Annotated in this window: 44 protein-coding genes (1 of these 44 only partly in view); 17 read left to right on the top strand and 27 right to left on the bottom strand. The window is 72.1% G+C overall.

The features are described 5' to 3' along the window. Positions 1–575 carry the 5' portion of an alpha/beta fold hydrolase gene (locus tag BUB75_RS06620; RefSeq protein ID WP_084740260.1) on the bottom strand. The gene continues 367 nt to the left of window position 1, outside the view, so 575 of the gene's 942 nt are visible here — the first part of the coding sequence; it begins with the start codon at positions 573–575; its stop codon lies off the left edge, out of view. 24 nt (positions 576–599) lie between these two features. Here BUB75_RS06620 and BUB75_RS06625 point away from each other — a divergent pair, with 24 nt between their 5' ends. Both BUB75_RS06625 and BUB75_RS06630 read left to right on the top strand, forming a co-directional pair. Beyond that, a complete protein-coding gene (locus BUB75_RS06625) occupies positions 600–2,849 on the top strand; it encodes a GAF domain-containing protein (RefSeq protein WP_084740261.1) in 2,250 nt (749 codons plus the stop codon). A 24-nt stretch (positions 2,850–2,873) separates the two neighbouring features. Continuing rightward, a complete protein-coding gene (locus tag BUB75_RS06630; RefSeq protein WP_073252428.1) occupies positions 2,874–3,272 on the top strand; it encodes a response regulator transcription factor in 399 nt (132 codons plus the stop codon). A 4-nt stretch (positions 3,273–3,276) separates the two neighbouring features. Here BUB75_RS06630 and BUB75_RS06635 read toward each other — a convergent pair whose 3' ends face one another. Then, positions 3,277–4,002: a hypothetical protein gene (locus BUB75_RS06635; protein WP_073252430.1), complete on the bottom strand. Its 726-nt coding sequence runs from the start codon at positions 4,000–4,002 to the stop codon at positions 3,277–3,279. A 37-nt stretch (positions 4,003–4,039) separates the two neighbouring features. Here BUB75_RS06635 and BUB75_RS06640 point away from each other — a divergent pair, with 37 nt between their 5' ends. Beyond that, positions 4,040–5,005 carry a prenyltransferase/squalene oxidase repeat-containing protein gene (locus tag BUB75_RS06640; protein ID WP_073252432.1) on the top strand — a complete coding sequence of 322 codons (966 nt, stop codon included), beginning with the start codon at positions 4,040–4,042 and terminating at the stop codon, positions 5,003–5,005. A gap of 16 nt (positions 5,006–5,021) precedes the next feature. On the opposite strand, the gene BUB75_RS06645 is transcribed toward BUB75_RS06640, so the two are convergent. From BUB75_RS06645 to BUB75_RS06660, 4 genes are all read right to left on the bottom strand, one after another. Beyond that, positions 5,022–5,738: an SDR family oxidoreductase gene (locus BUB75_RS06645; protein WP_084740374.1), complete on the bottom strand. Its 717-nt coding sequence runs from the start codon at positions 5,736–5,738 to the stop codon at positions 5,022–5,024. Between the two features lie 2 nt (positions 5,739–5,740). After that, positions 5,741–7,081 carry a dihydrolipoyl dehydrogenase family protein gene (locus BUB75_RS06650; protein ID WP_073252435.1) on the bottom strand — a complete coding sequence of 447 codons (1,341 nt, stop codon included), beginning with the start codon at positions 7,079–7,081 and terminating at the stop codon, positions 5,741–5,743. After that, a complete protein-coding gene (locus BUB75_RS06655; protein ID WP_073252438.1) occupies positions 7,078–7,716 on the bottom strand; it encodes a VOC family protein in 639 nt (212 codons plus the stop codon). Before BUB75_RS06655 ends, BUB75_RS06650 begins: the two co-directional genes overlap by 4 nt. A gap of 159 nt (positions 7,717–7,875) precedes the next feature. Then, positions 7,876–9,180 carry an alpha/beta hydrolase gene (locus BUB75_RS06660; RefSeq protein WP_073252441.1) on the bottom strand — a complete coding sequence of 435 codons (1,305 nt, stop codon included), beginning with the start codon at positions 9,178–9,180 and terminating at the stop codon, positions 7,876–7,878. A 215-nt stretch (positions 9,181–9,395) separates the two neighbouring features. Here BUB75_RS06660 and BUB75_RS06665 point away from each other — a divergent pair, with 215 nt between their 5' ends. Further along, complete coding sequence (locus tag BUB75_RS06665; RefSeq protein ID WP_073252443.1) at positions 9,396–10,457, top strand: class I SAM-dependent methyltransferase; 1,062 nt, start codon at positions 9,396–9,398, stop codon at positions 10,455–10,457. Here BUB75_RS06665 and BUB75_RS06670 read toward each other — a convergent pair. Then, positions 10,429–13,263: an ATP-binding protein gene (locus BUB75_RS06670; RefSeq protein WP_073252445.1), complete on the bottom strand. Its 2,835-nt coding sequence runs from the start codon at positions 13,261–13,263 to the stop codon at positions 10,429–10,431. The genes BUB75_RS06665 and BUB75_RS06670 overlap by 29 nt on opposite strands. Positions 13,264–13,285: 22 nt before the next feature. After that, positions 13,286–14,260, bottom strand: coding sequence for a LysR family transcriptional regulator (locus tag BUB75_RS06675; protein ID WP_073252447.1), 975 nt, complete (start codon positions 14,258–14,260; stop codon positions 13,286–13,288). A 70-nt stretch (positions 14,261–14,330) separates the two neighbouring features. On the opposite strand from BUB75_RS06675, the gene BUB75_RS06680 reads away from it, so the two are divergent. Then, positions 14,331–15,191 (top strand): dihydrodipicolinate synthase family protein, encoded by an 861-nt coding sequence (locus BUB75_RS06680; RefSeq protein WP_073252449.1) that lies wholly within the window; start codon positions 14,331–14,333, stop codon positions 15,189–15,191. Positions 15,192–15,220: 29 nt separating this feature from the next. Here BUB75_RS06680 and BUB75_RS06685 read toward each other — a convergent pair whose 3' ends face one another. Then, positions 15,221–16,204, bottom strand: coding sequence for an NAD(P)-dependent alcohol dehydrogenase (locus BUB75_RS06685; protein WP_073252451.1), 984 nt, complete (start codon positions 16,202–16,204; stop codon positions 15,221–15,223). 87 nt (positions 16,205–16,291) lie between these two features. After that, positions 16,292–16,972: a TetR/AcrR family transcriptional regulator gene (locus BUB75_RS06690; protein WP_218617328.1), complete on the bottom strand. Its 681-nt coding sequence runs from the start codon at positions 16,970–16,972 to the stop codon at positions 16,292–16,294. A 159-nt stretch (positions 16,973–17,131) separates the two neighbouring features. On the opposite strand from BUB75_RS06690, the gene BUB75_RS06695 reads away from it, so the two are divergent. After that, positions 17,132–18,475: a DUF4185 domain-containing protein gene (locus BUB75_RS06695; protein ID WP_073252452.1), complete on the top strand. Its 1,344-nt coding sequence runs from the start codon at positions 17,132–17,134 to the stop codon at positions 18,473–18,475. Here BUB75_RS06695 and BUB75_RS06700 read toward each other — a convergent pair. Further along, positions 18,465–18,947: a cupin domain-containing protein gene (locus BUB75_RS06700; protein WP_073252453.1), complete on the bottom strand. Its 483-nt coding sequence runs from the start codon at positions 18,945–18,947 to the stop codon at positions 18,465–18,467. The two genes, BUB75_RS06695 and BUB75_RS06700, sit on opposite strands and share 11 nt — an antisense overlap. Positions 18,948–19,100: 153 nt before the next feature. Continuing rightward, complete coding sequence (locus tag BUB75_RS06705) at positions 19,101–20,201, bottom strand: nucleotide disphospho-sugar-binding domain-containing protein (RefSeq protein ID WP_073252455.1); 1,101 nt, start codon at positions 20,199–20,201, stop codon at positions 19,101–19,103. Positions 20,202–20,318: 117 nt separating this feature from the next. Here BUB75_RS06705 and BUB75_RS06710 point away from each other — a divergent pair, with 117 nt between their 5' ends. From BUB75_RS06710 to BUB75_RS06720, 3 genes are all read left to right on the top strand, one after another. Further along, positions 20,319–21,317, top strand: coding sequence for an ATP-binding cassette domain-containing protein (locus BUB75_RS06710; RefSeq protein ID WP_073252457.1), 999 nt, complete (start codon positions 20,319–20,321; stop codon positions 21,315–21,317). Next, positions 21,314–22,162: an ABC transporter permease gene (locus tag BUB75_RS06715; RefSeq protein WP_073252459.1), complete on the top strand. Its 849-nt coding sequence runs from the start codon at positions 21,314–21,316 to the stop codon at positions 22,160–22,162. Before BUB75_RS06710 ends, BUB75_RS06715 begins: the two co-directional genes overlap by 4 nt. A gap of 1,068 nt (positions 22,163–23,230) precedes the next feature. Continuing rightward, the gene (locus BUB75_RS06720; RefSeq protein ID WP_073252915.1) at positions 23,231–24,352 is read left to right on the top strand and encodes a coiled-coil domain-containing protein; all 1,122 of its coding nucleotides are present in this window, start codon (positions 23,231–23,233) and stop codon (positions 24,350–24,352) included. On the opposite strand, the gene BUB75_RS06725 is transcribed toward BUB75_RS06720, so the two are convergent. Next, on the bottom strand, positions 24,338–25,354 hold the full coding sequence (locus BUB75_RS06725) for a phosphotransferase family protein (RefSeq protein ID WP_073252461.1): 1,017 nt from the start codon (positions 25,352–25,354) through the stop codon (positions 24,338–24,340). The two genes, BUB75_RS06720 and BUB75_RS06725, sit on opposite strands and share 15 nt — an antisense overlap. A 222-nt stretch (positions 25,355–25,576) precedes the next feature. Here BUB75_RS06725 and BUB75_RS06730 point away from each other — a divergent pair, with 222 nt between their 5' ends. Continuing rightward, complete coding sequence (locus tag BUB75_RS06730) at positions 25,577–26,707, top strand: FAD-dependent monooxygenase (protein ID WP_073252463.1); 1,131 nt, start codon at positions 25,577–25,579, stop codon at positions 26,705–26,707. 28 nt (positions 26,708–26,735) lie between these two features. Here BUB75_RS06730 and BUB75_RS06735 read toward each other — a convergent pair whose 3' ends face one another. After that, a complete protein-coding gene (locus tag BUB75_RS06735; RefSeq protein WP_073252465.1) occupies positions 26,736–27,410 on the bottom strand; it encodes a winged helix-turn-helix transcriptional regulator in 675 nt (224 codons plus the stop codon). Between the two features lie 96 nt (positions 27,411–27,506). Between BUB75_RS06735 and BUB75_RS06740 the strand changes: the two genes are divergently transcribed. Further along, the gene (locus BUB75_RS06740; protein ID WP_073252466.1) at positions 27,507–28,316 is read left to right on the top strand and encodes a class I SAM-dependent methyltransferase; all 810 of its coding nucleotides are present in this window, start codon (positions 27,507–27,509) and stop codon (positions 28,314–28,316) included. Here the strand turns inward: BUB75_RS06740 and BUB75_RS06745 are convergent. Continuing rightward, positions 28,295–30,070: an N-acyl-D-amino-acid deacylase family protein gene (locus BUB75_RS06745; protein ID WP_073252467.1), complete on the bottom strand. Its 1,776-nt coding sequence runs from the start codon at positions 30,068–30,070 to the stop codon at positions 28,295–28,297. The two genes, BUB75_RS06740 and BUB75_RS06745, sit on opposite strands and share 22 nt — an antisense overlap. Before the next feature lie 90 nt (positions 30,071–30,160). Continuing rightward, positions 30,161–30,937: an SAM-dependent chlorinase/fluorinase gene (locus BUB75_RS06750; protein WP_073252468.1), complete on the bottom strand. Its 777-nt coding sequence runs from the start codon at positions 30,935–30,937 to the stop codon at positions 30,161–30,163. 138 nt (positions 30,938–31,075) lie between these two features. On the opposite strand from BUB75_RS06750, the gene BUB75_RS06755 reads away from it, so the two are divergent. The 3 genes from BUB75_RS06755 to BUB75_RS06760 all read left to right on the top strand — a co-directional run bounded on the left by BUB75_RS06755 (position 31,076) and on the right by BUB75_RS06760 (position 34,312). Next, entirely contained in the window at positions 31,076–32,506 is a 1,431-nt protein-coding gene (locus BUB75_RS06755; RefSeq protein ID WP_073252918.1) for a cytochrome P450, read from the top strand. A gap of 223 nt (positions 32,507–32,729) precedes the next feature. After that, positions 32,730–33,137, top strand: coding sequence for an HXXEE domain-containing protein (locus tag BUB75_RS44880; protein WP_143175043.1), 408 nt, complete (start codon positions 32,730–32,732; stop codon positions 33,135–33,137). Next, positions 33,134–34,312 carry a winged helix DNA-binding domain-containing protein gene (locus tag BUB75_RS06760; RefSeq protein WP_073252921.1) on the top strand — a complete coding sequence of 393 codons (1,179 nt, stop codon included), beginning with the start codon at positions 33,134–33,136 and terminating at the stop codon, positions 34,310–34,312. The genes BUB75_RS44880 and BUB75_RS06760 overlap by 4 nt, the downstream gene beginning before the upstream one ends. A gap of 112 nt (positions 34,313–34,424) precedes the next feature. Here BUB75_RS06760 and BUB75_RS44080 read toward each other — a convergent pair whose 3' ends face one another. Continuing rightward, on the bottom strand, positions 34,425–35,597 hold the full coding sequence (locus tag BUB75_RS44080) for an aminoglycoside phosphotransferase family protein (protein WP_084740265.1): 1,173 nt from the start codon (positions 35,595–35,597) through the stop codon (positions 34,425–34,427). Positions 35,598–35,603: 6 nt separating this feature from the next. Beyond that, complete coding sequence (locus BUB75_RS06770) at positions 35,604–36,029, bottom strand: rhodanese-like domain-containing protein (protein WP_073252469.1); 426 nt, start codon at positions 36,027–36,029, stop codon at positions 35,604–35,606. Between the two features lie 188 nt (positions 36,030–36,217). Between BUB75_RS06770 and BUB75_RS06775 the strand changes: the two genes are divergently transcribed. Then, positions 36,218–36,817, top strand: coding sequence for a hypothetical protein (locus BUB75_RS06775; protein WP_073252470.1), 600 nt, complete (start codon positions 36,218–36,220; stop codon positions 36,815–36,817). Between the two features lie 63 nt (positions 36,818–36,880). Here BUB75_RS06775 and BUB75_RS06780 read toward each other — a convergent pair whose 3' ends face one another. From BUB75_RS06780 to BUB75_RS06820, 9 genes are all read right to left on the bottom strand, one after another. Further along, on the bottom strand, positions 36,881–37,249 hold the full coding sequence (locus tag BUB75_RS06780; protein ID WP_073252472.1) for an FKBP-type peptidyl-prolyl cis-trans isomerase: 369 nt from the start codon (positions 37,247–37,249) through the stop codon (positions 36,881–36,883). A 572-nt stretch (positions 37,250–37,821) separates the two neighbouring features. Next, positions 37,822–39,045 (bottom strand): aminotransferase-like domain-containing protein, encoded by a 1,224-nt coding sequence (locus BUB75_RS06785; RefSeq protein WP_073252474.1) that lies wholly within the window; start codon positions 39,043–39,045, stop codon positions 37,822–37,824. A gap of 112 nt (positions 39,046–39,157) precedes the next feature. Further along, positions 39,158–39,781: a gamma carbonic anhydrase family protein gene (locus BUB75_RS06790; protein WP_073252476.1), complete on the bottom strand. Its 624-nt coding sequence runs from the start codon at positions 39,779–39,781 to the stop codon at positions 39,158–39,160. Next, a complete protein-coding gene (locus BUB75_RS06795) occupies positions 39,778–40,200 on the bottom strand; it encodes an HIT family protein (RefSeq protein ID WP_073252477.1) in 423 nt (140 codons plus the stop codon). Before BUB75_RS06795 ends, BUB75_RS06790 begins: the two co-directional genes overlap by 4 nt. A gap of 76 nt (positions 40,201–40,276) precedes the next feature. Continuing rightward, positions 40,277–41,236 carry a type IV toxin-antitoxin system AbiEi family antitoxin domain-containing protein gene (locus BUB75_RS06800; RefSeq protein ID WP_073252478.1) on the bottom strand — a complete coding sequence of 320 codons (960 nt, stop codon included), beginning with the start codon at positions 41,234–41,236 and terminating at the stop codon, positions 40,277–40,279. 85 nt (positions 41,237–41,321) lie between these two features. Further along, positions 41,322–42,326 carry a LacI family DNA-binding transcriptional regulator gene (locus BUB75_RS06805; RefSeq protein ID WP_073252479.1) on the bottom strand — a complete coding sequence of 335 codons (1,005 nt, stop codon included), beginning with the start codon at positions 42,324–42,326 and terminating at the stop codon, positions 41,322–41,324. Positions 42,327–42,528: 202 nt separating this feature from the next. Beyond that, a complete protein-coding gene (locus BUB75_RS06810) occupies positions 42,529–44,292 on the bottom strand; it encodes a carbohydrate-binding module family 20 domain-containing protein (RefSeq protein ID WP_143175044.1) in 1,764 nt (587 codons plus the stop codon). 287 nt (positions 44,293–44,579) lie between these two features. Next, positions 44,580–45,113 carry a hypothetical protein gene (locus BUB75_RS46105; protein WP_073252480.1) on the bottom strand — a complete coding sequence of 178 codons (534 nt, stop codon included), beginning with the start codon at positions 45,111–45,113 and terminating at the stop codon, positions 44,580–44,582. A 49-nt stretch (positions 45,114–45,162) separates the two neighbouring features. Next, complete coding sequence (locus BUB75_RS06820; RefSeq protein WP_073252488.1) at positions 45,163–46,068, bottom strand: TIGR03619 family F420-dependent LLM class oxidoreductase; 906 nt, start codon at positions 46,066–46,068, stop codon at positions 45,163–45,165. Between the two features lie 176 nt (positions 46,069–46,244). On the opposite strand from BUB75_RS06820, the gene BUB75_RS06825 reads away from it, so the two are divergent. Further along, entirely contained in the window at positions 46,245–47,009 is a 765-nt protein-coding gene (locus tag BUB75_RS06825; RefSeq protein WP_073252489.1) for a CAP domain-containing protein, read from the top strand. Between the two features lie 134 nt (positions 47,010–47,143). After that, on the top strand, positions 47,144–48,258 hold a 1,115-nt coding region (locus BUB75_RS06830), incomplete at its 3' end, for a methyl-accepting chemotaxis protein (protein WP_073252490.1).

A 48,258-nucleotide genomic window follows, 5' to 3' on the forward strand; every position in this document is an offset into this window, starting at 1 on the left:
TGTCGGGGGTGGGCCAAACCACGGAGGTCCTCGGCGATCGGCCGGGTGTCCTGCCGGGCGATGACGCCGGGCAGGACGGACAGCGCGGGCAGTACCCGGCGCGTGAGGCCGGTGGGTATCCGTCCGAGCCCGGCGACGAACGCCGCGGCACCCGGGAGAGTCGCGGCGCGCAACAGCGGGGTGACCTCGGTGCCCAAGCCACCGCTGCTGATCAGGACGATCCGATTGGTGCGCTCGGGGAACTGGTAGGCGAACTGGAGCGCGATGCCGCCACCGAGGCTGTGGCCGACGAGCGTGGCGTCGGAGTGCCCCAGAGCCACGAGGAGATCCCGGAGCGCGGAGGCGTGCGCGCCGAGTGAGTAGTCGCCGGCGGGTGCGTCGGAATGGCCGTGACCGGGCAGGTCGGCCGCGATCACGGTGTGGTCGGTGGCGAGGGAGTCGATCAGGTGCCGCCAGGTGCGGCGGGTTCCCCCGAGCCCGTGGATCAGCAGGAGGGGTTCGCCCGCTCCCGCGATGGTGTAAGCGAGATTTCCGACGGGCGTGGCGATCAGACCGTCGGCGGCGGGGACTGTCACTTGTCAGGACTACCCACAGACGGAATGCGCACACTCGGGTGTACGTTATATATGTATATCGACGGTTCTGTTCCTGGACCTGTCATCCACCCGATTCGCCGTCGCGGCGTCGGTCCGGATGGTCGGGCCCGGCCCTCGCGGGCCGGGGATCGCCTCGAGGCACGGGGCAGGCGCGTCATGGTCGTTCTCAACGCTGCGGTGCTCGACGACGCGGCCCGGTTGGCGGCGGTGGAGCGGGGACGCCGGACGCTGCCGAGGTTGCGCATTCCGTTGGACGGCATCGCGAGGCTCGCCGCGCGGCTGCTGGATGCCCCGATGGGTGTGATCACGTTCATCGGCGCCGAGGAGGAACACTTCGCCGGCAGCTTCGGCTTGCCGCCGTCTCTGGCCGCGGGCGGGCAGGCGTCGACGGCGTACTCGGTGTGCAAGTACATGGTCAGTATCGACGCCCCGGTGTCGAGCCCGGACATGCTGGCCGACGACGATCCACAGCTGCGCGAGCATCCCCTCGCCGGCGAGTACGGGGTCAAGGCGTTTCTCGGGGTGCCGCTCCGCGACGCCGACGACCGGCCGCTGGGCTCGCTGACGGTGCTGGACACCCGGGCCAGGGAATGGACCGACGCGCAGCTCTCCACGCTGATCGAGGTGGTGGAGCTGCTCGGCCCGATCCCGGACCGGCCGGACACCGCCGAGAACATCGTCGAGGATGCCGCCGCCGAACAGCGCAGCTTCCTCTCGGCGATCCTCGACAGCATGGGCGAAGGCGTGCTCGCGCTCGACGCCGACGGTGAGGCGGTGGTGTTCAACCGCGCGTTGCGCGAGTTCTACGAGCTGCCCGCCACCGGCTCCCCGGGCGAGGCCATCGATGCTGCGATGGCCCACCTGCATCAACGCGACGGAACGGTGATGAAGCCCGACGAGTTGGCCGTCGCTCGGGCCATGCGCGGGCAGATCGTGACCGACACCGAGGCGGTGCTGTGCGTTCCGGGCCTGCCCGACCGGTATCTGCTGACCAACGCCCGCCCGATCCGAGACGCCGACGGCCGGCGGATCGGTGCGGTGTCCACCGTGCGGGACGTGACCGGGCGCCGCCGTACCGAACGATTCCGCGACTGCGAACTGGCCGTGGCGAGCATTCTCAATCAGGCCGACACGCTCACCGAAGCGGGATCCGCGGTCCTGCAGGCGACGGCCGACGCGCTGGGCTGGCGCTATGCCGACCTGCGTCTGGTCGATCAGACCGCCTGCACGCTGGACCGGATCGCGCGGTGGCACACCGACGGGCACGACGTGAGTGACCTGCTGCCCGAGCAACTGCGCCCCGACCAGGCCAGCGTCGCCACCCTCGTGTGGGCCACCGGGCAACCGATCTGGGTTCCCGACCTCACCAGGCTGCCGGTCGTCCACGACGACGACGCTCGCCGACGCATCGACGCCTACACCGAACGGGGCCTGCGTGCGCTGCTGTGCGCGCCGGTTTGTGACGGTGGCACCGTCCTCGGGGTCATCAGCTGCTTCACCGACGCCGCCGAAGACGACGAGTTCCTCCTCACCGGCTTCCTCACCGGCGTCGCCGGGCAACTCGGACACTTCCTGAGCCGGGCCCGCGCCGATGACCTCGCACAGGACCTCGGGCAGGCCCGTGCGGACTTCACCTCCCTCATCGGCCACGACATGCGCACCCCGCTGACCACCATCGCCAGCTACACCGACCTGCTCCTCGACGACCCTCGCGAGCGTTCCGACGACGACCGGCACCTGCTGCAGGCCATCGCCCGCAACAGCACCCGCCTGCGCGGCCTGATCGACAACCTGATCGATCTGGCCGCCCTGCAATCCGGCCATCTGTCGCTGCAAATGTGCGACGTCGACCTCACCGCTGTGTTCGCCGCCGCCTGCGAGGCCGCGAAGCCGGCCGCGGACGCCGCCGGCATCACCCTGCAGCCCAAGCTCGACGACGACGTCCACGTCACCGGCGATCCCGACCGGCTACGCCAACTCGCTGATCTGATGCTGGCCGGTGCGATCGCGATCAACCCCGGAGGGGGCGAAGTCCCCCTCGCCTTGACCTGCACCGGCGGAGCCGCGCAAATCACGCTGTGCGGCGAAGCCGCCGGGGATCACCGCTGTGTACCCGGCGACACGAGTTTCAGCGCCGAGCGAGCCACCGCCAGAGCCATCGTCGAACAGCACGGCGGCACGCTCACCGTCACCGGAACCCCGGACACCGCCGACACCGGCCTCATCATCCGACTGCCACTGCCCGCGGACTGACCCCACCAAGGAGGAGTACACCTCATGATCACCGTGCTCATCGGGGAGAACGTGCCCGATCTCGCCTTCGGGCTGGGCCTACTGTTCACCCGCGCCGGATACCGGACCCGCACCACGATCACCGGCGACGCCACCCTTGCCAGCGCCCGCGACGACGCACCGGACCTGATCGTCATGAACCCTCGTCTACCCGGCATCGACGGCTTCGATATCTGCCGGCGGCTCCGCGCCGGACCCGCCACCGCCCGCCTGCCGATCATCATGCTCTCCGTACGGCACCAGCCCGCCGAAGTCACCGCGGCCCATGCCGCCGGCGCCGACGACTACATCGGCAAGCCGTACGACAACCACGACCTCCTCGCCCGGGCCGAAAAACTGCTCCACCGATCCACGCCCACCAGAGAAACCCCGGACTTTCCCTGAGGGATCACCGTCCCTGCGAGGCCCCGCGCGGATAGTGGTCGCGGATCATCCGGAGCGGAGAACGGTGCAGCCCGCGGGGGAGCCGCCCGGCGCGACGGCGCGCCGGATCGGCGTCGGCCGGCCGGGCCTGCAATGAGGTACGGACCCAGGGCCCGCCGGCGTAGAACAGGCCCCCGGCACAATCCTCACCGCTGATGTCCCGGGCGACCCGTTGCCGATAGACCGGTCCGAACCAGCACCACGCCGGTGGGTCCGGCGGCAGACCGAGCCAGTCGCCGTGCGGTGCCAGATAGGGCTCTCCGGGCTGGGCGGCCGGACCGTAGAGCGTGCCGCGGTCGAGGACGAGGCCACGCTCGACCGACGCCGAGACGTACACGGTGCCCGGGTGGGTCAGCGCCAGCGCGAAGCGTCGGATGCGCTCGTCGGCCGGGCCGACTTCGGCCTGAAGGGTGTGCACGGCGATCGGACCGCGACGACGGGCCTCGACGTTCGCGAGAGCGGCGTGGTGAACCGGCGGGCTTCCGGCGAGGAACAGCAGCGGGTCAGCGCGCGCGTAGGCCTCCGCGAGAGGGAGCCGGCTGCGCAGGGGCTCCGTGTCACCGAACCGGCGCGGCTCCGCGGCCGGCAGATGCTCCCGGGCCGCGCGGAGCCAGCGGCCGAGGACGTCGGGCGCGCGGTCACGGCGTTCGTACCAGCGCACGAGCAGCACGTCGACCGTCCGCTCCGCCACGGCACGAGCCTACGGCGGTGTGGCGTAGGGTCGCGCGATGGTGAGCGAAGCGCTGCTGCCGTGGCTCCTCGACGCTGACCCGGCCCTCCGGTGGCAGGTCCAGCGTGATCTCGCGCAGGAGCCACCCGAGGTCTGGCAAGCCACCCGCGCACGTGTCGCGACCGAGGGGTTCGGCGCGCGTCTGCTCGCGCTGCAAGACTCCGACGGTCAGTGGGCCGGTGGTGCCTACTTCCCCGCCGGTTTTGAGGGCCGGACGATGGACGACGTCGGCCAGCCGTGGACCGCGACGACGTGGACGCTCAACGCGCTGCGGGAGTGGGGCCTCGACGCCGCTGTGCTCCGTGAGCGCCGCACGGCCGAGCTTCTCGCGGAGAACTGCCGCTGGGAGTACGACGACCTGCCGTACTGGGGCGGCGAGGTGGACTGCTGCATCAACGGCTACACCGTCGCCAACGGCGTCTGGCTGGGCGCCGACATCGGCGGCGTCGTCGACTGGTTCCTCGAACACCGGCTGCCCGACGGCGGATGGAACTGCGAGTGGGTCGAGGGCTCGACGCGGTCGTCGTTCCACTCGACGCTCAACTCGCTCACAGGGCTGCTCGCCTACGACGCGGCGACCGGCGGCACCGACGCGACGCGTGCGGCCCGGCGCAGCGGCGAGGAGTACCTCCTGGAGCGCCAGCTGTTCCGCCGCCTGTCGACGGCGGAACAGGTGGCGCCGTGGGTGGACACGTTCACGTACCCGGCCCGGTGGGTGTATAGCGTGTTGAACGCGGCCGAGTACTTCCGGGACGCGGCGCTGGTCGACGGCACCCCGCCGGACCCGCGCATGGCCGGCGCGATCGATCTGATCCGGGCCGCGCGGCAACCGGACGGCACCTGGCTGCAGGGCCGCCGGCTGCGCGGGCAGACGTGGTTCGAGGTGGACGCGCCGGAGGGGGCACCGTCGAAGTGGCTGACGCTGTCTGGCGCCCGGGTCCTCGCGTGGTGGGACGCCCGGTAGCTCGCCGGGCCGCCGCTCACGTCCGGACGAGTTGCTGGCCGCCGTCGATGTCGTACGTCGCGCCGGTCAGCGCGGTGTTCGTCATCAGGTGCACGGCCAGTGCGGCGACGTCGGCGGGCCCGACCACGCGGCCGATCGGCAGGGCCGCGCGCAGTTGCTCACGCCGCCGTTCGAGGTCGTCGCCGAGCAGGCGGGCGGAGAGCGGCGTGTCGACGAACCCGGCCGCGATCAGGTTCACCCGGACCGGGGCGAGCTCCAGCGCGAGGCTCGCGATCAGTGCGGGCAGCGCTACGGTCATCGTCGACGCGAGCGTGAGGCCAGGCCCGGGACGGCGGGCACCGGTGCCGCCGACGAACAGCAGCGTGCCGGTCGGCCGGACCCGCCCGATGGCCGCCCGCGCCAGGTGCAGCGGCATCCACAGGTGCTCGTCGACGTTGCGGCGCGCCTCGGCGAAGTCCAACTCGGCCAGCGGCGCGTAGTAGGCACCGCCGGCGGTGACCAGGACGTGGTCGATCGGCGCTGGCAGGCCGTCGAAGAACGCGTCGAGGCGGTCGGGGTCGGAGGCGTCGAACGCCGCCGTTGCGGTGGCGCCGACGTCGGCGGCGGCGCGCTGCAGCCGGTCCGGATCCCGGCCGACGAGGACGACGTCCGCGCCTCCGGCCCGGGCCTGGCGGGCGGTCTCCAGCCCGATTCCGGAACTACCGCCGATCAGGACGACGGTCTGGCCGCTCAGCGTCACGAGTTCCTCCCGGCGCAGATGTCGTCGTACAGCGCGGCCAGCGACGCGTTGAAGATCTCGGAGAACGTCGGGAACGGCTGGATCGTGTCGCGCAACACCTCCACCGGCACCCGCGCCCGGATCGCCAGCGTCGCCTGCTGCAGCCACTCGCCGGCCTCCGGACCCACCGCGTAGGCACCGACCAGGCGCTCCCCGTCGCTGAGCAGCGTCAGGAAGCCCACCGACTCGGCGTAGGCCCGGGTGTACGTGGCGGTCTTGGCCACGTCGGCGAGCCGGGCGGTTCCGCTGAACGCGCCGCTTCCGGTCCCGACCGCGGCGACCTGCGGATCGGTGAAGACTACCCGAGGTACCGCGGTGTAGTCGGCCGTGCGCTGCTCACCCAGGATGTTCGCTGCCACGACGTCCCCCTGGTATTTACCGACGTGGGTGAGGAGCCACAGGCCGGTCGCGTCACCGACCACCCAGAGCCCTTCGGCCGCGCGCAAGCGCGCGTCGACCGGAATGCCGTGGCCGTCCGCGGTGATCCCGACCGTCTCCAGGCCGATGTCGTGCACCCGCGGGCGTCGACCGGTCGCGATCAGCAACCGATCACCGTGGACGTCGGACCCGTCGCCGAGCGTGAGGACGTACTCGTGACCCTCCCGGCGCGCGGCGGTGGCGCGCGCGTCCAGTACGAGTTCGACGCCGTCGCGGCGCAGTACCTCGGCGAGCGCGTCACCGAGCGGGGCGGGCTCCCGGGGCAGCAGACGTCCACCGGCGACCAGTACGACCTCGCCGCCCAGCCGGCGCACGGCCTGCGCCATCTCGACGCCGACCGCGCCACCGCCGAGGATGACCAGCCGCCGCGGGACGGCCTTCATGCCGGTGACCTCGCGGTTCGTCCACACGCCGGGGAGGTCGGCGAGGCCGGGGATCGGCGGGATGATCGGGTCCGCGCCGGTCGCCACGACGACGTTCGGTGCGGTGTGGCGAACGCCGTCGACCTCCACCGCGCCCGGTCCGGCCAGCCGTCCGGTGCCGCGCAGCAGCGTGATCTTCTTGTCGGCGAGCCACCGTTCCTGACCGGCGTCGGAGTAGTCCGAGACCATGAAGTCCCGCCAGGCCAGCGCCGCCTCGACGTCGACCTCCGCGGTGGCCAGCGCCTCCCGCGCGCCCTGCACCGCCTCACCGGGGCGGAGCAGGGTCTTCGACGGGATGCAGGCGTAGTACGAGCACTCGCCGCCGACCAGGTGGCGCTCGACGAGCGCCACCCGCAGGCCACCGTCGGCCAGCGCGCCCGCGGTGTGCTCCCCGGGCGAGCCGCCGCCGATGACGATGACGTCGTAGTCGGCATTCACCGCAGGACCGCTTGCATGTGCAGGCCGGCGTCCTCGACGGCCTGGTCCGGGGTGCGCCCCTCGGTCCTGGCGGCGATGTACGGCGCGTACCAGTCCGACCAGTGGTGCTTCGGCGCCGTGGCCTCGTACGCGCCGTGGTGCTCCTCGGCCTCACGCAGCAGCTCGGCCAGGTTCTCGACGTTCGTCGGCGTCACCCGGCCCGGCAGACGGGTCGTGATCTCCTGCAGGATCCACTCGTTGCCGTCCGGGTCGGCGAACGACGCGAACGAGGAGTAGCTGCGGCGCTCCGGGTCCGGGCCGGTCACGCGGCCTTCGGCGCCCGCGTGGTGGAACACGCCGCCGGCGTCGTGGTAGACCTCGCTGACGTCGGCGCCGCGCTCGATCAGCTCGGCGCGGGCGCCCTCGACGTCGTCGACGATCAGGTGCAGACCCTGCACCGAGCCGGGCGTCGCGGTCGTCAGACCGGTGCCGAAGATGACCGACGCGGGGGAGCCGGGCGGGGTGACCTGGATGACACGGAAGTTCTCGTCGGTGGCGAAGTCGGCATCGAGCCGCCAACCCAAGCCGACGTAGAAGTCTTTGGCCTTGTCGACGTCGGAGACGGGCACGACGACGACTTCGAGTTTCAGATCCATGGTCGGGACTCCTCGTCCTGTGCCGGCACCCCAGCGATGCCGGCTCGACCACTGTTGCGCGGTGGCAGCTCGTACGACCCAGGGAGACTCCCTGGTCTGCGCCCGGTGACACCCGGGTCCCGTGCCCGTGGGCGTGCGGTCAGGCTTGGACGGTGCCGGTCAGTCGTTGTCGAACTCGAGGCTGATCCGGTGTCCATCGGACGGCCAGTTCGGGACCGTCAGCACGTCCGGCGACCCGCCACCGCGCGGCCGGACGACGACGCGGACCGTGCGCTTCGGCGGCGCGGCGGGAACGTACAGGTCGACCGCGGAGATGAACGGCTGGCTGAAGAACACCGGGATCGGCGCGCTCAGGTCGCTGGTCTTGTCCAGTCCCTTGTCGAACGTGAAGATGCCGATCGTCCGCTTGGACCGCGGGCTGGTCGCGGCGTTGAGGATCTCCTGGCCGTCAACGGTCAGCGAGTCACCGGCAGCGCCCTGATCACCCCACCACTCCTTCTGCCTGCTGATGACCAGGTTGGTCGACGCGGGGCCGTTCTCGGTCAGCGCGCCCAGACCCTGACCGGGCAGGCTGGTGAGCAGCCGGATCAGCCGGTCGGTGCGGCGGAACGGCTGGAAGTAGAGGTGGTGCACCGGGGCGCCGGGACGCACGATCGCGAACTCGTACCGGACGTCACCGCGCCCCCGGAACGGCCCGAACGAACCGTCCGCGGCCAGCGGAAGCCGCGCGTCCGGGTGGCGGCGCAGCCGGGTCCCGGTGTCCGCGCGCACCGCGTACACCTCCAGCGTCGCGTCGGTGACCCCGACGTTGCTGGGGAACAGCACCGCGCGCCCGGCCAGCAGGACGGATCCGCGCTGCGGAACGATCCGCGTGGTCTTCGGGTCCCGTCCGGTGAAGAAGCGGTAGAACGCCGCGAACGTCTCCGGCGAACTGACGGTCTGCGTGTGCGACTGGTCGGGGAACCGGACGTTCGTCGCGCCGGTGATCGCGCGGGCCGGGTCACCTTCGCCCCAGACCGCCAGCGTCGGCACGTTACCCGGCGGCGCCGTCGCGCTCGCCCCGTCGAGGTTGACGTAGTGGGCGACCCGGGCCGCGCGCTCGGGCGAACTGTTGAGGTAGGCCTGCATCAGCGCGGTGCCCAGGGAGTGGCCGAGCAGATCGATCCGGTCGGCGCCGGTGGCGGCCAGCAGGCGCGTGATGCGCTGGTCCAGCCCCGCGTAGACCTGCTCGCGGGTGTTCACCGCGAACAGCGAGTCGTACTCGTGCGCCTCGATCCACGTCGGGGGGTACCCGTTGGACGCCAGCCGGCGGGCCTGGCTGTCGAACTGGCCGCCGGACCCGGAGAACCCGTGCACGAACACGATCGGACGCAGCGCGCGCCGCTCGGCGGCAGCCGGAGCGACCTGTACTCCAGTCAGGACGATCATCAGCGCGGCCATCAGCACTGCGAGACGTCTCAGCATGGGTCGACCTCCGGTGTGGCGACGCTGCCCGGTGGCCGAACGCTAGGAGCGCGCCACCGTTCGGGTCAAGCGTCGCCCGGAGGACTTGGGCAGCTGCCCAAACCGGGAGCAGCACGGAGACCGGAATCCGTGCTCTCCACGGATGTTTCCCGGTACGGACTGGCCGACGCTTCTCCCACGCGGGTTCTCCGCGGTGACGAGGAGGGGTTTTCACGATGGCCGATATCAACCAGGCAGAACTGGAGCGGTTCGTCCACGCAGCGGTGGGCGACATGGCAGCGACGATCTCCGGACTGCTGCTGCACATCGGTGACCGGCTCGGTCTGTACCAAGCGATGGCAGGAGCCGGGCCGCTCACGGCGGACGCGCTCGCCGCGCGGACCGGGACGGCACCGCGGTACGTCCGCGAGTGGCTGAGCAACCAGGCCGCCGGCGGGTACGTCCGCTACCGGGCGGAGGACGACACGTTCGAGCTACCCGCCGAGCACGCGGCGGTGCTGGCCGACGAGGACAGCCCGGTGTTCCTGGGTGGCGCGTTCGAGGTGATCGCGTCGTGCTTCAGCGACCACGACCGGCTCGTGGACGCCTGCCGGACCGGCGCGGGGGTGGGCTGGGAGCAGCACGACGAGCGGCTGTTCTCCGGCGTCCACCGGCTGTTCCGCCCCGGCTATGCCGCGAACCTGACGACGCAGTGGATCCCCGCGCTGGACGGTGTCGACGAGAAGCTGCGCGCCGGCGCGAGCGTCGCCGACGTCGGCTGCGGCCTCGGTGCGGCCACGCTCATCATGGCCGACGCGTACCCGCACTCGACGTTCGTCGGCTACGACTACCACGAGGAGTCGATGGAAGCCGCCCGCAAGTCGGCCGCGGACGCCGGCCTGGCGCGGCGGGTGCGGTTCGAGGCCGTCGACGCGAGCGAGTTCCCCGGCACCGGCTTCGACCTCGTCTGCCTGTTCGACTGTTTGCACGACATGGGTGACCCGCTCGGCGCCGCGCGGCACATCCGGCAGGCGCTGGCGAGCGACGGGACGTTGCTGCTGGTCGAGCCGTTCGCCGGTGACGCGCTGACCGAGAACCTGAACCCGATCAGCCGGGCGTACTACGGCTTGTCGACGGTGATCTGCACCCCGGCGTCGCTGGCTCAACCGGTGGGGCTGGGGCTCGGTGCCCAGGCCGGGGAGGCGCGGCTGACCGAGATTCTCACCGAGGCGGGGTTCACCCGGGTGCGGCGGGCCGCCGAGACCCCGTTCAACCTGGTCCTGGAGGCTCGTCCGTAAGGTCGAGCCCCGCCGTCCGCATCGGCGTCGCACCCATGCGGGTGAGTTCGTCCGCGCCGCGGGCCCGCTCGGGCCCGCCGGCGAGGACGAGCGAACGGGCCCACTGGTACCGGCAGCCGGTCGGGTGCAACTGCTCGGCGGCGGCCAGCACGCCCTTCCGGTCGCCGGTGGCGACGGCAGCCGACCGCTCGACGACGGCCAGCGCGATCGGGTTGTCCACCGCGGACCGCCGGGCCCTCGCCAGCCGCTCGGCCGCGTCGGGGTGCCCGCTCAGCGCCGCCGCCTCGGCCCAGACCGCGGCGTACCACGGTCGCCAGAGCCCGCTGTACCAGGTCCGGAACTCCTCCGGGGGCGTCGTCAACCGCGCCACCGCTTCGTCCGGCCGTCCGTGGTGGAGGAGCAGCAGCGCGTCGAAGAACTCGCCGTGGTGGATCTGGGCAGTGGTCCGGCCGGGTGTGGTCAGCGCCTCGGCGATCGCCAGCCAGGCGTTGCGGGCGTCGTCGTCGCCGCGGAACCCGTACACGGTCGCCAGGGCGTACGGACCCCGGCTCAGGTTGCCCGCGCGCGGACGCCCCGCCCGCTCCCAGCCCTCGCGGAACCGCTCGCTGAGTGCCACCGTCTCGTCCCAGTCGCCGGCGAGCGCGGTGACGAGCAACAGCCGGGCCGTGGCTAGGTGGCCTTCTTCGCGGTGGAAGGGGAGATCCCTGGCCTGCTCGGCGAGTCGGCGTCCGGTGGTGAGATCACCGGCGGCGATCACGCACTCGGTCGCCATGAAGTAGGCGTCGGACAGTTCGAGCCCGCAGGTGTCGGCGCGCAGCGGCAGCGGCGCCAGCAGCTCGATCCGGCGCAGCGCGCTCGCCGCCGCCGCGCGGATCTCGCCCCGGACCAGTTGGAACCCGGTCAGCTGGTCCAGCGCGGCGCTCTCCCCGAGCGGATCACCGGCCTCGCGGCTCAGCGCGATCGCGCGGTCCAGCAAGCCAGGGGTCGCGGGGTCGTCCTCCGCGACGGCGTAGGTACGCGCGACGAGCAGCCGGGCGCGCGCCCGCGGGTCGTCCCCGGCGAGCGCGTCCGCCTCGGCGATCAGCCGCTCCGCCGCGCCGGGCGCAACCGGTTCGGACAGGACGCCCGGGCCACGGTTGAGCAGTTCGGCGATCTGCGCCACGTCGTACGCCGCGCGGGAGTGGTCGCCGGCCCGCAGTGCGGCCTCGGCGGCGGCGCGGTGCAGCCGGAGGCCTTCGGTGCCGAAGTGCCGAGCCTTGGCCGCTTCCGCGGCGCAGTGCAGAACGCCGGCTGCCTGCCGATCGTCGGCGGCCAGCGCGCCCGCCTGCTCATAGCGACGCTGTGCCTCGCCCGGCAGCCCGCGGAGGTAACACACCTCGGCGAGCCGGACCGCCAACCGATACGCCTCAGCGCGCCGGCCGGGCTCGGTGGAGGCCCAGTCGAGCGCCGCGCGTAACTCGTCGACCGCGCGGTCGAACCTCGCCCGCCACCCGGCGGCGTCCGGCGCGAACGACGCGTCGAGCTCGTCCGCCGTGGCCAGGCACCACCGCAGGTGCCGGGCGCGCGCCTCGGGCAGTTCACCCGCGTCGCGCAGGTGGCCGGTCCCGTACTGGCGGATCGTCTCCAGGGCCTGGTACCGGGTGCCGCCCGGATCGGGGATCGCGGTCAGCAAGCTCTGGTCAGCAAGCGCCCCCAGCGCAGCCGCGGCCGGGGCGGGCACGTCGGTCGGCGGCCAGCCGGTGAGCAGCGCGGACGCGGCGTCCGCGGTGAACGGGGTGGCGAAAACCGAGGTCCGGCGCAGGACCGCGCGTTCGGGCACGGTCAGCAGCGCGTGGCTCCAGTCCAGAGCGGACCGGAGCGAGCGATGCCGATCGTCGACCCGCCGGCCGCCGGTGAGCAGCCGGAGCCGGTCGTCGAGCCCGGCTTCCAGCCCGTCGAGACCGAGCGCGGGCAGACGCGCGGCGGCCAGCTCGATGGCCAGCGCCATCCCGTCCAGCCCTCGACAGATCGCCGCGACCCGCGGCCGCTCGACGAACGCGGCCGATCCCAGCCCGCCGCTCGCGGCGGCTCTGGCGAGGAACAGCTCGACCGCGTCACCGCCGTCCCCCTCCACCGAGAGGCCGGGCACCAGGAACACCCGCTCGTACGGCACCAGCAGGCGAGCCCGGCCCACGGCCAGCACCCGCACGCCCGGGCACCGGGTCAGCAGCCGTTCGAGCATCACGACGACGCCGTCCACCAGGTGCTCGCAGTTGTCGAGGACGAGCAGCACCTCGCGGTCGGCGAGCCAGGCCAGCACCGTCTCCTCCGCCGAGCGTCCCGGCTGCTCGCCCAGGCCCAGGAGGTAGGCCACGGCCGGGGCGACCATCGCGCCGTCGGTGACCGGCACCAGATCGACGTACCAGACGCCGTCCGCGAACCGGTCGCCCAACTCGGCCGCCACCGCCAGCGCCAGCCGGGTCTTGCCCACGCCTCCCGGGCCGACGGCGGTGACCAGCCGGTGGTCCCGGAGCGCCGCGGTGAGTGCGGCTCGCTCGGCGGCGCGGCCCACCAGCGGCGTCAGCGAGGACGGGAGAGCCCCGGCCCGGGGCGCGGCGGCGAGGTCGGCAGCCATCCCCGCCAGCGCGCGCCGGTCGTTCGCGCCGAGCTTGCGGAGCAGGGCGGAAACGTGGCTCTCGACGGTGCGGACCGAGATGAACAGCCGCCCGGCGATCTCCGCGTTGGTCAGGCGCTCGCCGATGCCGGCGAGCACCTCGGCCTCCCGCGCCGAGACCCTCGCGATCGACGCCGCCGCCCCGCGATCCATGACGCGATTCTCCCGCGCCGCGCTACCGCCGAGCCCCAACCTCCGCGGCCGAGGCGCGGAGCGCCGCCACGCACGCCGCGATCGCGGGGTGCGTACCCGCGCCGCGGCGGTACGCGATCCGGGTGCGGCGGCGGATCGGCAGTGCGATCAGCCGCACCCGCGGCGGCCGGTGTTCGACACCGAAGCGTGGCACGAGCGCCACGCCCTGGCCCGCGGCGACCAGCGCCAGCACGGCCGTGAAGTCGTCGGCGTAGTGTCGCACCCGCGGCGCGTACCCAGCGGCCAGGCAGGCACGGACGGCGAGCGTATGGCAGAGCGTCCCCGGGCTGCCGACGATCCAGTCGGCGCCCGCCGCGGCCAAGACCGCGTCCGCGGCCCCGCTGGCGTCTGCGCCCCCGGCCACGCCCGCGGCCCCGGCTGGCTCCGTGGCTTCGGCTGGCTCCGTGGCTTCGGCTGGCTCCGTGGCTTCGGGGAGCGCGAGCAGCACCTCCTCGTCGAGGAGCGGCACCGACTCCTGCGTCGGGTCCGGCGCCGCCGGCACGAGGTCGTAGTCGTGCACCAGCGCGACATCGACCCGCCGGGCGCGCAGCGCGGCCGGCACGTCCACCGGGTCCAATTCGGTAACCCGGAGGACGAGTGCCGGGTGCTCACGTCCGAGCGCGACCAGGGCACCGGGCAACAGCGTCCGTACCGCGCTCGGGAACGCCCCGATGCCGAGCGGACCGGCCAGCCCGCCGCGCGCCGCCGCCAGCGTGGCGTCCGCCGCCTCGAGCGCGCTCAACGCGTCCTCGACGTGCGCGACCAGCGCCGCTCCGGCCGCGGTCAGCGTCACACCGCGACCGGTCCGTTCGAGCAGCGGCACGCCCGCCTCCCGCTGCAGCGCGGCCAGCTGCTGGGAGACCGCGGACGCCGTGTAGGAGTGCGCCTCGGCAACGGCCGCGATCGTCCCGAGGTGGGACAGCTCGCGGAGCAAGTGCAGACGCCGGACGTCGAGCATCAGCTCAGCTTAGGTGTGCCGGTAGGGATCCGACCTGGTCCTTTCCGGTGCACGGCCGGATGCTCGGTGCATGACTCCCACCGGCCTGTTCGTCCCGCTGATCACGCCGTTCGACGCCTCCGGCGGCGTCGCGACCGACGCGCTGGAGGCCCTCGGCCACCAAGTTCTGGACGCCGGGGCGACCGGACTCGTCGCGCTGGGCACCACCGGGGAGCCGGCCGCGCTCACCGACACCGAACGGCGGACCGTCGTCGACGTGGCCGCAGCGATCTGCCGGGACCGCGGCGCCCCGCTGCTGGTCGGCGCCGCCACCGCCGAGGCGCTCGCGGCGCTCGGCGATCGGCCCGAGGTCACCGCGGCGCTCACCGTCGTCCCGCCGTTCGTCCGGCCCGGCGAGGCCGGTGTCGTCGCGCACTTCCGGGCGCTGGCGGCAGGCAGCCCGGTCCCGCTGATCGTGTACGACGTCCCGCAGCGCACCGGCCAGCACCTCTCCGCCGCGACGCTCCGCGAGCTGGCCGCGATCCCCGGCGTCGTCGGCGTGAAGCACGCGCCCGGCGTGGTCACCGCCGACACCGTCGCCCTGCTGGCCGACCCACCCCGCGACTTCGCGATCCTCGGCGGCGACGACGCGTTCGTCGCGCCGGTGCTCGCGCTGGGCGCGCACGGCGGCGTCCTGGCCAGCGCCCACTGCGCGACGCCGGACTTCGTCCGGCTGATCGGCGCCTGGCGCGACGCCGATCCGGCCGTGGCGCGGCAGCTCGGCCACCGGCTCAGCCGGCTGTCGGCGGCCCTGTTCGCCGGTCCGAACCCGACCGTGCTCAAGGGGGTGCTGCACGCCCAGGGCCGCATTCCGACGCCGGACGTGCGGCTTCCGCTGCTCCCCGCCGCGCGTCCGCTGGTCACCGCCGCCCTCGCGCAGCTCACGGCGTGACCCGCGCGACGGGGCGCCGAACCGGCACGTCAGGCCGTGAGCACGACCTTGGCCCTGGCGTGGTCGGTCTCCAGGTAGCGGATCGCGTCGGCGGCGGCCGAGAGCGGATACGTCCGGTCGATGACCGGCTTCAGCGTTCCCGCCTCGGCGAACTCCCGCAGCGCCGCGAGGTTCGCGCTGCTCGGCGTCGCGACCGGGACGAGAATGCGCTGCCGGACGAACTTCGAGCGGAGCTGTCCGTGGACGATCAGCACCATCGGACCGAGGAGCTTGCCACCGGTCGAGACCCCGCCGCCGGAGAGCAGCAGCGCGCCGCGCGGCGTGAGCACGCTGCGGAGCGCGCGCAGCGAACGGTTGCCGACCAGGTCGAACACCACGTCGTACCGCTCGGGGGCGCGGGTGAAGTCCTCCCGCGTGTAGTCGACGACACGCTGCGCGCCGAGCGAGCGCACGAGCTCGGCGTTCCGCGGGCTGCACACGCCGGTGACGTTCGCGCCGAGCGCGGTGGCCAGCTGGACCGCGAACGTGCCGACCCCGCCGGACGCGCCGTTGATCAGCACCGACTGCCCGGGCTGGACGTCGGCCTCATCGCGCAGGCCGACCAGCGCGGTGTTCGCGGCGAGCGGGAGTGCGGCGGCCTGCTCGAACGTCAGGTTCGCCGGCTTGACGTCGACGTGGTCCTGCGAGACCCGGACGTACTCGGCGAACGCGCCGGGGGCCTCACCGAACACCTCGTCGCCGACGCGTAACCGGGTGACGCCGGAGCCGACGGCGTCCACGACGCCGGCGAAGTCGGTGCCGCGCACGGCCGCGGCCGGGGCACGGAGCGTCAGGTCCGGCGTGAGCAGACGCGAGACGTACGGGTCACCGCGCAGGAGGTGCCAGTCGCGGGCGTTGACCGAGGCCGCGCGGACCCGAACGACCACCTCGTCGGCAGCGGGGGAGGGGGTGTCGACGTCCTCGTAGCGCAGGACGTCGGGTGATCCGTAGCGGTGCTGGAGGACGGCTTTCATGAGTTTCCCTTACGTCGTAAGACTGTCTTACGCCGTAAGGCTCCCTTACGGCGTAAGAATCGTCAAGGGCCAGCGGGAGAGCGAGGGCTACCGGGACGAACGGAGACGGTCGAGGCCGTCGAGGATCAGGTCCAGCCCGAACTCGAACTCGAACTGGTCGTCGCACCAGCCGAGCGTCGAGTCGGGATCGTCGTGCGCGACCTCGCGCAGCATGCCGACGAGATACGGCAGCTGCTCGGCCATCCCCTCCGGGATCTCGGCGGGGGCAGATCCGTCACCCGGGTCGAACAGTTCCTGGGAGAAGCCGAGCGCGCGGCTGCCGAGCGCGTGCAGCGCGTGGTGCGCGAGGTCGTAACTGAAGCCGCCGTCGCGCATCAGCCCCACGAGCCGGTCGTGGTATCGCACCACCGCAGGGCTCACCGCCGCCCGGCTCTCGAAGAGCGGCGGCGCCCACGGGTGCCGGAGGAACACGGTCCGCGCGGTGAGGATCCGTTCGCGGGCGGCCTGTTTCCAGGCCGCGCCCGCCGACAGTACGTCGATCGCCTCGACCGCGTCGTTGATCTCGTTCGCGATCAGATCGACGACGCCGTTGAGCAGATCGTCCTTGTTGGCGACGTGGTGGTAGAGCGACATCGCCTCGGCATCGAGCTCCTTGGCGAGACGGCGCATGGTGAGCGTCTGGACGCCCTCGACGTCGGCGAGGTCGATCGCGGCCCGCAGCACGCGCTCCCTGCTCAAGGGCGTCCGTGGCGTGGGCAGCGCGGTCACTCTTACAACGTACGCCTGTCTTCTCGGCGGCACCGTCTCGAATCGGTCGGAGATCACACATCGACTCTTCCGACTCGCTACGAGCGGGCGTTTTCTATGGAAGTGTCAAAGTGGTAAGCGCTGGTAACCAGTCCGAGCCGCATGCAAAAAGGAGCATTCGTGCCGACCGCTGCCTTACCCGACGAGGAGACAGCGGAGGCGCCGCCGGTCCGGGGCGCCACCCGTCCGCTCCGGAGGCAGCTCGTCACGGCACTGTTCGCATATCTGCTCACGCTCGTCGCGGCCGGGTTCGTCGTCGACTGGGACACCGCGAAGTCGAAGCCGCCCGCCGAGGCCACACCGTCACCGACCAAGGCCGCTCCGGTCCAGGCCACCCCGCAGCGCTCGCCGGCGCCACCGGTGCGGGACGTGATCCCGTCGATCCCCGAGGTGACCGACGTCGCCCAGCTCGACCCGGTCCGCCAGCAGAGCCGGGTGACCGCCCGCGACAACGGCCAGAGCGTCCGCTACGGCGATCGTTCGGTCTGGATCTTCGCCGACACCGGTCTGAAGTCACCGGACGCGTTCCTGTCGAACACCGCGGTGTCCACTGACGACCTGAACGCCGCCGACGGGATCACGCTGACCGGGGCGGACCTCGCCGGGACCAGCGGGGACCTCCACGACGAGTTCCTGCCGTGGAGCGCCGCCGAGCGTGCGTTCGAGAAGAAGCACGCGAAGGGCTGCATCCCGGGCGGCGACGACGAGTACTGCGGGGTGACGTTCGGGCTGTGGCCAGGGCCGGTGATCGCCGACCCGGCCCGGCAGCGAGTCCTGGTGTTCTACCAGAAGCTCTGCCGCGGCGGCGCGGACGGCGGACCGTGCTCGGGTGAGTTCGGGCAAGACCTGGGTACCGGCATCGCGGCCGTGGACATGCGGACGTTTCAAACGACCCGGCTGACCCCGCGGAACACCCTGCCGGTGCAGAGCATCGAGGGCCGCGATTCGGCGCTGTTCTTCTCGGCCGAGACGATGTACTCGTCCGCCGCCGTGGTCGCCGGGGACGACGTCTACGTCTACGGCAACTGCACCGACGACAGCCGCTGCCGCGTGGCGCGGGTGCCGCTGGCCGACATCACGGACCGATCGGCGTGGCGGTTCTACGGCGGTCGCGACGACGACCGCACGCCGCTATGGGTGACCGATCCGCTGGACGCGGTGCCGACCATCCGGGCGGGCGCGGCGGGGAACAGCGTCACCTGGAACCCCGCGCTGAAGGCGTGGCTGAACGTCTACTCGGAGTTCGGGGAGTTCGAGGTCCGCGCGCAGGTGGGCGGATCGCCGTACGGGCCCTGGTCGGATTCGTTCACGCTGGCCGAGACCGAACGCCCGAGCCACGGGATGAACTACGCCGCGTTCACCCACCCGGAGTACGCCGAGCAGAACGGCCTCGTGCAGTACGTGACGTACTACCAGCAGGTGACCGGCGGGCTGCACCTGCTGCGTGTGACGCTCAGCCCGTGATGCTGTGTCCCTTGACCACGGGCACGGGGCGGGGCGGCGACGAGAGCATCAGGCTGACCGCACCGGCCGCGCCGGCGACCAACCGGTGGGTGTGCCCGGGGCGGGCGGCGAGCCGTCCGCCGGCGGTCAGCTCGGTGTCGTCCAGGCCCTCCTCGGTGGCGACGGTCTCGCGCAGGCTGCCGTCGAGCACCGTGACGGTCTGGAAGCCGACCGTGTGGGCGTGTAGGTCGGTCGCGTCGCCGGGCGCCCAGCGGACCAGCCACGCGTCGTAGAGGAAGTTGCCGCGCAACGCCACCGGGGCGCCGTCCGACTCCGCGAGCATCGCCGCGGCGCCACCGGCGGCGGCGATCTCGGCGGTGATGATCTCCGCGCGCTCCCGCAGCGCGGTCGGCGTCAGGGAGGACGGCGCGAGGAGGTACGGCTCCAGGTAGTCGAGCCCGGAGCTCTGCGCTGGGGTCGTCGTCGCGGTCATGACGACTAGTGAAGCGCCGGACGCGGGTGCGCTCTGTGCGGGCGACGCCGTCCGCACTGTCGTCTCCCGAACGCTGCGTGGCCCTGGGGGTTGCCGCCGCCCTGGGGTTGCCGTTGCCCGGGGGGTTGCCGCCGCCCGCTGCCCGTGCTCGGCTCAGGCCAGGGCCGCGACGCGCTCGGCGACCTGGGTCGGCGACGGACGGGCCGCGAGCTGGTCCTGGATCGTGACGCTCACCCGCCGCAGACCATCGTCGGTGATCAACCGGGTCAGGTGTTCGGCGGCGAGTGTCCGGCCGGGGACGCACAGCCCGGCGCCGATCCGGGCCACCAGCTCCGCGTTGTACCTTCGGTCGCCCGGCCCCGGGACGACGAGCTGCGGCACACCGGCGGCGAGCGCGGCCTGGACCGTGCCCGCTCCGCCGTGGTGGACGATCGCGGTGCAGGTCGGCAACACGGCGTCGAGCGACACCCAGCCGATCGTCCGGACGTTGACCGGTAGCTCCGGTGGCAGCCCCGGCTCCGGCCGCACCAGGACGATCTCCGCGTCCACCTCTCCGGCGACCGCGACCAGCGATCGCATCATGTGCTCGTTGCCCGGCCCGGCGACCGTGCTCCGGCTCACCAGGATGCGCGGCTGGGCCGGCGTCTCGGTCAGCCAGGACGGGAGCGCGGCGGGCGCAGGTGCCTCGTAGCGCATCGGCCACCCCGGCCGGTCCCCGACCACGCTCGGCGGTAACACCTGGATCACCCCGGCGGGCTCCGGCAGCCGGTCGATCGCCAGCTTGCGCAGCGCCGGCCGGGCGGTGGCCGCGACCAGCTCGGCGCCGTCGAACAGGTTCGTCTCGTGCCGCACGGCCGGAACACCGTGCCCGGCCGCCGCGATCAGCCCGGCGACCGCCAGCGGCTCGGCGACCACGACGTCCGGCCGGAACTGCTCGGTGACGTCCCGGACGGCGTCCACCAGCCGTGCGTTGACGGCACCGAACAGCGCCCCGACGCCCTTCCTCCCGCCGTTGCCCGCCAGCTCGGCCCTGGCGACCAGTGGGTGCCGCAGCGCCACACCGCGCGCGACCGCGGCGAAGTCGAAACCCGGAGCGACGTCCTCGACCGGGAGGCCGATGTCGCTCACCGTGGACGCCGCGTCCGCGGCGGTGGCGACCAGGACGTCGTGGCCGGCGGTAGCCAGCGCCCGGGTCAGCGGCACGAGCGGCAGGACGTGACCGGGCAGCGGGGCCGAAACGACCAGTACGCGCATGCAGGGAGGTTAGGGGGACAGGTCGCCCGCGGTCACTAATTCTGTCGTACCCACTTGGTAGACCCTGGACCATAAGCGCAGCCGACCGTGTTGACTCGACCCGACGAGAGGGCGCTGATGACGACAGCCGACACCGATCTGGCAATCGAGACCGCTGGGCTGGTCAAGACGTTCGGCAAGACACGAGCCGTCGACGGCATCAACCTCGCGGTGCCGGCCGGCGCGGTCTACGGCCTGCTCGGGCCCAACGGCGCGGGGAAGACGACCGCGGTGCGCGTGCTCGCGACGCTGCTGCGCCCCGACGGCGGCGAGGCTCGGGTCTTCGGTTACGACGTCGTACGCCAGGCCGACGAAGTACGCAGCCGGGTGAGCCTCACCGGCCAGTACGCCTCGGTCGACGAGGACCTCACCGGGTTGGAGAACCTCCTGCTGCTCGGCCGCCTGGTCGGGCACCGCAAGCGGGCGGCCCGCACCCGCGCCGACGAGTTGCTCGCCGCGTTCGGGCTCACCGACGCCGCCGACCGGCAGGTCAAGAAGTACAGCGGCGGGATGCGCCGCCGCCTCGACATCGCGGCGAGCATCCTCAACACGCCCGATCTGCTGTTCCTCGACGAGCCCACCACCGGGCTCGATCCGCGTAGCCGCAGCCAAGTCTGGGACATCGTGCGTGCGGTCGTCGCCTACGGCACGACCGTGCTGCTCACCACCCAGTACCTCGACGAGGCCGATCGGCTCGCGTCGCGCATCGCGGTGATCGACCATGGCACGGTGATCGCCGAGGGCACGCCCGGTGCGCTGAAGTCCTCGATCGGCGCCGGAACCGTCCACGTGCGGCTCCGTGACCCGCTGCAGCGCGATGAGGCGTCCGCGCTGCTCGGGCGCGCGCTCGACGCGCAGGTGTTGCAGGAGTCCGACCCGGTGGCGCTGACGGTCCGGGTGGCCGGCTCCGAGCGGGGCGCTGCCGAACACGCGTCCCGTGCGCTGGCCGACCTGGCCGCGGCCGGCATCGTCGTCGACGACTTCTCGCTCGGCCAGCCCAGCCTCGACGAGGTGTTCCTCGCGCTCACCAGCCCGCAGAACCAGGAAGGCCCGACGGAGAAGGAGACCGTCGCATGAGCACCACCACCGATTCCGCCGAGACGACGGTCTACGCGCCGACCGCGGACGCGTTGCAAGCCGTGCTCTCGCCTGCCGCCCGCCCGTCGCCGCCCGGCCCGTTCGCGGCGTCGATCGCGTTCGGCTGGCGCGCGATGCTGAAGATCAAGCACGTGCCGGAGCAACTGTTCGACGTGACCGCGTTCCCGATCATCATGACGCTGATGTTCACGTATCTGTTCGGTGGTGCGCTGGCCGGTTCGACGCGGGAGTACCTGCAGTTCTTCCTCCCCGGCATCATGGTGACGAGCGTCGTGATGATCACGATGTACACCGGCATCGGGCTGAACACCGACATCGAAAAAGGCGTCTTCGACCGTTTCCGCACGCTGCCGGTGTGGCGTCCGGCGGCGCTCGTCGGAATGATCTTCGGCGACCTGCTGCGCTACGTGCTCGCCTCGCTGGTGATCCTCGGCGTCGGGCTGGTTCTCGGTTTCCGTCCGGAGGGCGGCGTGGTCGGGGTCGCGGGCAGCATCCTGTTGCTGGTCATCTTCTCGTTCGCGTTCTCCTGGGTCTGGACGATGTTCGGCCTGCTGCTGCGGAGCGAGAAGTCCGTGATGGGCGCCAGCATGATGATCCTGTTCCCGCTGACGTTCCTGAGCAACGTGTTCGTGGAGCCGACGACGATGCCGGGTTGGCTGCAGGCGTTCGTCAAGGTCAACCCGATCACGCAGCTGGTCGACGCCGTCCGGAGCATGATGGCCGGCGAGGCGGCGGGCAGTTCGTTGATGTGGACGCTGGTGGCCAGCGTCCTCTTCGTGGCGGTGTTCGGCTCGCTGACGATGCGGCTCTACAACCGCAAGTAAGCGCACCACCGCCGCCCGGCGCCCCGCATCCCAGCCGGGGCGCGGGTGGGGGTGGCAACAAAGTGTGGTGTGGGCAGGCGCCCACACCACACTTTGTTGCGCTGACCGGACACTCCTCGGCGGGGGCGTGCCGCGCGCTCGCCCAATCCCTGACCGCCGTCGCGGCCAGCACGGTGGCTGGCGGCTCGCGCCATGGATGCGGACCCACTTGGGCCAGCCATAGCCCGCCCAATCGGGTCCACTCGGCACCAGGTCACCGCTCCGCGGACTGCCCGCTGGACGTGGCGCCGTCCGGGCGGGCGCCGTTTGGACGTGGCGCCGTCCGTGCGGGCGCCATCCCGGCGGGCGCCCTCCGGACGGGGTGCCGTCTGGACGTGGCGCCCGCTTGCCGGCTGGCGCCCTGCGGCCGGCGATGCGGCCGAGCTGCCGTGGCGGCACTCGCCAGGGGCACCGAGACCCCGCTCGGGAACGGTCGGCTCCTTGGGGGCGCCCGGAACGATGTGGCCCGGGGGCTCGTGATAGCGAGCCCTTGGCCACATCGTTCGATCGAGCCCCGCCCCGCTATTACGCTCCGCACCGCGAATCGGGCACCCCGCCCGCACCCCTCCATCGGGGGGCCGAGTGCGGTGTGCCCGGCGCCGAGCTACCAAAGCGCCGGCCTCCCGGGCGGATTGCATTTGGAAGAGGTATAGCCCTTCTAAGTGCAATCCGCTCAACGGCGTGCCCTTGCCGCGAGGCGAGGCGAGGCGAGGCGAGGTGAGGCGGGGCGAGGTAGCGCCCCGGAGCGCTTGCGCTATCGTTCCGCGCGCGGCCCGTTCAGCAGGGCCAACACCGCAGGGATGGCATTCACCCGCCCCACAAATCACATGAGTCACAGGAGTTATATTGCGCCCCCCGCATTAGGGCGGAATTAAGCGTCTCCAAAATTGTGCTATTCCGTTGAACCGCCCGACCTGCAATTGTCATCGACCGCTGATTAAAATTCCTTAATTCCTTTTCTGGGCCCAGGAATCGTTCGCTGGACACGTACAGTCTCGAACAGAATTCGCCCGGAGAAGGAAAGTGCTCGTGACGTTCGCTGCCCCGACCGCTCGCTTCCGCGTTGTTCTCGCGCTGGTCGCCGTCCTCGCCGGACTGGGTCTGCTGGTCGGCGGAACCCCCGGCTCGGTGCACGCGGCCCCCAACGCGGCCGAGGACGACGAGGGCGGCACCGCGGCGTTACGCAGGAAGCTCGACGAGGCCGCCAGCGGGTACAACAACGCGCGGGCGAAGGCCCAGGCGTCCGAGCGTCGCCGCAAGCAGTTGGTCCAGCAGATGGCCGGCGCGGAGAAGCGCATCACCGCGCTCGACCGCGAAGTCCAGGAGCTGAGCGCGGCCGCCTACCGTGGCGGCCTGCCCGATCCGGCCACCGCGATGGCGAATTCGCGCTCGCTGCCGGACATGATCGGCGACGTCGGCCTGATCGAGACCCTGGTTCAGCGTCGGAAGCAGACGCTGGACGAGCTTCGCGCCGCGCGGAAGGACCTGGCCGCCGCCCAGCGCGAGGTCGACGAGCAGCTGAAGAAGCAGCGCGCCGAGGAACGCACGATGGCCAAGCGGCGCGCCGACGCGGAGAAGGCGCTCGAGGCGGCGAACGTGGGAGGCCAGCGCACCGGCGGTTTTTCGACCGACGGTGAGAACAACGACCAGCCGGCGGCCTCGACCGGAGGTGACCGCAGCAGCGCGGAGACTCCGCAGAGGACCACGCCGAAGAAGAAGACGCGCCGAGCTGCGGCCGCTCCGCGCCGCGGCGACGGTTCGTTCTCCTCGCAGGGCTGCTCCCAGGACGATCCGACGTCCGGCGGCTGCCTCACCGCACGCACCCTGCACGCGCTGCGGCAGACCAAGGCAGCCGGCTTCACCCGGTACGTCCACTGCTTCCGGCAGGCGTCGTTCGGCGAGCACCCCAAGGGGCGGGCGTGCGACTTCGCGGCCGCGAAGAGCGGCTTCGGCGGTGCCGCGACCGGCGGTGACCGGACCTACGGCAACCGCCTGGCGGCCTGGCTGGTGGACAACGCCGACCGGCTCGGCGTCCTGTATGTGATCTGGTATCGGCAGATCTGGCTACCCGGCTCCGGTTGGCGCGCCTACCAGAGCGGCGGCGACCCCTCGTCCGCCCACACGAATCACGTCCACCTATCGATTCAGTAGGCCGGCCAGCGCGCGCTCGGCCAGCAACGGCACACCCTGCCCGGCGGAGGCGTAGCCGTCGCCGACCGTGCCACCGGCCAGGTACCGGGCGTGTACGCCCTCCAGGATCACCGCGAGCTTGAACTCGGAGAACGCCCGGTAGAGCGGGAGCAGCTCCAGGTTGCGGCCGGTGCGCGCCGCGTAGGCGGCGGCGAACTCGTCCGCGGTCGGGAACCCGGGGTGGGCGGTGACGCCGCCTGCGGACGAGACCGACCCGTCGTCGGCCCAGTAGAGGAGCGTCAGCGCGAGGTCGGCCAGCGGGTCGCCGAGCGTGGAGAGCTCCCAGTCGACGACCGCTGCGACGTCGGTGCCCCGGACGAGCATGTTGTCGAGCCGGTAGTCGCCGTGAACGAGCGTCGTCTCACCGTCGGTCGGGAGGTCCGTGGCGAGCTTGGTCAGCAACTCCTCCATGACCGGCAGCTCCCTGGTCTTGGACGCCGCCCACTGCTTACCCCACCGGCGTACCTGCCGCTGGAGGTAGCCGGTCGGCGGGCCGAAGTCGGACAGGCCGGTCGCGGCCAGGTCGACCTCGTGAATGCGGGCGAGTGCCTCGATCACGCTCGCGCCGATCGCCGCCCGGTCGTCCGGCGCGAGTTCGGCGGTTTGTTCCGGCCGCCGGTACACCTCGCCGACGACGTACGAGACCAGGTAGAACGGCGCTCCGAGCGCGGCCGGGTCCGGCTCGAACGCGACCGCGCGCGCCACCGGCACCGCGCTGTCCTGGAGTCCGGAGACCACCCGGTACTCGCGGCCCATGTCGTGTGCGCTGGGCAGCACGGGTCCGCGCGGTGGCCGGCGCAGGATCAGCGGACCGGCGTCGAACACCACCCGGAACGTGAGGTTCGAGAGACCTCCGGTGATCAGCTCGGCGCCGGTGAGCGCGCCGTGCTCGGGGAGCCGGTCCGCCGCCCACGCGGAGAACGCGTCGAGGTCGAGCCCGGGTAAGGACGATGACGGAGCCACGCTGCTTCCCTCCGGTCGGATCAGACAACCAGTTTCGCAGCGCGGAGGCGTCCGACCCGTCAGTATTCACCGGGTGCATGGACAGTATGGTGAGAATCGATTTCCTTCATGTGAGCGGGATCTCGCATAGTGAAGCATTCCGTCAGTCCGGTAACCCTCCGGATACACGCCGGAAACGCCGACGCCGCTGCCACACGCGGCCCCGACCCGGAGAACGATGACATGCCTGCTGTCCAGAACGTCCTGGTCGTTGGCGGCGGTGCGGCGGGTGCCGCGTCCGCCATCCTGCTCGCCGAGCGCGGCATCGCCGTCGAGGTCGTCGAGCTCAAGCCGGACGTCACGGCGCTCGGCTCCGGCATCACGCTCCAGGGCAACGCGCTGCGCGTCCTGCGGCAGCTCGGCGTCTGGGAGAAGGTGAGCGCGAAGGGCTACGCGTTCAACGACCTCGGCATCCGGGCGCCCGATCCGAACGGCACCGTCGTGGCCGAGTTCCCTGACGCCCGCACCGGCGGCCCCGAGCTGCCCGCCACGCTCGGCATGTACCGCCCCGATCTGGCCGCGATCCTGATGGCCCGGGCCGGCGACGTCGGCGTGAAGGTGCGGTTCGGGACCACGTTCGCCGACCTGACCCAGGATGAGAACGGCGTCGACGTGACGTTCTCCGACGGCTCGACCGGCCGCTACGACCTCGTCATCGGCGCCGACGGCATCCGCTCGGCGGTGCGTCGCGCGCTCGGTGTCGAGCTGGAGACCCGCCCCACCGGTATGGGCATCTGGCGGGTGTTCGCGCCGCGCCCGGCGAGCGTCACCCGCACCGACCTGATCTACGGCGGTCCGAGCTACATCGCCGGGTACTGCCCGACCGGCGAGGACACGCTCTACGCGTACATCGTCGAGAAGGCGCAGGACCGCAGCGGGCTCTCACCGGAGGAACAGCTCGCGACGATGGTCGAGCTCTCGCAGGCCTACCACGGGCCGTGGGACGACATCCGTCCCGGCCTCACCGACCCGACCCGGGTCAACTACACCTGGTTCGAGCAGCACGTGCTCGACGCACCGTGGAACCGCGGCCGGGTCGTGCTGATCGGCGACGCCGCGCACACCTGCCCGCCCACCCTGGCCCAGGGCGCGGCGATGGCGCTGGAGGACGCGGCGGTGCTCGCCGAGCTGCTGGTCACCGCCGAACAGCTCGACCAGAGCGTGTTCGACGTATTCACGACGCGGCGGTACGAGCGGGCGAAGCTGGTCGTCGAGTCGTCGGTGCAGCTCGGTCAGTGGCTGATCGACGGTGAGCGCGGCGACGTCCCCGGCCTGATGGGCAAGGTCTCCGCGCTGGTCAGCCAGCCCGCCTGACGTCGGGCCGCCCCGCGTCGGAGAAGATTCAGACGCGGGGCACCGACGCGAACACCGTGGGGCGGAACCAGCTCGGAAGAGCGCGCCGTAACGGTTCCGGGCCGTCCAACGCGACGTCGCCCGCGCGCATCGCGTCCCACCAGGACACGTCACCCCGCCAGACCAGCACCATCCGACGGAGGTCCGCGGTCACCCGGACCGCGACCTCGTGTCCCGGGTCGACGTCGCAGACGTCGACGTCGGGCGGCGTGATCACCAGCCACCAGTCCTGCTTCCGTGGCGCCACCTCGGGGAACCGGAACTGGACGACGGTGCGGCCGGTCGGCACCGCGTCGTGGTCGACGTTGCGGTGCAGGTCCCAGAGCAGCAGCTTCGGGTCGAGGTCCCGGTCGCCGAGCTCACCGACCCAGCGCACGCCCCAGGCGCCGAGCGCCGCGACGATCGGCGCCAGCTCCTGACCGGCCTGCGTCAGCACGTACTGGACCTCCCGCTCGCCGGGACGCCGCTCGACGATTCCGGCGGCGACCAGGCTCTGGAGGCGCTTGGACAGCAGCGTGGGGGAGATCCGCGGCAACCCCCGGCGCAGGTCGTTGAAGTGCCGGCTGCCGGCGACCAACTCCCGCACCACGAGCATCGTCCACCGCTCGTCGAGCAGTTCCATGGCCTTCGCGACCGGGCAGAACTGGTGGTAGGTGGCTCCCATGAAGCAGTTCTAGTACAGATCGTGTACTAGGCGGGCACCCTCCGCCGTTCTTACCGTCGTGAGGACAAGCTGACCCGATACGACGGGGGACCTCACGTGACCACCACCGATAGCGCACTCAAAGCCAAGCACAGAGCACTCTGGGCGCTCGGCGACTACCCGGCCGTCGCCACCGACCTCATTCCCTCGCTCGGCCCGATCCTGGTCGCCGCCACCGGCATCGGCCCGGGCCAGCGCGTGCTCGACGTCGCCGCGGGAACCGGCAACGTCGCGATACCGGCCGCGCTGGCCGGCGCGGACGTCGTCGCCAGCGACCTGACACCCGAGCTGCTCCAGGTGGGGGAGAAGCGAGCCGCCGAGCAGGGCGCGCGTCTCGCCTGGGAGGAGGCCGACGCGGAGCACCTGCCCTACCGCGCCGGCGAGTTCGACGTCGTCGTCTCGTGCGTCGGCGTGATGTTCGCGCCGATGCACCAGCTCGCTGCGGACGAACTGATCCGGGTGACCCGTCCGGGCGGCTCGATCGGGCTGATCGCCTGGACGCCGGAGGGTTTCATCGGGCAGCTGTTCGCGACGATGAAGCCGTACGTCGCTCCGCCGCCGCCCGGGGCGCAGCCGCCGCCGCTGTGGGGCTCCGAGGCGCACGTCGCGGCGCTGTTCGGCGACCGGGTCAGCGGGGTCGTCACGGAGAAGCGGAGCGTCGTCATCTCCGGGTTCCCGACCGGCGCCGCGTTCCGCGACTACTGGAAGGGCATCTACGGCCCGACGATCGCCGCCTACCGCGGCCTCGCCGATGACCCGGAGCGCACCGCCGCCCTCGACCAAGAGATGGCCGCGCTCGGCGACAAGTACCTGATCAACGGCGCGATGGAGTGGGAGTACCTGCTCTACACGGCTTCCGTGGTCTGAGGTAGCGGGCTGCGGTTCTCCTCCCGGTAGCGCAGGAACCGCCCGGTGCGCCGGGAGACCCCGTAGTCCGGGCGGAACCGGCCGGCGGCGAACACCACCTCGCCGCCGATCACGGTCGCGTCCACCGCGCCGTCGTTGCGGTTGACCATCCGGCGCAGGCCGCCGAACTCCGCCAACGGTTCCTCGTGGTAACTGGCGAGCTGGGCGGCGTCCAAACCGGTCGGGTCGACCACCACGAGGTCGGCCCGGTCGCCGACGCGCAGGTGCCCGGCGTCCAGACCGAGCCAGTCGGCCAACTCACCGGTGAGCCGGTGCACCGCGCGCTCCACCGACATGAAACCGCCGTCCTGAACCCGGGCGAGCAGGCGGAGCCCGTAGTTGTAGAAGGCCATGTTCCGCAGGTGGGCCCCGGCGTCCGAGAAGCCGTACTGGACGCCGGGCAGCGCCGACAGCTTGTTCAGGATCTCCGGGCGGTCGTTGACGATCGTCGTCTTCCAGCGGAACGCCCGGCCGTGCTCGACGACCAGGTCGAGGAACGCGTCGACGACGTGGACGCCACGCTTCTCCGCGACGTCCGCCACCGAGAGCCCCACCAGCGAGGAATCGGGACACTCGACGATGTACGCGTCGGCGAAGTCCCGATGCCAGACCCGGGAGCTGAACCGCTTCTCGAAATCCTGGCGGAACCACCGCCGGTAGCCCTCATCCCGCAGCAACCGGTCGCGCTCCAGCTCGTCCTGCAGGTGCAGCGCGGCTGCGCCGGCGCCGAACTCCTCGAACACCACCAGATCGACGCCGTCCGCGTGCACTTCGAACGGCACCGGGAGGTGCTGGAACCGGAAGTTGCCACGACCAGGCACGTTCGCGAGCCAGGACAGCGGGCCGAAGATCCGCCACAGCCAGCGGTCGGACTTCGCGTCGGCGGCGGACAGCAGCGACGTCTTCAGCGGCTTGCGGCCGATCCCGGTGCTGGACGCGAGGAAGAACAGCACGTCGTACTTCGTGTTCAGGTTCGGGATGCTCTGCAGGATCGCGTGCCGCTTCCGGAGCAGCCGGTGCAGTGCCCGGTACTCCGACCAGCGGGCGTACGTGCTGGGTAACGAGCGGGACCGGTACCGGTCGCCGTCGAGCTTGTCCCAGGGGTTCGTCATCGTGGACAGCCCGATGAAGCCGGCGTCGAGCGCCTCGGTCAGCAGCTCGGACATCCGCCGCAGCTCGTCGTCGGCCGGCCGGTGGCTGCGGTCGGTGGCGCGGCCCAGGCCCATCACCGTGGTCCGCAGGTCGGAGTGGCCGAGGAACGAGGCGACGTTCGGTCCGAGCGGCAGCCGCTCGACGACGGCCACCCACTCGGACGGCCGGGTCCAGGTCCGTCCCTGCTCCAGCGCGGTGAGCACGTGCTGGCGGGGGAGGGCCTCGACGCGGCTGAACAGGTCGGCGGCGTCCACCGGCTCGACGTACACGGTCGAGAGCGAGCAGTTGCCGACGACGACCGTGGTGACGCCGTGCCGGACCGACTCGGTGAGCCCCGGCGCGACCAGGACCTCGGCGTCGTAGTGGGTGTGCAGGTCGACCATGCCGGGCATCACCCAGCGTCCGGCCGCCTCGATCACCTCGGTCTCCGGTCCGGCGGGCAGCGGGTCGGGCGAGATCGCCGCCACCACGCCGTCGCGGATGCCGAGGTCGCGGATCGCGGAGGGTGCTCCGGTGCCGTCGAACCAGCGGCCACCACGGATCACGAGGTCGAAGTCGGTCATCGCGCAACCTCCCCACAGGTTCGCCCGAGAGTAGTAGTGCGATAACTGATCGGCAATCGTCAGTTTTCGAGGGGCGCGGCCGCCGACGTCTCAGATCCGCACCGACACCGGCGTGCCCGGCGCGGGGTGATCGAGTTGCGCGCTCGCGTCCCCGCCCCGGAGCAGGATCTCGTACCACCGCACTTCGGACCCGTCCGCCCGTGTCCACCCGGAGCTGCCCGGCGCGAACGACAGCGTCCCGGCCGGGACGTCGAACGTCCCGTCGCTCACCATCGCCTCCGCGCCGACGCCGCCCACGCGCAGCACGACCACCGAGCCCATCGGCGCCGGCGGCTCCGACCAGCTCGTTTTCAGGTTGCCGTAGCCGTCGACGTAGACCACCGCGCGCTGCGGGGGCGGCGGGATCCGCTCCGGGTCGACCGGACCCACGACCTCGGCGTCCCCGGCCAGCACCCGCGGCAGCAGCGCCGGGAACGCGTCCCGGGACCGGAACTGCGACCCCGACTCCGGGATCACCAGCTCGGTCAGCGACACCGCCTCGTCCCGCAGGAACAAGAACGTGTGCCCGGCGTCCACCGCGACCACCCGGACGCCGTCGGCCAGCTCCGCCGCGACCAGGCGCTCGCCCTCGTTCTCCGGCCGGGGCGCGTCGCTGTCGGCCCGCGGCGCCACGTTGCAGAAGACGAGCCTGGGTGGCCCCGGGGTGAGCGCTAGCTGCGCCACGCAGAAACCGGCCGCGAGCGTGTCGAACGGCGGCACCGGTGTGTAGACGACGTCGGCGTCCGGCAGGTATCGGGCCAGCTGCTGCCTGACCTCGGCGTACGCCAGGTCGCCCGGACCGTAGTCGGCGATCACATGTACCAGCATGCGGCCCGGGTACCCACGGCGTGCACGAGGAATTCGAAGTTGTGGTGCGGTGCACCTTTTGAGTTGGTTTAACGGCATAGTTTGGGACGAGAGTGCATGGGCACAGAGGGGCAGACGCAGACCGACGAGGAGGGGCCGATGACCGAGGTCCAGACCCGGCCGACCACGCGGCGGATGGGGCGGACGGCCACTGTGCTCGACAGCGCCCGCGTGCTGCTCAACCCGCTCGCGGCGACCGTCGCCATCGGTGTCATCCAGCGGCGTCCGTGGGCGGTGCGCCTGGCGGCCCGGATCGACGCCGACCGCCGCGGCGTGCGCCAGCTGCAGCGGCTGCGGGCCCGGTACGGCGACGGCCTGCTGCGGCTGCGGGTGCCGTTCCGCCGCATCACGCTGGTGCTTTCTCCGGACGACGTCCGCATGGTGCTGGAGGGCGCACCGGTGCCGTTCACGCCCGCCAACCAGGAGAAGGAAGCCGCGCTGGATCGGTTCGAGCCGGGCGGCGTCCTGATCTCGCCGCCGTCGGAGCGTCCACCGAAGCGCGCGTTCAACGAGGCGGTGCTCGACACCGGCCGGCCGGTCCACCGGCACGCCGACGCGCTGCTCGCGGCCATCGACCAAGAGGGCCGGTCGATGGCGGTCACCGGCCACCTCGACTGGGACCGGTTCGCGTCGGCCTGGTGGCGGATGGTCCGGCGGATCGTGCTCGGCAACGCGGCCCGGGAGGACTTCGAGACGACCGACCTGCTCGCGCGGTTGCGCCGGGACGGTAACTGGGGACCGTTCCATCCGGCCCGGCCGGCCGCGTCCGCGGAGTTCCAGCGGCGGATCCGGGACTACGTCGACCGGGCCGAGCCGGGGAGCCTGGCGGCGCTGGCCGCGGGCGCGTCCGGTGGCGGCACCGCAGGTACCGCAGGTACCGCAGGTACCGCAGGCGTCGCAGGGGTCGCAGGGGTCGCAGGGGTCGCGCCGGAGCAGCAGCTTCCGCAGTGGCTGTTCGCGTTCGACGCCGCGGGCATCGCGACGTACCGGGTGCTCGCGCTGCTGGCCACGCACCCCGACCAGGCCCGGCGGGCCGAGGAGGAGATCGGGAGCCACGATCTGTCGGCGCCACAGGACCTCCCGTACCTGCGCGCGTGCGTCCACGAGGCGGTCCGGCTCTGGCCGACGACACCCGCGATCCTCCGCGACTACGTCGCGCCACCGATCGGCGCGGACGACCGGCCGGTCGCCGGGCGGGTCGACCACGGGCTGTCCAACGGCGAACTCGTGCTGGTCTACGCGCCGTTCTTCCACCGGGACGATCAGCGCCTGTCGTACGCGGACCGGTTCTCGCCGGAGATCTGGCTGGACGGGCGCGCACGGGAGAGCTGGTCGCTGGTGCCGTTCAGCGCCGGGCCGGCCGAGTGCCCCGGGCGCAACCTGGTGCTCTACGCGACGAGCTCGCTGCTGGCGACGCTGCTGAGCGAGCACCGCTTCGAGCTGACGTCGTGCCTCGGGCTGGATCCCCGGCGTCGGCTGCCGGGCACGATCAGCCACGTCGACATGCGGTTCGCGATCACGCCGCGCTGAGCTCATTGGCCCAGTTGGTTGGGGGCTTGTTGGCTCTTCGGGGTGGGCCACCGGGCGGCCAGGCTTCGTTCGTTCCATCGCCCGGTCCGGCCCGGCGGCTGGCGCATTACGGCGGGCCCGACGACGAGTTGGTGTTCGGGTTCGGGCTGATCGCGGCCGACCGGATCGGGCCGGGTCTCGCGGTGCTCCAGGCCGTGGTTGCGCGGCACGGTAGACCATAGGCGTGAGTTCATCGCTGACCCCGTGGGCCACCTGGGGCTTGTTCGCTGCCTGGCTGGTGCACGACGTCGAGGAGGCGGCGACGATGAGCCGGTGGGGCCGGAGTGCCCGGCCCCGGCTCGCCGCCCGCTTCCCGGCCGTGCCGGAGCGGGTCTGGAACGTGCTGGACGTGACGCCCGCGCAAGTCGCGGCCGAAGCCGGGATGGAGTCGCGGCTGGAGTCGCGGCCGGAGTCGCGGCCCTGGGCCGGCCGCCGCCGCGTCTCGGATGCGTGCGCGTCTGCCTGCGCGCGTCCGGGTCGGCCGCGACCGCGCGTGCGGACCTGGCCCGCGGGTGGCGGAGCCGCGGCGGGCGCCGTCGCTCGGCGGAATTGTCGGTGGGGTGGGGCAGTATCTCCGGCGTGCGGGAGATGACAACGGAGGAGCGGCGGCGCCGGCTCGGCGTGCGCCACGCGCTGGCTCCCGGCGCCACGGCCGCCGACCCGCTGGGCGCGGCGACGAGCGTCGTCGCGCTGCATGCGACCGACGCGCCGACCGTGTTCCTCGCGGTCCGGGCGCGGGCCGATCAGGGCTCGCCCGCCGCGGTGCAGGACGCGCTGTACGAGCGGCGCTCGCTGGTTCGCATGCTCGGTATGCGGCGGACGATGTTCGTCGTTCCCAGCCCGATGCTCCCGATCGTCGAGGCGTCGACGATGCAGCGCATCGCGGCCACCCAGCGTCGCCTGCTGGTGAGGCACCTGCACGAGGCGGGCGTCCCCGACGCCGACCGTTGGCTCGCCGACGTCGAAGCCGGCACGCTCGCCGCGCTCGACGCCCGGGGCGGCACCGCCACCGCGAACGAACTGTCCACCGACGAGCCGCGCCTCCGCACCACGTTGCTGATGGCCGAGGGCAAGCCCTACGAGGCCCGCACCACGATCACCAACCGGGTGCTCACGGTGCTCGGCGCCGACGGGCGTATCGTCCGCGGCCGGCCCACCGGCTCCTGGCTCTCCCAGCGCTACCGCTGGGCGCTCGCCGAGCAGTGGCTCCCGGTGCCGCTCGACCGGCCGTCCGAGACCGAGGCGCGGGCCGAGCTGACCCGCGAATGGCTCGCCGCGTACGGTCCGGCGCCCGCGTCCGACCTGCAGTGGTGGACGGGCTGGACCGGCGCGCAGGTCAAGCGAGCCCTGGCCGACGCGAAGGCGATGACCGTCGGGCTGGAGGGCGGCGGTTCGGCCCTGATCCTGCCGGACGACGTCGACCCGACACCCGACCCGGGCCCGTGGGTGGCGTTCCTGCCCGCGCTCGACCCGACCACGATGGGGTGGGCACAGCGCGACTGGTACCTCGGTCCGTACAGCCCGCTGCTGTTCGACCGAGCGGGCAACGCGGGCCCGACGATCTGGGCGAGCGGCCGCATCGTGGGCGGCTGGGCCCACCGACCCGACGGCCAGGTCGCGATCCGGTTGTTCGAGGAGGTCGGGGCCGAGGTCACCGCGCTGGTCGACGCCGAGGCGGAGCGGCTGTCCCGGTGGCTGGACGACATCGGCGAGGTCCGTATCGTCCCGCGCTTCCGTACGCCCACAGAGCGGGAACTCTCCGGATAACCGCGCGCCACCCCACGCCCGCCGCGCGCCACCCCGCGCCCGCGGCGCGCCACCCCGCGCCCGCCGCGTGCCCGCGGCGCGCCACCCCGCGCCCGCCGCGTGCCGCCGCGCGTCAGGTGAGGCGGGGCAGGAGGAGGCGGGCCACGTCGAACGCGCGGCCGGTCGGGCCGGGGCCGCCGTGCCGCGGTGAGATGCCGGGGGTCCTGCCTTCGGTGTCCCAGACCTCGGAGAGCATTGCGACGACGAATCCCCAGGCGGTGATCCGCTCGAGCGGCTGTCCCAGCCTGTCTGCCAGTTGCTCGACGCGGGCGGGAACGAGAGCGAGCAGGTCGGAGTCCCGGCGGGGCGGGTCCGGGTTGTAGAGGAGCGCCCCAGCGTCGTAGCCCGGGTCGCCGACGACGCCGTGCGGGTCGATGGCCAGCCAGGGTTCACGTTCGGCGCGGAGCACGTTGTCGTGGTGCAGGTCGCCGTGGAGCACGACGCGGCGGGGCGCGCTGTCACACAACTCGGCGAAGAGGCGGTCGGCTCGCTCGACGAGCGTGCGGGGGAGCGGGCCGCGGTCGCCGAACGTCCGCAGGTACACCGCGAACGCGTCCCGCTGCCCGGCGACGTCCGGCAGCGCCACTCCCGGGCGACCCGGCCCGGTGCTGCCCGGTGCGGTGCCACCCGGTGCGGTGCTGGTCGGTCGTGTGCTGGCCGGGCGGGCCGTGTCGTGCGGCCGGCCCGTGTCGTGCGGCCGGGTGGCGTGGTCCGGCCGCGTTGTGTCGGAGCCCGCGCGGTGGAGGCGGTTCGCGACGTCGATCAGCACGCTGGTGGCCTCGGCGTCGCGCCGCGCGGCGTCGCGGACCGTGCTGGCCGGAACCAGGGGGCGGGCGAGCGTCCCCGGTTCGGCGCGTTCGAGCAGCAGCGCCCCGCGCTCCGCGTCCTCGGCGCGCAGCCACACGGCGCCGTGGCCGTCGAACGCCCGTAGCGCAGCCGCTTCGTCCCGCAGGTGCCCAGGTCCCGGCGGACCCAGCTTGAGGACGGCGGGCCTCCCGTCGGCGTCCGTCACTCGCGCGACCCAGTGAAAGGAGAGTCCCGCGTACGGTGTTTCGACGGTCAGGTTCCAGCGCCGGGCGACGTCAGCTACCAGCGTCGGCAGCGCCTCCAGCCACTGACGCCCCTCGTCGCCCCAGGTCCCGGTCGCGTTCCGGACGAGCGCCGCCGGGACGGCGTCCAGAACCGGTTTTTGTGAGCCTCCGGGGGCGAGCCCGCGCGTCGCGTCCGGATCAGGCAGTGGTCGCACGGAGGGTCAGCCGCGGATCGCGGCGGGGTCGCCGCCGATCGGCAGTTGGGCGGCCCGCCAGGCACGGAAGCCGCCCGCCAGGTCGGTCGCGCGCCACAACCCCAGCTCGCGCAGCCGCGCCGCGGCGATGCTCGACGCCTCGCCGTCCCGCGACACCAGCACGATCTCGACGTCGAAGCTGGTCATCTCGGGGAGGTGCCCACCGGTGTTCGGCACCAGCCGCCACTCCAGCACCGACGGCTCGAGCACGATCGCGCCGGGTAACCACCCTTGCGCCTGGCGTTCCACCGTCGATCGGATGTCGATGAGCAGCGCACCGCGGACGAACGCGGCCACGGTCTCCGCCGGGGTGAGCCGCCACGCGAACGCGTCCGCCGAGACGGCTGTCGGATCGTCGCCTAGCCGCTGCTCGCCTGCCGGATCGTGGTGCACGCCCCCGATTGTGTCCCGCCCGTCGACTCGACGCCCAGCGGAGGTCACCCTCGGCTGATCCGCCGCGCGGCCGATGCCGGATCGGTCGTCCGGGTTTTGCTGTGGACGTGTGATTGGAGGTCGCCTTCGATGGGCATGATGGATCGACGGCGTCGGAAGGGGACCGCATCCGCAGAGGGGGAGGGCCCGTGAACCGCCGAGGTGACGTGGTGGCGCCGGTGACCGACACCGGCGGAGTACAGCCGAGTGACAACGAGGTGCGTGCCGTCCTGCGTCTGCTCGCCGAACCGGCGAACGCGGGCGTGCTGCTCCACGGTGTCGACCGGGCGGCGCGGCGGGGCCTGGCTGCCGCCGTGCGGCGCTCGCTCGGCGACCGCGTCGAGATCGTGGTCACGGTCGACGGCCCGACCGATGCGGACGAGGTCCTCGAAGCGGCGGCCGACGCGCTGGAGGACGCCGCCCGCGCCGCCGGCCATCCCGACGCGCACCCGTGGCACGCGCTGGCCGTCCCGCTGCGCAACCGTGGCCACCGCTGGACCGAGCGGTTCCAGCTCCTCGCCGTGCACGTGCTGCCGCACTGGCCGGTGCTGTTCCTGTTCCAGGACGCCGAGACCGACCTGACGACCGGCGGTGTCTTCCACGACCCCGACCTGGGTGCGCTGGTCGCCGCCTGGGTCCACGAGCCCGGCCGGGGCCGGACGCTGTTCACCAGCGCGTCGCTGATCGCGCTGCCCACGAACCCGCACCGTCCGCTGCGCGCGCACCACGTGGGCGCGGCGGTCGGCTGAACGTCGGACGCCGCCCGGCGCAACCCTCCCGCCGGGCGACGTCCGATCTCTTCGACGCGCGGGTCAGCGGATCCCGACGAGGTCGACGACGAAGATCAGCGTCTCACCGGGCTTGATCACGCCGGCCGCGCCGCGATCGCCGTACGCGAGGTGCGGCGGGATCGTGAGCTTGCGGCGCCCACCGATCTTCATACCGTTGACGCCCTGGTCCCAGCCCGCGATGACCTGGCCCGCGCCGATCGTGAACTCGAGCGGGGCGCCGCGGTTGTACGAGGCGTCGAACTCCTTGCCGGTGGAGTGGGACACCCCGACGTAGTGGACCGAGGCCGTCTGGCCGGCTCCCACGGTGGCGCCGTCACCGACGGTCAGGTCCTCGATGACCAGGTCGGCCGGGGGCGCACCCTCGATCGGGCCGACGTCGGGCTTCTGCATCAGTTGCCTCCTGCATGAGCGGTTAGGGCAACTTGATCGAACCATGACCGCCCGGAGGCGGACGCCTCGGCTCGCCCGGGACTGCTGTGACGGGTGTGTCCTAAGCGGACCTGAGTGGAGCCTTAAACCGGGTGCCAACTATGGGCGGGAGTTCCCCCGTCTGGGCGATCCTGATCCCGCCGGCCGGACCACCCCCCCGGGTCCGGCCGGTCCCCCGCCGTTAGTCCGGCAATCCGGACCACCACTGTGCCCCTTCAGACGGGGTCCGGCCGGTCCCCTCGCCGTTAGTGCGGCAATCCGGACCACCACTGTGCCCCTTCAGACGGGGTCCGGCCGGTCCCCTCGCCGTTAGTGCGGCAATCCGGACCACCACTGTGCCCCTTCAGACGGGGTCCGGCCGGTCCCCTCGCCGTTAGTGCGGCAATCCGGACCACCGCTGTGCCCCTTCAGACGGGGTCCGGCCGGTCCCCCGCCGTTAGTCCGGCAATCCGGACCACCACTGTGCCCCTTCAGACGGGGTCCGGCCGGTCCCCCGCCGTTAGTCCGGCAATCCGGACCACCGCTGTGCCCCTTCAGACGGGGTCCGGCCGGTCGTCGGCTGGCCGGACTGCCGTGCCGTGGGCGGCCAGGGCGCGGCCGAGTCGCCGCATTCCCTCACGGATCTGCTCCGGCGTGTTCGTGGTGAACGACAACCGGAACGTCGACCGGTCCGGCGCACCCGCGTAGAACGGCGCGCCGGGCACGAACGCCACGTCGTGCGCCAGCGCGGTCGGCAGCAACTCGGCCGCGTCGAGGTCGCCGGGCATCCGCACCCAGGTGAACATTCCGCCGTCCGGCTCGGTCCACCGGCTACCCGGCGGCAGCGTCCCGGGCAGCGCGGCGATCATCGTGTCGCGCCGCTCCCGGTACGCGTCCTGAAGCAGCTTTACGTGCGCATCGAGGTCGGTGGCCGCGAGGTACGCCGCCGCTGCGGCCTGGTCGATCGTCGACGTGTGCAGGTCCGCGGCCTGCTTCGCGACGACGAGCGCCGGACGCAGCGCGGCGGGCGCCCGCACCCAGCCGAGCCGCAGCCCGGGCGCGCCGATCTTCGAGAAACTGCCCAGGTACAGCACCGCGGCATCCGGCGAGGCCGCCAGCGGCGCCACCGGCGCACCGCGGTACCGCAGCTCGCCGTACGGGTCGTCCTCCACCACCCACAACCCGCTCGCGGCGGCGACTCGGGCCACCGCGGCGCGCCGCTCCGCGGGCAGCGTCCGTCCGGTCGGGTTCGCGAACGTCGGGACCGTGTAGAACAGCACCGGCCGGTGCCGCGCGACGACGTCCGCCAGCGCGTCGGGGTCCACACCGTCCTCGTCGCCGGGCACCGTCACGATCCGCGCACCGGCGAGCTGGAAGCACTGCAGCGCCGCGAGGTACGTCGGCTCCTCCACGGCGACAACCGCACCCGGATCCAGCAGCGCGGTCGCGACCAGCGTCAACGCCTGCTGGGATCCGGTCGTGACCAGTAGGTCGCCGGCGCCGGTCGGCAGGCCGCGCCCGCTCAGCCGGTCCGCGATCAGCGCACGCAGCTCGGGGTTACCGTCGGTGGGCGCGTACTGCAGCGCGAGCCGGGCGCCCGGCCCGGAGAGCGCCCGGGCGTACGCGTCCCGGACGCCGTCGACGTCGAACAGCTCCGGTGCGGGCAGGCCGCCGGCGAACGACAACACCTCCGGACGCTCGAGCAGCGCGAGCAGGTCACGGACCGGCGAACTGGCGACGCCACGAAGCCGGGCGGCCAGAGGGGGAGTGGGGGACACGGCATCTCCAGGGCTCGGTCGGACGGCCGAGCAGTGGCGGTGGTGCCGCGTCGCCCGGCCAGGAAGCAGCAGGCCCTGGTCGAGGATCCGACCCCGAGACTAGTGTGCCGTCCTACGATTCGGCACGGTCGTCCCAGTCCTCGGGAGCGCGGTCGGTGCGGTGCTCACCGAGCGCGCGGCTGTATCGTCCGATCATCCGCCGCATGGCGTCCGGCGCATCCCGGTCGACGCCGAACACGTAACCGGGGAAGTCGAGCTCCCGCTGGACCGCCCAGATCTCCTCGTGCCGGTCGGGCGGCAGGATCCGCGCCGGATCGCCGACCGCCACCCAGCCGATCGGCACCGTCGACCCCGGCGGCAGCACCGTCCGCAGGTGGACGCATCCGTTGATCCGGACCTCGCTGCCCGCGCCGATCCGGGCGCCGTTGAAGACGCTGCATCCGGTGGCCAGGAACGTCTCGGTCTCGATCTCCGCGCCGGAGACACTCGCGTGCGGGCCGACCAGGCTGTACGCGCCGATCCGCAGTGGATTCCGCGCCGTGCCGCGCAGCACCGCGTTCTCCATCACGACGACGTGGTCCGCCAGCCGCACCGGGCCACCGTCCGCGGTCACGACCGCGCCGAACAGGATCCGGCACTCCGGCCCGACCTCGACGTCGCCGGCCAGCACCGCGGTCGGCGCGACATAGGCGGTCGGGTGGACGACCGGCCGCGCGCCGCGGTGCTCGAGAATCATCGTGCTTGCGCCCCGTACCCGTTCTTCTCCAGCGTCGCCCGGATGCGTTCGGCCGCCTCGTCCATCGCGGCGGGGTCGGGGTTCGGGTCGGCCTTCTCGAAGTGGAAGTCGTCCAGCCCCCACACCGGGAACGTGTGCAGGTGCAGGTGCGGCACCTCGAACCCGGCGATGATCAGAGCCGCCCGGGGCGCGTCCCAGGCTTCCTTCACGGCCTGCCCGATCGTCTGCGTCACGGTCGTGAGGTGGGTGATCAGCTCCGCAGGCGCGTCGGTCCACTGATCGATCTCCTGCCGCGGCACGACCAGCGTGTGGCCGGGCCGGATCGGCGCGATGCTCAGGAATCCGACCGCGTGCTCGTCCTGCCAGACGAACCGCCCGGGAAGCTCACCGTTGATGATCCGCGTGAAGATGGTCGCCACGCCGCCAGCATGCCAGAGCACTCGCCCCGAATGGTTGTCCCCTCGCAGGTGTCCCGTGGATGACCCCGCCCAGGTGCTATGACACCCGCGCCGGGTCATCCACGGCGCGCACGCCGGTGAATCCCCGCGGACGTCGCAGGTAGGCGTCCTCGATGGTGCGCAACACCTCCTGCGGTGTCGCGCGAATATCGCGCGGCGAGAAGTGCATCGTCAGCACGCCGTGGGCGGCGAGGCGGTTGTGGCGCTCGCGGGTGCGGCGGACGTCGGCGGGCGAGGTGTGGTGTTCGTCCGAATCCGTTTCGAGCGCTATGCCGACGTCTTCGAGCCACCCGTCCGGCCTGGGAAGGCGGCGGCCGTCGGCGGCCACGAGCGTGGGATTCCAGACGATCGGCGGGAGGATCGTGCTGGTCCGCAGGAGGTCACGGAACTCCGCTTCCGGCGCCGAACGCACCCCGTCGCGCAGCTCGCCGAGCACTGAGCCGAGCAGCTTGCTCCCCTGACGAGGCCCGGCTCGCCACTCCTCGTCGAGCCGGGACACAGTGGTCAGGCGACGTTGCACCATCTCCGAGAGGAAGGCGCGGACGTCTCGCCTGCAGTAGCCGGCTCGGGCGGCATCGGCGCCCGCTCGGGCGAGTGAGCAGATTTCCAGCGGCGGACGACGAAACGGACGGGGATCAGGACGGTTCGTTCGGGCGGCCACGACGAAGCCGCGCGAGGTGCGCCGCGGACCGTTCGGAATCAGGATGTGGACGCGTTCGTCGTCGGGTAGATAGCGCAACCCGTGCCAGCGCAGCGCAGCGACCCCGGTGACCTGCGCGTCGGCACCTCCGTGCAGCGACGCGGCGATCATGCGCTGCTCGTCGGTCGGCGCCCCCGAGAACGTGGCGTAGAGGCCCGGGAACACCCGGCGCCAATGGCCGCGGTTCAGACGCCACTTGATCGTGTCGTCGGTGATGCCCAGCGCGTGTGCCTGGCTGCGCAGGATCAGCCCGTGCTGGTCGGCGAGGAGCTTGGCGAGGAGTGCGTCGGCATCCATGCAGCCAGGCTGGTTCGTAGCACCGACGCGTCGTCGGGCCCTGCTGCGAACTGTGGATGACGCCCCACGATGCTATCCACTGCCCTCAGCGGAGGCGGGGGCCGGAGCCCGTCGAGCCGCGCACGACCAACTCCGGCTGGAACACGAACTCCGACTTCGGGCCGGGCACCCCCGCGATCTCGTCCAGCAGCATCTGCACCGCGGCCGTGCCCATCGCCTGCACCGGCTGGCGCACCGTGGTCAGCGGCGGATCGGTGAACGCCACCAGCGGTGAGTCGTCGAACCCGATCACCGAGACGTCACCTGGCACCGCACGGCCGAGGTCGCGGATCGCCCGGATCGCCCCCAGCGCCATCAAGTCACTGCCGCAGATCACCGCGGTGCAGCCCCGGTCGACCAGCGCGGCGGCAGCGGCCCGGCCGCCCTCCACGGTGAAGAACGTGTGCTCCACGAACTCGGAGACGTCGGAAAGCCCCAGCGCCTGCTGAAACGCTTCCAGCTTGCGCAGCACCGGCACGAACCGGCGCGGCCCCACCGCCAGCCCGATTCTCTCGTGCCCGAGGCTCACCAGATGGCTCACCGACTGCCGGATCGCCGCCCGGTCATCGGTGGACAGGAACGGCGCCGCCACGCCCGGCTGGTACCCGTTGATCAGGATGATCGGCAGCCGCCGCGCCGCCAGACGGTTGTAGCGCTCGACGTCCGCGGTGCTGTCCGCGTGTAAGCCGGAGACGAACACGATGCCCGCGACGCCCCGATCGACGAGGACGTCGGTGTACGCGTCCTCGGTCATGCCGCCGGGCACCTGCGTGCAGAGCACCGCTGTGAAGCCCTGCATCGACAGCCCTTGCTCGATCACCTGGGCGAACGCGGGGAAGATCGGGTTCTCGAGCTCGGGCGTGATCAGCCCGATCAGCCCGGCGCTGCGCTGCTGCAGCCGCGGTGGCCGCTCGTAACCGAGGATGTCGAGCGCGGCCAGCACGGCCTGGCGGGTTGCCGGCGAGACCCCCGCCTTGTCGTTCAGGACCCGGCTGACGGTCGCCTCACTCACGCCGGCCTTCACGGCCACGTCGGCTAGCCGCGGGGTCATGGTTCGCACTCTAGTGCCTCATCGCTGGTGGTCAGGTCACGGCTCGGGCGCTCACGGCGGGGCGCCGACGGCACGGTGGCCGCCGGCGCCCCGCGGTGTCAAGCCGGGGTGGAGCCCGGCCTCACACCGGGCCGGCGCACGAAGCGCCGACCCACCGGGTACACCCCGCCCGGGGCATGGGTACCCGGAGTTCTCGACCTGCTCATCGCCAGGTGTCGGTGAGCGCCAGAGTTCCGCCGGCCGGTGTCGTGGCCGCGCGATTCGGATCCGACTCCCAGGTGATCGTCCCGTCGGGAGCCTTCTTGACGTACTTGTACTGGAATGACGTCGACGGAGGCAGCTCCAGCGTGGCCTTCCAGACCGGGTAGGACGCCGAGGACAGCGGCTTGGCGTTCGCCGGGTTCCAGCTGCCCAGCGCCGGGATGCTGCCCACCAGGTACACGTCCTGCCCGTACCAGGTGGTGACCGTCGCGTTGACGTTGACCGCCACCGACGCGGACGCCGTCGGAGAAGGCGACGGCGACGGCGACGACGAGACCTTCGCCAGGTGGTGGATCGCGAGCGAGCTCATCGCCGGCACCGTCGCGGTGAAGCGCCCGTCGCCATCGACGGTCACGGTCGGGCCGGTGCACGCCCCGTCCCGCACCTCACCGCGCGTGACGTCGCAGTACGTGCCGGCCGCCAGCGACGTCTGGAATGTGCGGGACAGCGCGGCCGAATCGCGGTTCACGACCACGTAGCCGCGATCGCCGCGCGCGAAGCCGACCTGGTTCGAGCCGTTCGTCCACCAGTTGGAGACCGCGGCCGAACCGACCGCGTTGCGGAAGCCGACCATGTTCGCGATCGCGCCCTGCCGGTGTTCGCACACCCAACCGGACCCGCAGGTCACGTCGTTGGTTCGCCCGTCGGAGGAGGACGGCGGCCCGGCCTCGTTGTCGGTGAACGAGAAGCTGCTCATCACGACCGGCGTCCCGAACGGCCAGGCCAGCTGGAAGACGTTCGCTAGCGTGTAGACGGCACCGTCCTTGTAGGTCAGGGCTCCGGCCCGCTGGGTGTCGTGGTTGTCGACGAAGACCACCGAGCTGTCACCGGGCTCGAACCCGTTTCCGAGGTTCTGCAGCGACGCGAGCGAGCCGTTGCGGAACGCCGCACCGAGTTGCTGCCCGTAGCGGAACTCGATCAGGTCGCCGTTTCCGCGGTACTGCGAGGGCTGCACCGGCTCGCCGGCGCCGTAGACGACCTCCTGGTAGAGGTACGGGTTGCCGTTGAGCCGGGACTTGATCGCGGCGATGTCCCCGGGTGGCATGTGCTTCGCGGCGTCGATCCGGAACCCGTCGACGCCGAGCGAGATCAGGTCGTTGAGGTAGGCCACCAGCCGGTTCCGCACGTACTCGGTCTCGGTGGCGAGGTCGGCCAGGTCGACCAGCTCGCAGTTGTGGACCTCCCACGCGTCGTTCCAGTTCGCGATGTCGTCGTTGCGGCCGCAGTGGTGGAAGTCCTGGGTCTGATAGATGCCCGGGTAGTTGTAGTGCGTGAACGGCGAACCCGCACTGCCGCGGGTATCGGTCGGCCAGGTGCCTGCGGTGTGGTTGATCACGGCGTCCGCATAGATTTTGACGCCTGCCGAATGGCAGGCCTGCACCATCGCGGCGAACTGGGCGCGGGTGCCGCTGCGGCTCTCCAGCTGGTAGCTGATCGCCTGATAGCGCTGCCACCACGGGTAGCCGCGCTGCGGCAGCACGATGTTCTCCTGCGGCGGGGAGATCTGAACGCCGCCGTACCCCTTCGGGCCGAGCACGTTCGTGCATTCGGCGGCGATGTCCGTCCACTTCCATTCGAAGAGCTGGACGATGACCGACCGGCCGTCGCTTCCGGACGGTGGTGCGGCGGTCGCGGCCTCGCGGATCGGGACGACGAGGGCGGCGAGCAGCACTAACGCGGCCGGCCACCGGGGGATTCTGCGCACGGTTACCTCCGAACTTCGGGGTGCCGACACGGAGCCCCCTCCCGCGTGAAAGATCTTGCGGTCCGTGTCGCCCACGGTTTGCGGCGTGGGCGTGGAGCGAAGGATGTCCGCTTCAGACGGTCAGGTCAAGAGGTAGTACGTCGCTTATGGGATGAGTTATGCCTGCAGGCGCTGCAACGTCCTGCAATTTCTTGCAAGACCTTACACAATCGTTATGGACGTGACGTCGCGGGACGCGCGAAGGCCCGGCTCCAACGGAGCCGGGCCTTCTGGCGGAGCGGGGTGCGCTACTGGGGAGCGGACGGCGGCAGGTTCTGGCCACCGGGAGGGCTGGGCGGCGGTTCGTGCCCGGGCGCGCTGGGCGGCGGGCTGTAGCCGGTTCCGGGGCCGCTCGGGGGCGGACCGTAGCCGGTTCCCGGTCCGCTGGTCGGAGGTCCGTAGCCGGTTCCGGGGCCACTGGTCGGGGGACCGTAGCCGGTTCCGGGGCCGCTGGTCGGCGGGCCGTAACCGCCGCCGGGACCGCCCGGGCCGGGGCCGTAGCCGCCGCCACCGCCGGGACCGGGACCACCCGGACCGCGCTTGCGTCGCAGGTAGATCAACACCGCGATGACGATGATCGCGATGAACAGCAGACAGCACACCACGCCGCAGAGGCCGCTGCTGAAGCCGCTCCTCCTCCGTGGACGCCTGGCCACTTCGATCGCGACGTTGGCGAGCGTCGGATTGTCGGCGGCCCAGGCTTGGACGGGGATCAGCACGGCGAACGCGGTCGCGGTCGCCGTTGCGCCGAGAGCGGTCAGCGTGCGGCGGAGAGTGCTCATAGGCCCAGTGTCCCCGCTGACGCAATGCCCCGCTCCATAACCACGCCGGTCACGGCCGCCGACCCGGCGCCAGCGCGTCCAGGACGGTCAGCGCGTGCCGCAGCGCCACCGCCGCGTCGACGTCGACCGAACCGACCGCCGGGTCGAAGTTCAAGTCGACGAAGACCTCGGTGATGCCCTGCTCCTCCAGCACCGGGAGGTCGGCCTTGATCTCGTCCAGCGATCCGGTCAGCAGACCCTTCCGCTCGCCGACCAGCACCACACCGCGGCAGACGAACCGCAGCGCGTCCGGATCGCGGCCGGCCTTCTCGGCGGCGGTGCGCACGGTCGTCACGGCCGGGCCGAGCTTCGTCAGATCGAACGTGCTGCGGCTGATCCAGCCGTCGGCGAGCCGCCCGGCGCGCTCCAGTGCCCGCGGGGCGTCGCCGCCGATCAGCACCGGCGGCCGCGGCCGCTGCACCGGCTTGGGGAGCACGGTGGACGGTTCGATGCGGTAGAACTCGCCCTCGAATGCGACCGGATCGGGGCCCCAGACGGCGTCCAGGCACCGCAGGTACTCCTCGAAGCGGGCACCGCGACGTTCGAACGGGACACCGGCCGCGGCGAACTCCGCCGGTAGCCACCCGAGGCCGAGTCCGGCCAGCAGCCGTCCGCGCGACAGGACGTCGAGTGTCGCGAGCTGCTGACCGAGCACGGCCGGTGCGGTGAACGGCGCGTTGACGATCGCCGTGCCGAGGCCGATGCGCTCGGTGGTGCCCGCCGCGTACGCGAGCGCCACCAGCGGATCGAGCACGCTCAGGTATTGCGGGGGCAGCGGCTGCGCGTCCGGCACCAGCAGCCGCTGGAACGACCACAGCGTGCGGTAGCCGAGCTCCTCCGCGTGCCGGGCTACGGTGATCGTGTTCTCCGGCGTCGCCCATCCGCCCGCGACCGGCAGGCCGAATCCGATGTCCATGCGGTGAGCATTTCACCCCCCATCCCGCATTCGGAGCGCTGCCCCGGCAACCGGGGGGCACCCGTCATACCCCCGTACGCTCACCGACCGATTTCTCAGCGGCTCAGAGCCCCCGCCGATTTGATCTGCGACGCCAACGGCAACCGCCGCCGGCGCCGACAATAGGGGGACTATTAGTGCGAACCACCGTGCGTACGAAGATCGGTTTCGGCATCGTCGCTGCGGCCGTCTTGACCACGATGGCTGTCGGTGCGGGCTCCGCGGCTTCCGCCGCCGAGCGCCCGACTGGGGGTTACGACCGCTACGCCACGCAGTACCAGTACGGCTACGACTCGTACTACTACGGCTCGCCGCGCTACGCGCCGCGTTACACGACGCAGCCGACCCGCCCGGTCGCGACGCGTCCGGCCACCACGCAGCCGACGACGCCGACCACGACCCGGCCCACGACGACGGCGCCCACCACAACGGCGCCCGCGACGACGACGCCGGTCGGCAGCACCGCGTCTTCCGCGTACTCCGCTCCGCAGCTCGCGGTGCTCGCCCAGATCAACAAGGTCCGGGCCGCCAACGGCGCGAAGGCGCTGACGATGAACAGCCAGCTCGTCGCGGCTGCCCGTCAGCACAACCTGGTCATGGCCGGCGGCTGCGGGCTCTCGCACCAGTGCGCCGGTGAGGGCAACGCCGGAGCGCGGATCAGCGCGCAGGGCCTGAAGTGGAGCGCGTACGCCGAGAACATCGGGTACGGCAGCACCAGCGCCGCGACCGACGCCGCGCACACCGCGACCGCGACCCGCATCACCCAGAGCATGATCGACGAGGTGGCCCCGAACGACGGCCACCGCCGGAACATCCTCAACCCGTCGCTCGGCCAGATCGGCATCGACCTGTACCGGGACGCCAAGGGCACGCTCTGGATGACCCAGGACTTCTCGAACTGACCCACGTCAGTTCCGTAGCCCCCGACCGCACCGCGGTCGGGGGCCACCTCAGTTGGCGTCCGCGCCGGTCGATGGGGGACTGACGACGTACGTCGGCCGGCCCGGTGCCGGCCCCAGGCGATCGAAGGACGCAGATGACCGCTCCGGTGAACGAAACGTCCCCGAACGGCAGGTCGGGCCGGTTTGCCGGCCTGTCCGTGATGCACAAGATCATGGTGGTCGTGTGGGTGGTCGCGCTGGTCGCGATAATCACCGGCGGCGTCGCCTGGGTCCGCATGAACACGCTGGACGAGAAGGTCCAGGGCCTGAACAGGGATAACATCTACCGGCTGAACCAGGTCACGTTGATGCAGGGCTCGCTCGCCGACATGTACGTGGCGTTTGTGCTGTACAACCAGACAACCGTGCCCGCGGAAAAGACCACGTATGAGAACGGGGTCAAAGCCGCGCAGACGTCTCTGAACGAATCCTTCGCCGCCTACCAGGAGCGGCCGGACAACTCGGCGGAGTGGAAGAAACAGGTCACCGCGTTCGACGAGTCTTGGACCCAGTACATCGCGACGCTCAACACCCTCGTGTTCAGCGACACGCCGCCCAGCGGGGTCACGGTGGCGACCGGTGCCGCCGCCTCGGCGTCGCTCGGGACGAATCAACAAGCGTTCAACGAGGCGATCGACGCGCTGCAGAAGCTGGAGAACGCGCAGGCGTCGCAGGACGGCGAGGACGCGAGTTCGGCGGCTTCGGGCGCGAAGACGCTGATCGCGATCGTGCTGGTCGTCGGGCTGATCGTGGCGATGGCGCTCGCGATCGTCGTCGGCAGGGGCATCGCTCGCCGGCTCGCCCGGGTCGGCGAGGTCCTGGACGCGGTGGCCGACGGCGACCTTACGCGCCGCGCGGACGCCGACTCCGGCGACGAGGTGGGGCGGATGGCGCGGGCGGTGAACCGGGCGTCCGAGTCGATCCGGCAGACGGTGGCGACGCTGTCGTCCTCGGCTCGTGCGCTCGCGGAGTCGTCGCAGCAGCTGTCGGCCTCGGCGGAAGCGATCGCGGCGAACTCGCAGGAGACCTCGACCCAGACCGGGCTGCTGGCCTCGGCCTCCGAGGACGTGTCCCGGAGCGTCCAGACGGTGGCGGCCGGTAGTGAGGAGATGGGGGCGGCGATTCGGGAGATTTCGCAGTCGGCGAATGATGCGGCGGGGGTGGCGTCGCAGGCGGTGACGGCGGCGTCGGCGACGAATGCGACGGTGGC

The organism is Cryptosporangium aurantiacum (assembly GCF_900143005.1).
Lineage (GTDB): Bacteria > Actinomycetota > Actinomycetes > Mycobacteriales > Cryptosporangiaceae > Cryptosporangium > Cryptosporangium aurantiacum.

Bases quoted from the DNA above. Each gene is read 5' to 3' on its own strand.
- BUB75_RS06790 (WP_073252476.1), bottom strand. From the start codon at position 39,781: ATGATTCTCGAGCACCGCGGCGCGCGGCCGGTCGTCCACCCGACCGCC.
- BUB75_RS06630 (WP_073252428.1), top strand. From the start codon at position 2,874: ATGATCACCGTGCTCATCGGGGAGAACGTGCCCGATCTCGCCTTCGGG.
- BUB75_RS06625 (WP_084740261.1), top strand. From the start codon at position 600: ATGCGCACACTCGGGTGTACGTTATATATGTATATCGACGGTTCTGTT.
- BUB75_RS06705 (WP_073252455.1), bottom strand. From the start codon at position 20,201: ATGCGCGTACTGGTCGTTTCGGCCCCGCTGCCCGGTCACGTCCTGCCG.
- BUB75_RS46105 (WP_073252480.1), bottom strand. From the start codon at position 45,113: ATGAGCACTCTCCGCCGCACGCTGACCGCTCTCGGCGCAACGGCGACC.
- BUB75_RS06715 (WP_073252459.1), top strand. From the start codon at position 21,314: ATGAGCACCACCACCGATTCCGCCGAGACGACGGTCTACGCGCCGACC.
- BUB75_RS06755 (WP_073252918.1), top strand. From the start codon at position 31,076: ATGACCGAGGTCCAGACCCGGCCGACCACGCGGCGGATGGGGCGGACG.
- BUB75_RS06735 (WP_073252465.1), bottom strand. From the start codon at position 27,410: ATGGGAGCCACCTACCACCAGTTCTGCCCGGTCGCGAAGGCCATGGAA.
- BUB75_RS06700 (WP_073252453.1), bottom strand. From the start codon at position 18,947: ATGACCGCGACGACGACCCCAGCGCAGAGCTCCGGGCTCGACTACCTG.
- BUB75_RS06655 (WP_073252438.1), bottom strand. From the start codon at position 7,716: ATGGATCTGAAACTCGAAGTCGTCGTCGTGCCCGTCTCCGACGTCGAC.
- BUB75_RS06680 (WP_073252449.1), top strand. From the start codon at position 14,331: ATGACTCCCACCGGCCTGTTCGTCCCGCTGATCACGCCGTTCGACGCC.
- BUB75_RS06685 (WP_073252451.1), bottom strand. From the start codon at position 16,204: ATGAAAGCCGTCCTCCAGCACCGCTACGGATCACCCGACGTCCTGCGC.
- BUB75_RS06710 (WP_073252457.1), top strand. From the start codon at position 20,319: ATGACGACAGCCGACACCGATCTGGCAATCGAGACCGCTGGGCTGGTC.
- BUB75_RS06660 (WP_073252441.1), bottom strand. From the start codon at position 9,180: ATGCTGAGACGTCTCGCAGTGCTGATGGCCGCGCTGATGATCGTCCTG.
- BUB75_RS06640 (WP_073252432.1), top strand. From the start codon at position 4,040: ATGGTGAGCGAAGCGCTGCTGCCGTGGCTCCTCGACGCTGACCCGGCC.
- BUB75_RS06745 (WP_073252467.1), bottom strand. From the start codon at position 30,070: ATGACCGACTTCGACCTCGTGATCCGTGGTGGCCGCTGGTTCGACGGC.
- BUB75_RS06665 (WP_073252443.1), top strand. From the start codon at position 9,396: ATGGCCGATATCAACCAGGCAGAACTGGAGCGGTTCGTCCACGCAGCG.
- BUB75_RS06800 (WP_073252478.1), bottom strand. From the start codon at position 41,236: ATGGATGCCGACGCACTCCTCGCCAAGCTCCTCGCCGACCAGCACGGG.
- BUB75_RS06760 (WP_073252921.1), top strand. From the start codon at position 33,134: ATGACAACGGAGGAGCGGCGGCGCCGGCTCGGCGTGCGCCACGCGCTG.
- BUB75_RS06805 (WP_073252479.1), bottom strand. From the start codon at position 42,326: ATGACCCCGCGGCTAGCCGACGTGGCCGTGAAGGCCGGCGTGAGTGAG.
- BUB75_RS06675 (WP_073252447.1), bottom strand. From the start codon at position 14,260: ATGCTCGACGTCCGGCGTCTGCACTTGCTCCGCGAGCTGTCCCACCTC.
- BUB75_RS06670 (WP_073252445.1), bottom strand. From the start codon at position 13,263: ATGGATCGCGGGGCGGCGGCGTCGATCGCGAGGGTCTCGGCGCGGGAG.
- BUB75_RS06780 (WP_073252472.1), bottom strand. From the start codon at position 37,249: ATGCAGAAGCCCGACGTCGGCCCGATCGAGGGTGCGCCCCCGGCCGAC.
- BUB75_RS06730 (WP_073252463.1), top strand. From the start codon at position 25,577: ATGCCTGCTGTCCAGAACGTCCTGGTCGTTGGCGGCGGTGCGGCGGGT.
- BUB75_RS06750 (WP_073252468.1), bottom strand. From the start codon at position 30,937: ATGCTGGTACATGTGATCGCCGACTACGGTCCGGGCGACCTGGCGTAC.
- BUB75_RS06820 (WP_073252488.1), bottom strand. From the start codon at position 46,068: ATGGACATCGGATTCGGCCTGCCGGTCGCGGGCGGATGGGCGACGCCG.